The organism is Amycolatopsis taiwanensis DSM 45107 (assembly GCF_000519205.1).
GTDB lineage: Bacteria > Actinomycetota > Actinomycetes > Mycobacteriales > Pseudonocardiaceae > Amycolatopsis_E > Amycolatopsis_E taiwanensis.
In genome coordinates, this window is the sequence record NZ_JAFB01000027.1 from 111,280 (window position 1) to 152,201 (window position 40,922).

The 40,922-nt window shown below is 68.4% G+C and carries 36 protein-coding genes and 2 pseudogenes (1 of these 38 running past the window's edge); 24 read left to right on the plus strand and 14 right to left on the minus strand.

Annotated elements, in window-relative coordinates; translation table 11 throughout:
• Positions 1-687, plus strand: partial view of a cysteate racemase gene (gene cuyB / locus A3CU_RS0121890; RefSeq protein ID WP_027944108.1) — the 3' portion only. It extends 33 nt beyond the left edge of the window; only the last 687 of its 720 coding nucleotides appear in the window; its start codon lies beyond the left edge, outside the window; it ends in the stop codon at positions 685-687.
• Between the two features lie 6 nt (positions 688-693).
• Here cuyB and A3CU_RS46010 read toward each other — a convergent pair whose 3' ends face one another.
• On the minus strand, positions 694-1,599 hold the full coding sequence (locus A3CU_RS46010) for a LysR family transcriptional regulator (RefSeq protein ID WP_052371970.1): 906 nt from the start codon (positions 1,597-1,599) through the stop codon (positions 694-696).
• Positions 1,600-1,699: 100 nt separating this feature from the next.
• Entirely contained in the window at positions 1,700-2,506 is an 807-nt protein-coding gene (locus A3CU_RS46015; protein ID WP_052371971.1) for a peroxidase family protein, read from the minus strand.
• A 488-nt stretch (positions 2,507-2,994) separates the two neighbouring features.
• On the opposite strand from A3CU_RS46015, the gene A3CU_RS46020 reads away from it, so the two are divergent.
• From A3CU_RS46020 to A3CU_RS46025, 5 genes are all read left to right on the plus strand, one after another.
• Entirely contained in the window at positions 2,995-3,819 is an 825-nt protein-coding gene (locus A3CU_RS46020) for an SCO2525 family SAM-dependent methyltransferase (protein ID WP_052371972.1), read from the plus strand.
• Between the two features lie 166 nt (positions 3,820-3,985).
• Entirely contained in the window at positions 3,986-5,872 is a 1,887-nt protein-coding gene (locus A3CU_RS0121910; RefSeq protein WP_027944109.1) for an SCO2524 family protein, read from the plus strand.
• A gap of 2 nt (positions 5,873-5,874) precedes the next feature.
• Positions 5,875-6,792: an SCO2523 family variant P-loop protein gene (locus tag A3CU_RS0121915; RefSeq protein ID WP_027944110.1), complete on the plus strand. Its 918-nt coding sequence runs from the start codon at positions 5,875-5,877 to the stop codon at positions 6,790-6,792.
• Positions 6,789-7,796 (plus strand): SCO2522 family protein, encoded by a 1,008-nt coding sequence (locus A3CU_RS0121920; protein WP_027944111.1) that lies wholly within the window; start codon positions 6,789-6,791, stop codon positions 7,794-7,796. The genes A3CU_RS0121915 and A3CU_RS0121920 overlap by 4 nt, the downstream gene beginning before the upstream one ends.
• The gene (locus tag A3CU_RS46025; protein WP_052371973.1) at positions 7,797-8,735 is read left to right on the plus strand and encodes an SCO2521 family protein; all 939 of its coding nucleotides are present in this window, start codon (positions 7,797-7,799) and stop codon (positions 8,733-8,735) included.
• A 4-nt stretch (positions 8,736-8,739) separates the two neighbouring features.
• Here the strand turns inward: A3CU_RS46025 and A3CU_RS0121930 are convergent, their stop codons facing one another.
• On the minus strand, positions 8,740-9,573 hold the full coding sequence (locus A3CU_RS0121930) for a hypothetical protein (RefSeq protein ID WP_027944112.1): 834 nt from the start codon (positions 9,571-9,573) through the stop codon (positions 8,740-8,742).
• A 188-nt stretch (positions 9,574-9,761) separates the two neighbouring features.
• Positions 9,762-10,733, minus strand: coding sequence for a magnesium transporter CorA family protein (locus A3CU_RS0121935; RefSeq protein WP_156960485.1), 972 nt, complete (start codon positions 10,731-10,733; stop codon positions 9,762-9,764).
• Between the two features lie 687 nt (positions 10,734-11,420).
• On the opposite strand from A3CU_RS0121935, the gene A3CU_RS52610 reads away from it, so the two are divergent.
• Positions 11,421-11,903, plus strand: a complete 483-nt coding sequence (locus tag A3CU_RS52610) for a hypothetical protein (protein ID WP_156960486.1) — start codon at positions 11,421-11,423, stop codon at positions 11,901-11,903.
• Between the two features lie 284 nt (positions 11,904-12,187).
• On the opposite strand, the gene A3CU_RS0121945 is transcribed toward A3CU_RS52610, so the two are convergent.
• Both A3CU_RS0121945 and A3CU_RS46030 read right to left on the minus strand, forming a co-directional pair.
• Positions 12,188-12,400, minus strand: a complete 213-nt coding sequence (locus A3CU_RS0121945) for a hypothetical protein (RefSeq protein ID WP_027944115.1) — start codon at positions 12,398-12,400, stop codon at positions 12,188-12,190.
• Positions 12,401-12,463: 63 nt separating this feature from the next.
• Positions 12,464-12,907 (minus strand): WXG100 family type VII secretion target, encoded by a 444-nt coding sequence (locus tag A3CU_RS46030; RefSeq protein WP_245617251.1) that lies wholly within the window; start codon positions 12,905-12,907, stop codon positions 12,464-12,466.
• Between the two features lie 405 nt (positions 12,908-13,312).
• On the opposite strand from A3CU_RS46030, the gene A3CU_RS0121955 reads away from it, so the two are divergent.
• Together A3CU_RS0121955 and A3CU_RS51285 are read left to right on the plus strand one after the other, a co-directional pair.
• Positions 13,313-14,137 carry a sigma 54 modulation/S30EA ribosomal C-terminal domain-containing protein gene (locus A3CU_RS0121955; RefSeq protein ID WP_027944117.1) on the plus strand — a complete coding sequence of 275 codons (825 nt, stop codon included), beginning with the start codon at positions 13,313-13,315 and terminating at the stop codon, positions 14,135-14,137.
• A gap of 62 nt (positions 14,138-14,199) precedes the next feature.
• A pseudogene (locus tag A3CU_RS51285) lies at positions 14,200-14,493 on the plus strand (hypothetical protein).
• Here A3CU_RS51285 and ppsA read toward each other — a convergent pair.
• Positions 14,483-16,759 (minus strand): phosphoenolpyruvate synthase, encoded by a 2,277-nt coding sequence (gene ppsA, locus A3CU_RS0121970; protein ID WP_027944118.1) that lies wholly within the window; start codon positions 16,757-16,759, stop codon positions 14,483-14,485. The pseudogene A3CU_RS51285 and the gene ppsA sit on opposite strands and share 11 nt — an antisense overlap.
• A 250-nt stretch (positions 16,760-17,009) precedes the next feature.
• A complete protein-coding gene (locus A3CU_RS0121975) occupies positions 17,010-17,930 on the minus strand; it encodes a universal stress protein (RefSeq protein ID WP_027944119.1) in 921 nt (306 codons plus the stop codon).
• A 318-nt stretch (positions 17,931-18,248) separates the two neighbouring features.
• Here A3CU_RS0121975 and A3CU_RS0121980 point away from each other — a divergent pair, with 318 nt between their 5' ends.
• Positions 18,249-19,373 (plus strand): cation:proton antiporter, encoded by a 1,125-nt coding sequence (locus tag A3CU_RS0121980; protein ID WP_245617252.1) that lies wholly within the window; start codon positions 18,249-18,251, stop codon positions 19,371-19,373.
• A gap of 33 nt (positions 19,374-19,406) precedes the next feature.
• On the opposite strand, the gene A3CU_RS46035 is transcribed toward A3CU_RS0121980, so the two are convergent.
• On the minus strand, positions 19,407-19,985 hold the full coding sequence (locus tag A3CU_RS46035) for an Rv1733c family protein (protein WP_052371974.1): 579 nt from the start codon (positions 19,983-19,985) through the stop codon (positions 19,407-19,409).
• A gap of 210 nt (positions 19,986-20,195) precedes the next feature.
• Between A3CU_RS46035 and A3CU_RS0121990 the strand changes: the two genes are divergently transcribed.
• The gene (locus A3CU_RS0121990; protein ID WP_027944121.1) at positions 20,196-20,795 is read left to right on the plus strand and encodes a CBS domain-containing protein; all 600 of its coding nucleotides are present in this window, start codon (positions 20,196-20,198) and stop codon (positions 20,793-20,795) included.
• A 351-nt stretch (positions 20,796-21,146) separates the two neighbouring features.
• On the opposite strand, the gene A3CU_RS46040 is transcribed toward A3CU_RS0121990, so the two are convergent.
• Entirely contained in the window at positions 21,147-21,851 is a 705-nt protein-coding gene (locus tag A3CU_RS46040; RefSeq protein WP_052371975.1) for a GntR family transcriptional regulator, read from the minus strand.
• A gap of 32 nt (positions 21,852-21,883) precedes the next feature.
• On the opposite strand from A3CU_RS46040, the gene A3CU_RS49945 reads away from it, so the two are divergent.
• From A3CU_RS49945 to A3CU_RS46050, 3 genes are read left to right on the plus strand one after another with little or no spacing between them, the layout of a single operon-like run.
• Positions 21,884-23,626: a S9 family peptidase gene (locus A3CU_RS49945; protein WP_169739672.1), complete on the plus strand. Its 1,743-nt coding sequence runs from the start codon at positions 21,884-21,886 to the stop codon at positions 23,624-23,626.
• Between the two features lie 25 nt (positions 23,627-23,651).
• A complete protein-coding gene (locus tag A3CU_RS0122005) occupies positions 23,652-24,812 on the plus strand; it encodes an aminotransferase class V-fold PLP-dependent enzyme (protein WP_027944123.1) in 1,161 nt (386 codons plus the stop codon).
• A complete protein-coding gene (locus A3CU_RS46050; RefSeq protein ID WP_052371976.1) occupies positions 24,809-25,792 on the plus strand; it encodes an ornithine cyclodeaminase family protein in 984 nt (327 codons plus the stop codon). Before A3CU_RS0122005 ends, A3CU_RS46050 begins: the two co-directional genes overlap by 4 nt.
• 13 nt (positions 25,793-25,805) lie before the next feature.
• Here the strand turns inward: A3CU_RS46050 and A3CU_RS0122015 are convergent, their stop codons facing one another.
• Entirely contained in the window at positions 25,806-27,266 is a 1,461-nt protein-coding gene (locus tag A3CU_RS0122015; protein WP_027944124.1) for an MFS transporter, read from the minus strand.
• 68 nt (positions 27,267-27,334) lie between these two features.
• Between A3CU_RS0122015 and A3CU_RS0122020 the strand changes: the two genes are divergently transcribed.
• Positions 27,335-27,994 carry a TetR/AcrR family transcriptional regulator gene (locus A3CU_RS0122020; protein ID WP_027944125.1) on the plus strand — a complete coding sequence of 220 codons (660 nt, stop codon included), beginning with the start codon at positions 27,335-27,337 and terminating at the stop codon, positions 27,992-27,994.
• 110 nt (positions 27,995-28,104) lie between these two features.
• Here the strand turns inward: A3CU_RS0122020 and A3CU_RS0122025 are convergent, their stop codons facing one another.
• Positions 28,105-29,757 carry a RecQ family ATP-dependent DNA helicase gene (locus A3CU_RS0122025; protein WP_052371985.1) on the minus strand — a complete coding sequence of 551 codons (1,653 nt, stop codon included), beginning with the start codon at positions 29,755-29,757 and terminating at the stop codon, positions 28,105-28,107.
• Positions 29,758-29,903: 146 nt separating this feature from the next.
• Here A3CU_RS0122025 and A3CU_RS54610 point away from each other — a divergent pair, with 146 nt between their 5' ends.
• The 7 genes from A3CU_RS54610 to A3CU_RS46065 all read left to right on the plus strand — a co-directional run bounded on the left by A3CU_RS54610 (position 29,904) and on the right by A3CU_RS46065 (position 37,802).
• Entirely contained in the window at positions 29,904-30,503 is a 600-nt protein-coding gene (locus tag A3CU_RS54610) for a thiamine pyrophosphate-binding protein (protein ID WP_245617253.1), read from the plus strand.
• The gene (locus tag A3CU_RS46055) at positions 30,493-31,707 is read left to right on the plus strand and encodes a thiamine pyrophosphate-dependent enzyme (protein WP_245617254.1); all 1,215 of its coding nucleotides are present in this window, start codon (positions 30,493-30,495) and stop codon (positions 31,705-31,707) included. The genes A3CU_RS54610 and A3CU_RS46055 overlap by 11 nt, the downstream gene beginning before the upstream one ends.
• A 3-nt stretch (positions 31,708-31,710) precedes the next feature.
• A complete protein-coding gene (locus A3CU_RS0122035; RefSeq protein WP_027944127.1) occupies positions 31,711-32,832 on the plus strand; it encodes an enolase C-terminal domain-like protein in 1,122 nt (373 codons plus the stop codon).
• Positions 32,832-35,405, plus strand: a complete 2,574-nt coding sequence (locus tag A3CU_RS46060) for an FAD-binding and (Fe-S)-binding domain-containing protein (protein ID WP_245617255.1) — start codon at positions 32,832-32,834, stop codon at positions 35,403-35,405. The genes A3CU_RS0122035 and A3CU_RS46060 overlap by 1 nt, the downstream gene beginning before the upstream one ends.
• Positions 35,366-36,097 (plus strand): (Fe-S)-binding protein, encoded by a 732-nt coding sequence (locus A3CU_RS54615; RefSeq protein ID WP_245617256.1) that lies wholly within the window; start codon positions 35,366-35,368, stop codon positions 36,095-36,097. The genes A3CU_RS46060 and A3CU_RS54615 overlap by 40 nt, the downstream gene beginning before the upstream one ends.
• Before the next feature lie 39 nt (positions 36,098-36,136).
• Complete coding sequence (locus A3CU_RS0122045; RefSeq protein WP_027944128.1) at positions 36,137-36,790, plus strand: TetR/AcrR family transcriptional regulator; 654 nt, start codon at positions 36,137-36,139, stop codon at positions 36,788-36,790.
• Positions 36,791-36,869: 79 nt separating this feature from the next.
• Positions 36,870-37,802, plus strand: a complete 933-nt coding sequence (locus A3CU_RS46065; protein WP_052371977.1) for an alpha/beta hydrolase — start codon at positions 36,870-36,872, stop codon at positions 37,800-37,802.
• A 108-nt stretch (positions 37,803-37,910) separates the two neighbouring features.
• Here A3CU_RS46065 and A3CU_RS0122055 read toward each other — a convergent pair whose 3' ends face one another.
• Positions 37,911-38,375, minus strand: coding sequence for a hypothetical protein (locus A3CU_RS0122055; RefSeq protein ID WP_156960487.1), 465 nt, complete (start codon positions 38,373-38,375; stop codon positions 37,911-37,913).
• A gap of 100 nt (positions 38,376-38,475) precedes the next feature.
• On the opposite strand from A3CU_RS0122055, the gene A3CU_RS0122060 reads away from it, so the two are divergent.
• Together A3CU_RS0122060 and A3CU_RS0122065 are read left to right on the plus strand one after the other, a co-directional pair.
• The gene (locus A3CU_RS0122060) at positions 38,476-39,183 is read left to right on the plus strand and encodes a response regulator transcription factor (RefSeq protein WP_027944130.1); all 708 of its coding nucleotides are present in this window, start codon (positions 38,476-38,478) and stop codon (positions 39,181-39,183) included.
• The gene (locus tag A3CU_RS0122065) at positions 39,180-40,454 is read left to right on the plus strand and encodes a HAMP domain-containing sensor histidine kinase (RefSeq protein WP_027944131.1); all 1,275 of its coding nucleotides are present in this window, start codon (positions 39,180-39,182) and stop codon (positions 40,452-40,454) included. The genes A3CU_RS0122060 and A3CU_RS0122065 overlap by 4 nt, the downstream gene beginning before the upstream one ends.
• A gap of 175 nt (positions 40,455-40,629) precedes the next feature.
• On the opposite strand, the pseudogene A3CU_RS0122075 reads toward A3CU_RS0122065, so the two are convergent.
• A pseudogene (locus tag A3CU_RS0122075) lies at positions 40,630-40,922 on the minus strand (IS701 family transposase); the annotation flags it as partial.

Below are 40,922 nucleotides of genomic sequence, written 5' to 3' on the forward strand. Positions count from 1 at the left end.
GGCGGGATGGGGCCGGCGGCGACCGCCGATTTCTACGCCAAGCTGATCCGCTGCACCCCGGCGACGCGGGACCAGGACCACCTCCGGGTGGTCATCTGGGCTGATCCGACCGTCCCGGACCGGGTCGCGGCGGTGATCGACGGCAGTTCGCAGCCCTACCCGGCGATGCTGGCCGGGGCGAGGCACCTGCGCGACCTCGGTGCCACGATCGTCGCCATGCCCTGCCACACCGCGCACGCGTTCCTGCCCGACCTGCGCGCGGACACCGGGCTGCGGTTCCTTGACATGGTAGAGGAAACGGTCACCGAACTCTTCCGGCAGCAGGGTCCGGATGGCGCCATCGGACTCCTCGGCAGCCGTGGCACCATCCATAGTGGACTGTATCAGGACCGGCTCCGCCGGGCTTGCCTCGACGTGGCGGTCCCCGCCGAGCCGGTGCAGGAGCAGGTGGACCTCGCGATCGGGAAGGTCAAACTGAACGAGGTGAAGGCCGCCGCCGAGCACCTGGGGTACGCGGTGGAAGCGATGGCCCGGGCGGGGTCGACGCGCATCGTCCTGGCCTGCACCGAACTTCCACTGGCAGCCGACCTCCTGGCGCCGGGGCCGGTCGAACTGCTCGACCCGACCGACCTGCTCGCCCGGGCCGTGGCGCGGGAGTGTGTGGTTTCCGACCTCGCCGCGCGGTAGCGACGGTCAGGCCTCGCCGGTGGCGAGCTTGGCCGCGTTGCGCCATATCGTGGCCACGTGCCGGAACATCCGCTCGCGGCGCATGCGGTACAGCCGGATCTCGAGCCGGGCCGTCAGCGTCGCGTCGCCCACCTGCCGCAGCGTGCCCTCCGCGACCCCCGGGGACGCGAGGTTCTCCGGCAGCCAGCCGACCCCCAGCCCGGCGTGGACGAGCGCGGTGAGGGCCGATGTCAGATCACTTTGGACAGTCGGGGTGAGATGGAGGTCGCGCTGAGCCAGGATTCGGTCGGTGACCCGGCCGAGGAACGCGCCCTGGCCGTGCGTGACCACGGGGACGGGGCTGCCCGGCGTGCCGGGCAGGGTGTAGTCCACCTGCCCACCGGTCACCGACGAGTAGGGCGCCAGCCGGTCGCCGGCCACCACGATCCACTCGACGTCGGCGTCCGGGACACTCGGCGGGCCGGCCGGGTCCGCGTAGGCGAGGAGCAGATCGCACCCACCTTGCACGAGCAGGTCGTAGCCGTCGAGCGTGTTAGTGGCCAGCAGGGAGCACGGTATCGGCCGCGGATCACCGCAGCGCGCCCACCAAGCCGGGAAGTACGTGGTGGCCAGCGTGTGCGTGACCGCGACGCGCACGGCGTCCCGCGGAGTCCGGTGCCGCCCCCGGATCTCCTCCTGGACCGCATCGAGCCCGGCCAGCATCTGGATCGCGCTCGCGCGCACCTTCGCCCCGGCCGGGGTAAGGGCGACGGGAAACGTCGAGCGATCCACCAAGGCTTCGCCGAACCACCCCTCGAGCGCGCGGATCCGCCTGCTGAACGCGGGCTGGCTGATGTGCTGTGCCGCGGCGGCCCGGGTGAAGCTCTCGTGCTCGGCCAGCGCCAGAAAGCTTTCGAGCCAACCGATGTCCACCAACGCAGCTTAGTATGGCGGCCGTACCCTCGCGCGGTACGGCTGCCGGCGAACCCGACCGTCCTTCATGGACAGATAGATCAATCGTGTGGCACTTGCCTTACTTGTCGTCGAGTACTCCCGCGGTGCGGAGGAGGTCGGCGATGCCGAAGTCCGCGCCGCGAGCGCCCAGCGTCGGCTGCCAGGCGGGGAAGGCCGACCGGTAGGAGGTCGGGTCGGCGTCGAGTAATCCGATGATCACTTCGCCGACCACGCGGCTGCCGACCGGGCCGAGATGACGGCCGTGTGCCAGTACCTCGGCCTCCTTGAGGATGTAGTACCACAGGTACATCGGGCCTTCGGTCCCGAGTTGCTCGTCGGTCAGCGGGACCTCACCGATCTTGCGGGCGACGTCCTGCCCTGAGGGCAGGCCCAGCGCCTCGCTGCGAAGCATGTTTCGTACCGCCAGAGAGGCGACCGGGCGGGCGAGCGCGCCGTCGTTGGCACCCGGGATGGCGCTGACCGGCAGGTCCAGCAATTGGGCGTTGAGGGTGGCGTCGATGCGTTTGGCGAACTGCGGGCTGTCGTGCCGGCCGATGCCGAAGAACAGCCGCCAGTCAATGGCATGCTCTGCATCGACCGGGCCGCCTCGCAGGTCCGAACGCGGTTCGGCCGGCGCCTTGGGGTCGTCCGGGAAGATCTTGCCGGGGAAGTTCTCGTTGACCTGATAGCTCGAACGCACGGTCGGATGCCCGAACCGGAAGGCGGCGACGGAGAACTCCGCCGGAATGAACGGCCCGCCACCCGGGCGGTAGAACCGGGGTCCGTTGCGCTCGATGTCGCGTATCACGTCCGCATCGGCGACAGTGGGCAGGAACTGATGGACGACGATCCACTGGTAGTGCCAGGACGGTCGCTGACGGATCATCTCGATGGACGGTTCAAATGGCGAGCACCCGTCGATCGTGTGGCTCGTAGGAGAGCTCTGTTCCCGCCATGCGTTCCTCTCCCGTTGATCGGCTTGCCTCGAGGGTAACGATCGCCGGGACCAGGCGTTGAGCGCTGTGCGGTGCCGGTGCCGATATGTTGCGGCCCGCGCGGCCGCGCTACTCGCCGGCATCCTCACCACAATTGGCGAGTACGACTTGGCCTGGCTCGGTCCGCCTTACCAACGTCGTAGGAAACCATTGCCTGCGCTTGGGAAAATTCGCCTCGCCACATCTGGCTCGTTGGCGAAGCTGCTGACTCCTCCGCTTCAGACCATGGACCGACGGGTGAGTTCGCGTTGCTCCAACAAGTTCTGGCTCCGGCCTTTTACGAACAGTGCCACGATCGACACACTCGGGCGCAAAACCGCGATAAACTCGTCGGGGGCCCCACCGCCCGTTCGGCGAGGTGATCACATTGGGGGGCAGGGTGACGTCCGAGGACCGGCGCAACGGCGACTACCCGTGGGATAGTTTCGATCCGGAGGAATATCTCCGGCGCAACTATGCCGCCGTCCACGAGGATGATCGGCGAACCCTCGCGTTCGTCCGGGATTTCTTCGTCGACGCGTTCGCCGATGACCCGGTTCGAACCGGCCGCCGCGGCATCGATGTCGGCACCGGGGCGAATTTGTACCCGGCCCTCGCGATGTTGCCGTTCTGTGACCGCCTGACCCTGTACGAACACTCCCGCGCGAACGTCGACTGGTTGATCAGACAACGCTACGGCGGCTGGCCGAGCTGGTCCGAAATCTGGGGAAAGTTCTGGCTCGTGCTGCGCGAACGACGGGTATACGCGGAGCTGGGTGGAAACCCGCAACTCGAACTGGCGAAATGCACGGATGTCACCGAGGGCAGCGTCTTCGCGCTGAGTGAGACCAGCCAGCAATGGGATATCGGCACCATGTTCTTCGTCGCGGAATCGATCACGCCCCGGTACGCCGAGTTCGTCGCGGCGGTCGAGCACTTCCTCGGCGTGCTGCGCCCGGGCGCGCCCTTCGCCATCGCCTTCATGGCACACTCCACCGGCTACCAGGTGGCCGACAACCACTTTCCGGCAATTGCGATCAGCATCGACGACGTGCTCCGGTGTCTTTTCCGGCGCGCGGACGACGTCGTGGTCCAGCACACCGTGGCCGGCGGCAATCCACTCCGGGACGGGTACGGCGGCATGATCGTCGCCTGCGGCCGGGCCGCGGCCGACCTCGATCGGGGCCGCAGTGGTACACCCTGGTCAATGAGATCGCGCGGATAGCCGCTCGTCACCCGAGCGGGGGCTCCGGTGGTCCCTCGTCTGGCCGATACTGATATATCCACGCTGCCTTTCGTCGCGCCGCGAAAGGCCGTGTAGGGTCCTGGCGTCGACGCAACGGTCACCAGCGCGGCGTGCGCTCGGTACCGGGTTTTCTGAGGTGGCGAGAGTGAGACTTCAACCGAGGCAGCAGCTCCTCGATGTGTGGCGGGCCTTGACGGCCACCGCATACCCCAACCGCAAGTGGGAATGGAACGGCCGGGCAGAACCCAATTCGGTCGGCGACGCCGAGCAACTGCTCTGCCTGCTCTACCCGGCGACCGAGCTGAGCAGCCTCGCGCTCGACCGGCCGGACGCGATGGCCTCCGACGTGCAGAACACCCTCAAGGATTTAGGCGATCCGATCCGCATCCCACAGGTCGTGATCGACGTGATCGCCGACTATGTCGCCCGGTACACCGACGAGGACGGCGAGCCGGAATTCGGTGGCGGGAGCTATCTGCGCACCCACGGCGCCGGCCCGGTCCCGGAAGACGGCCCACCTGAGCTCAGTGCGGACCAGCGGAAGCTCGGCATCGTCGACTCGTACTCGATGTCGGTGACCCTGTGCCTTGCGGCGCTGGGCTTCCTGAGCGTTTTCGACCAGTCGGTTCGCCGGGCGGACCTCAAGAGCCGGGTGAAGGACCTCCAGGCATCGATCGGCAAGCGGCTGACCTCGGCCATGATCGGCCTGTTGCGGAGCTTCACGGTGCAGGCCGCCGAGCCGGACAGCGAAGTCGCCCGCGCCATGATCAGCACGGTGAACCAGACCGGCGCGCCCGAACACATCGTGCTGGAGGAGCTGCGCACCAGGCTGGCCGGGTTGCGTACCCGTCTGCGGGACGACGTGCGGATTGGTATCGACCGCGAGACGGTCGACCTGGACAATGACAACCTGGTGTTCGAGTGCGGCTGGAGCTGGGGAATCGCCCACAACGCCAAGCCGGTCGAAATCAACCTCGACGAAGCCGGCCTGGACGTGAAACCACGGATCTGCGACCAGGACGGTATCGCCGACGCCCGGCCCTACCTGTACTCGACCGTGGTCGCGCTGGACGGCATCAACGACCTGTTGTCCGCCCGTACCGCCGAACTCGGGTTGCTCAACGACGCCCAGGTGCGGCTGGCCGAAGCACTCCGGATCCGGTGGACCCTGACCCAGCGCTACTGGTCCACCATCGCGCGGTTCGGTGACCAGCAGTGGCCGCTGGAGGACGTTCCCTGGCGCACGTCCGACGGTGAGGAGTCCGACTACTTCAGTCTGCTGGTGTCCGCGGTGCTGGTGCAGGATCTGCAGGACCGGCAGGCCACCGACGACGACCTGAACCGGGCCGTGTCGGTGTTCGAATCGCTGGCGGAGCGCGGCCGGATCACCCGCCGGGTGATGACGACGGACCCCAACGTGCAAATGCATGTGCCCGGTGTCCAGATGCGGTTGGGCGGCACCGAAACGATCGGTCCTCAGCTGTACTGGTCGGTGGCGGATTTCGCGCCATTGTTGCTGAAGCGGACGCTGCAGGCGGCCCGGCTCTCAGGCAACGTGACGGCACGCAACCGGCTTCTGCGGCTCGCCGAGACGACCATGGAGCATCTGGCCAGGCGCCAGATCCGCCAGGGGCCGGCGACGGGGTTGTGGGATGATCCCAGCGAGGTCCTGTTCCCGTACGACGAACGCAAACCCGAGGAAGCCCCGTCCTGGTACCTCACCGAACGAGTGATCGAAGCGCTGGTGGCGGCGGCTCGCATGTTCGCCGAACAGCCGCTGCGCAGCGCGGCGGTGATCGTCCGGACCCACGACCTGCTCAACGAGGCCGAACATCTGCTGAACCAGGAGTTGCTCAGTGCCGACGCGACCGCCGCGGTCCGCAGCAAGCTCGGCGAGATCGAGGCGAAGCTCGTCCGGGCGAGGAACGTGGTCAACGACCGGCCGGGCACGGCCAACGCGCTGACCGTGGACGCGCTGCTCAAACTCGACCAGATCGCCATCGGGCACGACGACGCGTCCAGGAGCTTCTGACCATGCTGGTTTTCGCGGTTTCCGACAAGGGCGGCACCGGCCGCTCGGTCACCGGGTGCAATCTCGCCTATCACCTGGCGCAGGAGCGCGACGTCGCGTATCTGGACTTCGACTTCGGCTCGCCCACCGCCGGCGCGATCTTCGAGATTCCCAACCTGGACCGGGGAATCGCCCGTAACAAGGGCCTGGGGCTGCACTCCTACATCGAGGGGCGGACGACCGCGCCCAACCAGGTCGACATCTGGCGGGTGTCCGACCGGCAGGACCTGCGCTCGCGCCAGTCCAAGGCCGGGCGGTTGGTGTTGTTCCCCGGCGATCAGGGCGGCGCCGAATTCTCCAGTCAACCGGACCGGGTGAAGCGCTGCGCGGATCTGTTCAGCAAGCTGGACCGGGAGTTCGAGATCTGCGTCGTCGACCTGAGCGCCGGCCGGTCGCATGCGGTGCAGATGGCGCTCAGGGCGACCGCGCTGTCCGCGCTGAGCTCCATCACCGCCCGCTGGCTGGTGTTCCACCGGTGGACCCGGCAGCACATCGTGGCCGCGGCCGGACTGGTCTACGGCGATCGAGGTCTGCTCGAGGTGGGGGAGGGCGCGGGACATGCGCGCGATCCGCTGCTCAACTCGATCCGGTTCGTGCGCACCGCCGTGCCCGACCTCGACGTCGACCCGGGCACCACCACCACGGCGCAGGCCAGTTGGTTGAGCACGTGCAATGGTGAGCTGAAGAAGCTCGCCGAACGGCACAAGGCCGGCAACAGCGCGCTGCTCGGTGAAACGCCGATGGAGCCGGTCCTGCAATGGCGCGAACAGGTGATCTCGGACGTCGACGTCTCGAAGGAGATCGCGAACCCTCGTACCATCGAGGCCTTCCGTGATCTGGCCAAACGTCTGATGAACCCCGTTGTGTGGGAAGGACTATGAGCGCACTGGACTCCGCCGTCTACACCGAAGCGACCGAACAGGACAAGGTCAAGCGCGTTGCGCTGTCCCACCTGTCCATTGAGGTCGGCCACCTCTACATGGAGGACATCCGCCGCGGCGAGGCCCGGATCCGCACCCAGTTCGAGCAGGTGGCGCCCTGGGTCGCCGCGGCGACGGCGGCGGTGTCGGCCGAGGTACGTGCGATCGGGACCGAGCGGCCCAGGGTCAGCACCTGCTTCCTGATCGACGACTATTTCCGCAACGACACCGATCCCCGGGAAGTCATCGAGAATCTCGTCGAGATCGCGAAGCAGTCCGGGATCACCATCGACTACCTGGCACGGGAAGCCGCGTGCTGCGTCGCCGGCGACGTCAACGTCGCCGAACTCACCGCGGCCATGCTGTTGCCGGAGCCACCGCCCGGCACCGACGGCGGCCGGCCGCCGCTGGCGACCAGCGGCTGGTTGTGCAACGGCGAACGGTCCTACCCTGCCGATTCGGACCAGGCCATGCAGGTCGGGCCGTGGCGGCCACCCGAGGAGTTCGGCAAGCGCAACCATTCGATCTTCCTCGACGTCGAGTTGTGGAAGGAAAAGCAGGAGGTCGTCGGTGGCACGCTGACCACCTGGCGACAGTGGTCCTGTCCATTCCTCGCCTCGGTGTGGCAATTGCTCCGGCTCGGCATGCTGCGCAATTACGGCGAGCCGGTGGCCCAACCACAGCGGTGGGACGCGGACGTGCCGTGGCCGGAGAACTGGCACGACCTGCCGCCGGTGATCCAACTCAATCCGCGTGCGACGCCGTTCGCGGCGTTTCGGTCGGTCTCGATCCTGCCGAAGACCTACCTGCAGATCGAGCACGCGGTTGACGTGATTCTCAAGCATCTCGAACTGGACGAGGCCGTCGTCCGCCAGGTGATCGAGCGGGGCGGCGAGGTCGGCCTGACCGTGCCGGCGAAGGTCACCGACCGGATCTCCCACGTGTTCTTCGACGGTGATCGCTGAATGGTCATTCTCGGCGAGATCCGTACCTGCCTCCTGCACAATTCACGGCCGTTGCCGAAAGCGGTCGTCGGTGAGCTGCTCGCGCTCAAGCCCGGCAAGCGGGTGCGGGTCACCGATCGTCCGGTCAATCTTTCGGTGTCCCCGGAGCTGGCCGTCGGTGTCGACTGCCGGCTGGCGAGCGAACCGTCCGCCAAGGCCCGTGGCATCGGCACGGTTCTTTCGCATGCGATGGTCACCGGTGGGGTGGTCCTGCAGGCCTCGGCGCGTGCCTGGCTGGCCCGGGCCACTTCCGACACCCGGCAGGGCTGGTCGCACTATGCGCGCCGGGTCGGCACCGTCGAAGTGATCGGCAAGGCGGGCACCGAACAACTCGCGCTCGGCCACCGGGCCGGGAATGCCGGCGGAGTGCTCGATCTCGGGGCGATCAGCGAGTATCTCCTGGACGTCGTGCAGATGCGGCCACAGCTTGATCACACGACCGCGATCCGTGCCCGTCCCACCTGCGTGCGCTGGACCGCGATGTCCGCAGAGGACGGCCAGACCGAACCAATGGTGCGCCTGCACGTGGAAGACGAGGTGTCGCGGACGATCGAGCTGGTGGTCACGGCGGACCAACTCGGCCTGGCGCAGCGGTTCTGCGAGGACGTCGCGTTGCACGACTGGCTGCTGACCACGCTCGGCAGCACCATCGAGCAGGCCGCACGCGTCGACGACGCTCGTACCGACATGCTGGCCGCGGCCGTGGAACGGTTGGTACATCTGTGGATGCCGGGCGCGCATGTCCATCCGGTGATGCAGACGCTGTGGGACAAGCTGGAACGGCAACCCGGATTCAGCCGGCAGTGGGGCGCGCAGGTGGCCCAGATCCGCGATCTGGTCGCGCTGCGGACGTTGAAGGCGCTCGAACAGGCCCGCCGGCGGGAAACCGCCGACTGGTAGCGGTTCAGGTCCGGAACCAGCGCCGCACCAGCAGCGCGAAGAACACGCTCAACGACAGGTATCCGGTGTAACTTTCGATCACCAGCAGCACCCGCGCCGCACCTGGCCAGGTGGCGGTGTCACCGGTGCCGAGCGGGTTGAGATAGTTGGCGAAGGACGTGTAGATGCTGTCGCTGACGGGTTGGCGTGCGACCAGCGCGATGGCGACGCAGAACACGAGAAGCTGGGCCAGCACCCACAACAACAGGCGGTAGGGCTGGTAGCCGTATCCGCAGAGCGCGGACGAAATGGCGGCCATGGCACGGCCCCACCCCGGTTTGGCGGCGTGGTGACGGCAGCGTTCCTTGGCGAACAGGCAGTGGTCGCGTTTGACGTGCTGGTTGAGCAGAAGGTAGATGTCGGCGGCCCGTTCGAAGGCAAGCTCGGCGTGCAGCAACAGGCCGTCCGCTTCGCACGCGGTACCGACACGCTTGAACAGTTCGGCGAGCTGGGCGTTCTGCGCCTGGGTTTGCCGGAGCGGACCACGCGACTCCACTTCGGCGGCCATCAGCGCGGCGATCGTCGCTCGGCGGCGTTCGTCGGGGAGCGCGTCCCGTTGGTCGTCGTAGAGCTGGGCGAACACCAGGTTGTTGGGCAAGCGGGTACTCGGTGGGTGGTAGCGGTCGAGGACGACCGCGGTCTCGCGCTCGAACCGGTCGAGCAGAGCGCCTTCCTCGGCGCGCAGAGCATTCCGACGGAGTACGTCGTTGACGTACTCCAAATACCGATCGGCGCGCCGGGTGACCCGGATGATCGTGGATTCCACGTAGTCGGGTGGTTCCGGCGAAAGCGCGGACATCGTTCCAGTGTTCAGGACGCGACGCATCGGCTAAAGGGGCTATTCGGCGGAGTCTGTTTGCGCCCTTGCTGAGAGCGCTTACAGACCTGCGCCGTAGGCGATGAACTTCGGAGCGGGTATGCGCTGTGCACCATGCCCGTGGGCGAGTTTCCGCCGATCTGGCCCCGGGTTCGGCGTGTTTTCGGCGGTCAGAGCCAGTCGCGGCGTTTGAAAACCGTGTACAGGGTGCCCGAGATGACCAGGATCGCGAGCGTGGACACCCAGAAGCCCCAGCCCTGGTCGAACCCGGGATAGGGGACGTTCTGGCCGTAGAACCCGGTGATCGCGGTCGGGACCGCGATGACGGCCGCCCAGCTGGTCACCTTCTTCATGATCAGGTTGAGCCGGTTGCTCTGCAGGTTGAGCTGGGTCTCCCGGACGGTGGTGACCAGATCCCGCAGGGACTCCGTCCACTCCGACGCGCGCAGGACGTGGTCGTAGACGTCCTGGTAGTAGGGCGTCAGCGTGTTGTCGACGATGGTGAAGTCGCGGCGCATCAGCGCGTTGACGACCTCCCGCATGGGCAGTACCACCCGCCGCAGGGTCACCAGGCTCTTGCGCAGACGGAGTGAGCGGCGGTGCATGTCACCGTCGTCGAGCCGCTCGGCGAAGATCAGGTCCTCCAGCGCCTCGATCTCGTCGTCGAGTTCCTGAACGGCGTCGAAGTGACTGTCCACCACGTAGTCGAGCAGACCATGCACGAGGAATCCGACCCCGCTCTTGGCCAGATCGGCCGCCGAGTCCCAGCGGGTCAGCACCTCCCCGATGTCGAACCGTTCGTTCTTGCGCACCGTGACCAGCGCCCGCTCGGTGATGAACGCCGCCACCTCGTGTTTGACCAGCGCACCGGTTTCGGCATTCAGGCGTACGGCGTACGCGGTCAGGAACAGATGCGTGTCGTAGCGGTCGAGCTTGGCACGCTGATGTTCGTGCATGGCGTCTTCCACCGCCAACCGGTGCAGGCTCAACTCCTCGCTGATCGTGGCCAGGTCGTCCTCGGTCGGCGAGCACATGTCCAGCCACACCGTGGCCGCCGGGTCATCGAGATAATCCGAAACATCTGCCGGCGGGAAATTCTCCGCTTCCAGGATCCCGTTGCGGTACAGCCGAGTACGTGCCATGGCTGCACAGGCTAGCGGCTCCGACGGCCCGGCCGGCTCAGCGCACCGCCCTCCGCGATGTTTGTCCGCCGATGGGCAAAAGCTGCCGGTTTGCTCTGCAATCGCTGTCGACCATGCGGAACCCTTGGCAGGCTCCCGGTTTCGAACAGGGTCACAGCGCCCTCGACCACGCGGTAGACGGGACGGCCGGCCACCGCGAACACGGCGGCGGGTAGGACGACCGGCAGGGCGAGCGCGGAAATGGCGAGGACGGCCGGGGCGTCGCGGAGCCAGCCTCGGCGACGGACCGGGTTGAACAGGCACCCCACCGCACGTCGGTCCACACGAGCCAGCGCATGACCGGCCGGACGCCGTGCTCGCGCATCACGCGGCGGAAGACGCCGTCGGTGTCATGCGAGGAGATCAGGCCGGCACGGACTTGGGACTTTTGCCTCTATACGGCAAGATAAGATTTGGGACTTTTGCCTCTATACGGAAAGATAAACTGAACCTACGGTTTGGGTAGTCCGGCGCCGTCACACTGGGGCGATGGAATTGTTGTTGCCCCACAACTCAAACGCCGGGCGTTCAATGCCCGGACTGATCGCGTTCGATCATTTAGCTGGGCGCCGTCCTCTCGATGGCAGAGGCTCGGCAAAAGGAAAATGAAATGTGAATCATCAATCTCTGACTTGCATAGAGGTTGCCATGTTCAAACGACTGATATCCGTGGTTGCCGCGGGAGTGCTCGCGCTGTTAGGACTCAGCGCTGTTCCTGCGCAGGCTTCGCCGGGTCCTACTCACAACCTCACCCCGGCGAGCTCCTCCTCTCCGCGTGCTTCTCGCATTGCACTGCATGCCAATCCCCTCGCGTCAACGGATTACTCCTGCAATACTCCTGTCACGTTCTTCACCTACCAGGAGTGCGCAACGACCACCGTTCCGGCGGGGGAAAGTCTTTGGCTTAGCGTCTATCTTTCGAGCGACGTCACAGCCGGTGATTTCAACATAGATGACGCTTCCGGCACGATACTCGGCGTTTCTCCCACGGTCTATGCAGGCCCTGGGGATATAATGACGCAGGTCTGGACGAACAACACGGGTGCCGATGCCTTCGTGATCGTATGGGGGAGTTCGGACGGCGCATTGCAGTCCGGAACAATGAATGGAGCGTATTCGGTGATGCCCTGACCGGGTTTCGGGCCAGGACTGCGCCATGGAGACAAGTCCGAGTACTGTGGGGCCCGGGAGCACGGGCTTACCTGGCCCCGCAAGCGACTTCATCGCCACCAAGGCCGGCCACGCCAACAGCCGCCGGCGACCCGGGAGTTGCGGGAGTTGGTGCGTCACCGGGCGAGCTGGTCGCGCTGTGCTCGGGGGTGAAGTCGTCGGTGCACGCAGTGCTGGCCAAGGCCCCGTTGGGCGGGCTCGGACGTGACCGGGTGCATAGTGAGGCGGCGGGAGGATGAGGTATCTCATTGGTCCACCGCCGTCCACTCCGGCCGCGCAACCTCGACGCGGCTGTCCTCGTAACCGGGACCCGGCGGGTTGCCGACGTGCTCGGTGAGGCGCCGCCGAGCCTTCGCGGCCGTGTCATACGGACCGTGGTAGGAGATCGTCCCGTTTGGACGGACAACGACGGCGCGGTAGAGGACGTCGCCCTCGTACTGGCGTGCGTAGCGGCTCACGCGAGCACCTCCGGCCGGACGTTGTTGCGGCTGATTAAGGTTGCGCGCTGCTCCTCGGACCACTCAGGGAAGTAACGGGCGATGTGCGCACGCTGCTCGGCGATCGGCCCGGGCGTCTTGGATGAAGTCGCCGATGGCTTGGGTGACCATGTCGCGGACGAGGCCGCGGACGGCGCCGGTGATTACGCCGACGATCTCCACGACTGTGGAGATGGTTTCGGCGCAGGTGGAGGCGGCGTTGATGTGGTTGATTTTGTTCTTGAGGTTGGCGCGGTAGGTGTCGGCGGCCGGACCGGTCCAGTTGGCGGTGTCCTTCTCCACCGTGGCAGCCAGCTCTTTGCCCGCACCCTGCACCGCTTGGGCGACGTTTTTCCAGGTTTGGGAGTAGGCGGCGATCTGGTCGGCGTCGCCGGCCAGGTGGTCGAGGGCGTCTTTCAAGGGTTTGACGTGTTCGATGAGCCAGTTCAACCCGTAGGAGATCAGCGTGCCGACCGGGTTCATCGCCATGGTCAACAGGTCCATACCGGCGCCGATGGCCGAGATCCCGCCCTCGATCCAGGATCCGGACTGGACCCCGTCGTAGACACCGGCGGCGTCGTCGGGAATTGTTGATGCCCGAATGCCAGGTGGTCGAGTCCTGCTTCTGCGCAACCAACGGAGTGCTCATTACGTGCCCCAGACTCCGTCGTCGTCGGCGGCGGCCAACCGAGCCGTCGTGATCTTGACGGATCTTTAGACGGCCATTCTTCATCGCCAGTTCCAACTGGCTTGACATGGTGACTGTGCGCAGGCCGGCCTTCGAGACGGCCGATGGTGACGTTGGCCGACTTCGGTCGTGACCTTCTGCTCTACTCGCCGGTGCTTCGAAGCATGACGATGACGGGGACTATCGATCCTTGGGAAGGAAGGCCGATGAATTCGCCGCAGGTCTTCACGGCGTTCGATATCGCGGTGACCGCGGACGAGCAGGTGCTGCCCGAGGTGGTCGAGCACGCCCGGGACGAGGTCGGCGCGGTGGTGCGTGCTGCGCATCTGCCGATCCGGTCGGTGCGGGTGAGACTGACCCCGCACGGTGATCCCGAGTTGCCCTATTCGGTGGTGGCGCAGGCCAACCTGCTCGCGGCCGGCCGCCTCGTGCGGGCGCAGGCGGACGGGCGGAACTCGTGGGAGGCGATAGACCGGCTCCAATCCCGGCTGCGGGAGGTGTTGGCACACCTCACCTCAGGCGAGGAAGCTCGCCAGGAAAACCGGTCTTCGCCCGGCATCGTCCGCTGGCCGCACCGGTCCTGCCCGGACGAGCCTTCCTGCTGGTACCCGCGTCCGGAAGAAGAGCGGGAAATCGTGCGGCACAAGTCCTACCCGTTACGCCGCTGCACAGTCGACGACGCCGCTCACGACATGGGCCTGCTCGACTACGACTTTCACCTCTTCACCGAGGCCGGCACCGGGCGGGACGCGCTGCTTCACCGAGTCGGCCCGACCGGCTACCGGCTGGTGTTCGTGACTCCACCCGGTCCGCACGAACCCGCAACGTTCCAGTTGCCGGTGACCATCAGCGCGGAGCTGGCGCCGCTTTTGAACGCCGCCGCGGCGGTGGTGCGGTTGAACCGGTTGGGCTCGCGGTTCCTGCTTTTCCGCGACGTCGACAGCGGCCGTGGCGCGGTGCTGTATCGCCGCTACGACGGCCACTACGGACTTATCACCTCAACGCTGGAAAGTCGCGGTGATCGGTTCTGAACGACGACTGGATCTGGGGTTATCACGGCTACGATCCCGCCGGGTAGGCGCTGCGTGAGCCGTTGTGCACGGTCGGCAACGGCTATGTCGCCACCCGTGGGGCCGCGCCGGAGTGCACCGACGACGGCACGCACTATCCCGGCACCTATGCCACCGGCGTGTAGAACCGCCTGAGCACCGAAATCGCGGGTGCCGACATCGAGAACGATTGTGTGGTCAACCTGCCGAACTGGTTGCCGCTGACGTTCCGGATCGACGGCGGACCGTCGTTCGATCTGGACAATGCGGACCTACGCCTCCGGAATGTCCAGTGTGCGTTTTCCCCGCTGACGCCGCGACTGCCGCTCACGACCTGATCGGCGCGTTCACGGTGGATTGGTCCAGGAGCAGGCGGCGTTCGGCGGAGGCGATCGTGGCGCGGGCGGCTTCGACGGCGTCGGGGTTGACCGAGATCGAGGTGATGCCCATGCGCACCAGGTGGTCGGCGAACTCGGGCCGGTTCGACGGCGCCTGCCCGCACAGGGATGAGGTGATACCGAGCGATCGTGCCTTGGCCACGATGGCGCCGATCGCGTCCAGCACCGCGGGGTCGGCCTCGTCGAACAGCTCGGCACACTCGCGCGAGTCCCGGTCCACACCGAGCATCAGCTGGGTGAGGTCGTTGCTGCCGATGGAGACCCCGTCGATACCGAGCTTGACGTACTCGGGCAGCCAGAACACCACCGACGGCACCTCGGCCATGACCCACCGGTGCATTCCGTGCTGCCGGCCGAGCGGGCCGGCGTCCACCAGGCGCAGGCACTCCGCCAGCTCCCAGCGGGTGCGCACGAACGGGATCATCAGCTGGAGGTTCGGCGTCTGCTCCCGGACCCGGGCCAGCACCTGGAGTTCGAGCGCGAACAGGTCAGGCTGCTTGACATATCGGTAGCACCCCCGGTAGCCGATCATCGGGTTGTCCTCGTCGGGCTCGTACTCCGCTCCGCCGGCGAGTCCGCGGAACTCGTTGCTGCGCAGATCGGTGGTGCGGTAGATGACCGGCCGTGGCGCGAAGGGCTCGGTGATCCGTAGCAGGGACTCGGTCATCTTGTCCACAAAGGAACTTTGTTCGCCGTGCGCCAGCAGGTCCCGCGGGTGACGGCCGCCCAGCGCCTCGGTCAGCATGAACTCGGCGCGGACCAGGCCCACCCCGTCCACCGGCAGTGACGCGGCATGCGCGGCCTGGTCGGGCATCGCGAGGTTCACATACAGCCGCGTACCCAGCGCCTCCACGGCGGGTTTCGCTGGTGTTCCGGCCGGTTCGGTCCGCGCTGTGGTCGTCGTTGTGGTCCTCGTGCCGGCGTTGACTTCTCCGGTCGTGCCGTTCACGGTGACCTTCTGTCCATTGTGGAGTACGGTGGTGGCCTTCTCGGTACCGACCACGCACGGCACGCCCAGTTCCCGGGCCACGATCGCGGCGTGACACGTCATGCCGCCACGGTCGGTGACCAGTGCCGCGGCGCGCCGGATCGCCGGCACCCAGTCCGGATTGGTCATCGGTGCGACCAGGATTTCGCCGTCACGCAGCCGCGTGCCCTCCTCCGGTGCGGTCAGCACTCGGACCGCGCCACTGGCGCTGCCGGGCGAGGCCGCGAGCCCGCGCAGCGGTAGCTCGCCGTCACGGGCGGGCTCGGGTGGCAGGGCGGTGATCGGCCGGGTCTGCACCAGGTACGTCGTCCCCGCCGGGTCGATGGCCCATTCGATGTCCTGGGGGTGCCCGTAGTGGTCCTCGACCCGGATCGCCAGCCGGGCCAGTTCGAGCACGGTGTCCTTGTCGAGGACCTGCCGGTGCGCGGCCGGTTCGGGCAGGTCCTCACGGCGATCCCCGCCGGCGCTGCGCACGATCTTGAACGCCTTGCGGCCCACGCGCACGTCCGCCACCTGGAGGTCCTGTTTGGACACCACGTACGAGTCGGGTTCGACCGCCCCGCTGACCAGTGCTTCCCCCTGCCCGAACACGGCCTCGACGATGAGCGTGCGGCGATCGCCGCTGCGCGGGTCGGCGGTGAAGATCACGCCGGAGCGGTCGGCCTCGACCATGCGCTGCACCACGACGGCGATCGCGGGTTCCCCGGTGAAGCCACGTTCGGCCCGATAGGCGACCACGCGCGGTGAGAACGCGGACGCCCAGCACTCGAGGAGCCGGTCGAGCACGGCCGTGCTGCCACGAGTGTTGGTGAAGCTGGCGTTCATCCCCGCGAAGGACGCGTCCGCGCTGTCCTCCCCGGTCGCCGAGGACCGCACGGCCACCGTCGCGTCCGGGCCGAGCCGGGCATAGGCGCCCAGGACCTCATCCCGCACTTGCGGTGAGATCGTGACCTTGCGGACCAGTTGCTGCATCTGACGGCAGTTCTCGGCGAGCTGTTCGGGGTCTGCTCCGGCGGTGAGCGTCTCGGCGTGCAGGCGAGCGAGTTCGGCGCGTACGCCGCCGGATTCCATCGCGGCCCAGTAGCCCTCACGCAGCATGACGAAACCGCCCGGCACGGGGAAGCCTGCGGACGCGAGTTCCCCCAGGTTGGCCCCCTTTCCACCGGCCGACACGGCATCGGCCACCCCGACCTGTGACAAGTCCCTGACCACGCTCATCGCGCGCCTCCTCACGGAACTACGAGCCTCAGCCTGGCGGGTGCGACGGTCACGAAACGAGAGTCCAAGGTCGGTTCCCCGGAGGCGAATTCCCCGCCTCCCACGTGACGTTGGGCCCCGCGTGCCGCGGGGCCGGGCGACCGTGACCTTCGGCCCTTTCCGCCGGCCGGTTATCGCAGCACGCTCGTAGGGAGTGTTACTCGACGGGGAGCACGACGGGCACGCCGAAACAGCCGGCGAGACATGAGAATCAGCCTTTTGCTTCCGTGGATTCCGAGTGCACGATCATCACCGGGCACTGGGCGTGATGGATGAGGGCCTGGCCCACGGAGCCGAGCAACAGGCCGAGGAACCCGCCCCGGCCCCGGCTGCCCACGATGACCAACTGCGCGCGGCCGCTCCAGTCGAGGAGATGGTGACGCGGGCGGTCCTTGGTCACGACTCGGTCCACCCGCACGTCGGGGTATTTCTCCTGCCACCCGGCCAGGCTCTCGGAGAGCAGCCCCCGCTGTTCCTCCTGCGCCGATTCCTGCTCCATCGGTACGTACTCCATCAGCACGTCTTCGAACGGCAGGGTGCTCACATAGTCCGCGTCGCTCCATGAGTGCACGGCTACCAACGGCACACCGCGCCACGCGGCTTCGTCGAACGCCACGGCCACTGCGCCCTCGCTCGCCCGGCTGCCGTCCACCCCGACCACGACCGGGCCTTCGGCGGGCACGGACTCGTCGGCGCGGCCGCGGACGACGACCACCGGGCAGTGTGCTCGGCCCGCTACGGCCATCGTCGTGGAGCCGGCCAGCATGCCTGCGAATCCGCCCACGCCCGAGGGGCCCAGCGCGATCATCCTCGCCGTCTTGCTCGCCTCGAGCAAGGCCGGGATCGGCCGCTGTTGGGGTTGCGACGTGGTCACCACCAAGTCCGGGCCCACCTCGTGTGCGATCCGCTCCGCCTCGGAAAGCTGATCTTGCGCGTAGCTACCCAGCCGGTCGAACAGACGCTGTAACGGGGTCGGATCCGCACCGTGAAAAGCGAACGTGGCGTCGAACCCGAACATCAGGTGCAGGGGAAGAGCGCGCGGGGCCGCCTCGGCGGCCGCCCATCGAACGGCACGTAATGCCAGGGCCGACCCGTCCACGCCCACTACGATGGCGCCTGTTGCGTCGGTCATCGCTTCCCTCCCACCTGACCGGTGCGGCCTACGGCACTCGCCAAGACGGCTCACGGTGGACGCTAAGAACCTGCGGGGTTGTCTACAGTGGCCGACCGCCCCCACCTTCGAGGACTTCCTACCTCACACGTGCGGGTGGGATGGCTTGACCGGACAACGCAAATACGTCGAGCACTTTTCGTGTTCAGGTAGCACGGTCCACATCAGACCGGGCTGCCCGGCTGCCCACGGCCAGGTTGTTGCGGGTGGTGAAGCACAATCACGGCACAGGGCGAGAAGGAGGGCGAGCTGAGCCTGCTGGGTCTCGCGGTGGTGCTGGTGGCGGGTCTTGCCGGCCCGCTACTGGCCACCTACCGCCGTGCCCGGATTCCGGTGGTGACCGGGGAGATCGTGGCCGGTGTGCTGGTCGGGCGCACCGGGTTCGGCTGGGTGAACCCGGACGAACCGGTGCTGTCGTTCCTGGCCTCGGCCGGTTTCGCGCTGGTGATGCTCGTTGCCGGCAGCCACGTCCCGTTGCGTCATCCCGCACTGCGGCAGGCGTTGGGCCGCGGCACGCTGCTGGCCGTGGTGACCGCCGTGCTGGCCGTCCCGGCCGGACTCGGCATCGCGGTGTTCGTCGGCGTCGAGCACGCTGCGCTCTACGCGGTGCTGCTGGCGTCGAGTTCGGCGGCCCTGGTGATGCCGGTGATCGACGAGCTCGGCCTGACCGGCGCACCGGTACTGGCCACGATCGTGCAGGTGGCGCTGGCGGACACGGTGTGCATCGTCGCGGTGCCCTTGACGGTCGATCCCGCGAGGGCGGGCCACGCGGCGCTCGGCGCGCTCGCGGTGATCGCGGCCGGCGGCGCCGGGTTCGTCATCGTGCTCGGGTTGCGTAGACGTGGCGTGCTCGAACGGGTCCAGCGGCTTAGCCATGAACGCGCCTTCGGACTCGAGTTGCGCAGCGAGCTGATCCTGTTGTTCCTCCTGGCGGGGCTGGCACAGGCGCTCGACGTGTCGGTGCTGCTTGCCGGGTTCGTCAGCGGCCTGGCGCTGAGCGCGCAGGGTGAACCGCGCCGCCTGGCGGGACAGCTGTTCGCGGTCACCGACGGGTTCCTCGGGCCGGTGTTCTTCGTCTGGCTGGGCGCCTCGCTGGACCTGCGTCCGTTGGTCGCCAGGCCGACGATGCTGGTGCTCATGGCAATGCTGGCAGCCGGGACCGTGGTAGTCCATGCCGCCGTCCGGCTGCTCCGGCAGCCCCTGCCGCTGGCGGTGCTGGCCGGCGCGCAGCTCGGCGTGCCGATCGCCGCGGTCACCATCGGCACCCGTGGCCGCCTGCTCGCGCCGGGCGAGGGCGGCGCCATCCTGGCCGCGGCGCTGGTCAGCGTCGCGGTAACCGGGTTCGCGGCAGCCGCCGCGGGCCGGGCGGAGCACCCCGAAGACGGACCTGGCGACGGTGAGTAGTGGCCAGGCGGGCGGTGCACTGGCACCGTTCGCTCATCCGACCTTGGGCTTGCGCCTCCATTCGTGCTCCCAGCCCCGGTACCGCGCCCGGTCGAAGACCAGGTGAGCGAGCCAGCACATCAGCGCGCAGACACTGATCACGCCGAGCCAGGCGAACAGGCCGATGGCGCCGGCGTTCCACGCGGCGGCGTCGGTGCGTAGCGGCGGGGCCACGGGAGCACCGCGAGCATCCAGCCAGATCTTCACCCGCTCACCCGCGACCGAGCCCTTCGGTGCCGCCACCGTCCCGGTCGCGGTCGTTCCGTCCTCGCGGATCCAGGTGGCCGGCACCAGTGCCGTGCCGCCGGTCGTCCCTCGCGACCTGGCGCTCTCGGGTGGCGCGTTCGCGAGGAGAACGGCGGTCGCCGGATGACGGGTCATGGCCTCGGTCTGTGCCTGGGCGCTCTCCCGGGCGTAGGTGTGCGACCCGAGCATCCAGGCGAAGGGCACCGCTGCCAGGACGATCAGGACCGCGACGACCAGCAGCGTGACTTCAGCCCGATCCCACGGCCGCACCAGGGAGTTGCGCCTCAGACCCAGCAACCGCCGTATCGGCGACTCGGACCGGGACATGGCCGCCACCTTCCTCACCCGGAGGAAATCGTCACTGATCCAGTTTCGTCGCCGGCTGCCCCGCAGCGAAGAGTCTTTGGTCCTCTCGACGGGTGAAACCAGATGACTGGGCGAATGTCCTTTCCCACGGTGACGCAGGTCTCTGGCCGCTGTTTCCGCGCCTTCCTAACGTCGGGATGAGCAAGCTCGTCGTCGTGAGGGGATTTGGTCATGCGGGCACAGGACGTCATGACCGCGCCGGTGGTGACCGTGGGGCCGGATGCGTCGGCGAAGCGGGCCGCTGAATTGTTGTCGGAGCACGGGTTCACGGCCTTGCCGGTGGTGGATTCCGAGGACCGCCTGGTCGGCATCGTCACCGAGGCGGACCTGATCGGCGACCGGATTCCGGTCGACCCGCGATACCGGCATCGGGACGAGCGCGTTCGGCATCCGGGTGTGACGGTGGCAGAGGTGATGACCAGCCCGGTAACCGGGATGGCTCCGGGCACGGACCTGGCCATGCTCGCACGGGCGTTGCTGACGGGGCGGATCCGCGCGATGCCCATTGTGGACGGTTCCAGGCTGGTGGGCATTGTCACGCGCGGGGACATCGTCCGCGCCTTCGCCCGCCAGGACACCGAGATCGCGGCGGAGGTGCGCCGGCGGCTGGCGAGCTATGGCGGGCCGGACCGGTGGCAGGTCGAGGTGCACGACGGCGCGGTGCGGATCGTGGACGCCAACGACAACGAGACCGACCGCCATGTGGTGACGTTGCTGGCCGAGGCCGTTCCCGGAGTGGTCAGCGCAGAGGTGAGGGCGGAAGTGCCCTGACCAATGTGGCGAGGGCGATCACCATCGTCGGCGTCGATGGATCGGAAGCGGCCGCGCTGGAGAGGTGATCATACGTCGGCCCGGCATCGGTCCAGGCTCGAACCGTGTGGACCGCCACGGACCGGCGTGTGATCCAGGTCGCAAACGTTCCATAAATTGTTCACATTGAGCACAATGAGCGGCGTGCCAGGCAGTCTCTCCAAGTGCGCGCGATCGGATCTGGGTAGCCAGACCGTGACTTCCGCGTGGCCCTTGCCTTCCGAGGTCGGCGGCCTGCCTCCCCAAATCCGAGGCCTCCGGCGCGCGCGCCCGTGGTCACCTCGAGCGGAAACACGGACTTTGAGACACGCTCTAGGCCGAGGTTCGTTGCTGGACGGTGGCGCGCAGGCGGGTCAGTTCGTCAGTGCCCGCCGCGAGATGCGCGCGCAGCGCTGCTGTCGCCGCGGCTTCATCGCGGCTGCGAAGGGCCTTGAGCAAGGTGCGGTGGTCGTCGCGGCTACGGCCGAGCTGGCGGGCGGAACTGTTGGCGAGCGCCAGCGCCAGGCGCAGCTCGCGCTGGAGCCCGTCATGGAACCGGATCAGGCGCTGGTTCCCGGTGGTCGAGACCAGGGCCCGGTGGAAGTCCTGGTCCAGGTCGAGCACCTCGTCCAGGGTGCTGTTGGTGTAGGCGCGTTCCAGGCGGTTGACGATCTCGTCGAGGTGCCGCCACACGTCGTCGGCGTCGGGCAGCGCGAGCAGGTGCGGTACGGCCGAGGCCTCGATGGTCTCGCGGGCGTGGTAGATCTCCGTGACATCGGTGTCGGACAACTCGACGACGACGATTCCGCGACCGGGACGCTGCAACACCAGGCCTTCGCCCTCCAGCATGCGGGTCGCTTCGCGCAGAGTGTTGCGGCTGACACCGAGTTCGGCGGCGAGGGAGACCTCCCGCAGCGCGGTTCCGGGCTGGATATTCCCGCGCAGGATCGATGCGCGCAGGACGTTGGCGACGCCTTCGGCTGCGCTTTGCCGGACGCGGGGAACGTTGTCGGAGCCGCCCAGGATTGCCTTGGCCATGGGCACAGTCTGCCGGACAGGAGGCATTGATCGTGGGTGACGCGGTGCTACGCGACGTGCGTCCGGCCCGTATGGCCGAGGGGCGCGCCCTCGACCTGGTCGAGGGCGCAGGTGCCGGCTGGGTGATAGCGCGGTTCGACGGCGATCCACCCGGCGTCCGCGTGCCGGCCACCGATGCGTGGCCGATGCCCGATGGCACCGGGTTCGTCGTGCACCAGGCGGACCCGGGCGACGAGCGCGGCGGCTTGTTCGTCGTGCCCTGGCAAGGCGGGCCGCAGACCGCGCTCGTTCCGCAGTTGCCGGCCATCGAGCTGCGTGGTCTCGGGATCGCCGATGGCGGTCAGACGGTGGCCTTCACGACCGTGAGCGAGCGAGGTTACGAACTCGTCGTCGTCCACCGTGACGGTGGACAGTGGCGGTCGCCGCAGGTGTTGCTGGGGGCTGATCGAGAGATCTGGTTCCCCACGGTCGCGCCGAACGGGCGGTGGTGCGCGGTGGGGGTGGCACCCGATGCCGCCGGGCCACGCAGGTTCGGCTTGCACGTCATGGACACGGCCACCGGTGAGGTGGTGGCCACCGCCGATCCGGGTGCGGGCACGGTCGAGCCGGTGGCCTGGGACCCGACCGGTTCCCGCCTGCTCTGCGCCGCCGATCCCGGCGGCTGGCTGCGCCCGGCGGTGTTCGACGTGGCGAGCGCGACGCTCACGGTCGCCGACGGCCCCGGGGAAATGGAGGTCGTTCCGCTCGACTGGTCGCCTGACGGTCACTGGATCCTGTGCTGCGCCGGGGGACCGGTCCAGCAGCGGCTGCAGCGGTGGACACCGGACCCACTCCGGATGATCCTTGACTACGGTTCGCAGGGCACCGTGTTCTCTCCGCCCTTTCGCGCGCCACGTTTCGACGCGGTCGGCGAAGTGCTCGCCGTGGCCGAGGACGAGCACACCCCACCACGCCTGCTCAGGCTTCCCGTGCACGAGGCACCCCCGGCGAGGCGGCCCTCGTCCGCCCGCACGTCGTGGCAGTCGTTGACAGTGCGTTCCGACGGAGGCCCGGCGGTGCAGTCCTGGCTGCGGTTACCGGAGCGGGGGAGCGGGCCCTACCCGCTCGTGGTGGATTTGCACGGCGGGCCTCACGTGGCTTCGCTGCGCACGTTCCGGCCCGATGCCGATGCCTGGGCCGCCGCCGGGTATGCCTGGTGCTCGGTCAACTTCCGGGGCTCGGCGGGCTTCGGCCAGGCGTTCCAGCGCGCCATCTGGGGTGACCCGGGACGGGCGGAGCTGTCCGATGTGGACGCCGTCGTGGACCATCTGGTGGCCACCGGCGTTGCCGACCCGGGACGGGTCATCTCCTCCGGCGCCTCGTACGGCGGTTATCTCGCGCTGCAGGCCGCTGTCACCCGGTCCGCGCGGCTCGCGGGCGCGATCTCGATCGTCGGTATCGCCGACTGGGTCAGGGCCTACGAGGAGGAGTCGCCTGCACTGCAGATCGCCGACGCCGCACGGTTCGGCGGGCCACCGCAGCACGATCCCGCGTTGTGGCGGGACCGTTCTCCGATTCACCACCTCGCCGAGCTGACCGTTCCCGTGCTGGTCGTGCACGCCCGGGTCGATCCGCGAGCGCCGGGGGGACAGATGGCCGAGTTCGTCGAGCGTGCACGTGCCGCGGGCCGCGACGTCGAGACGATCTGGCTGGGCGAGGGGCACGGAGCCTTCGGGGCGAGTGCCGACGAACTGATCGACGCGCAGGTGCGCTTCGCGAACCGTGTCTGTCGGTAACAGACCATATAGTGAGGAGATCATCATGACGGCGGCGCTGTCGGATCGTGCGGACTTCCCGGTCCTGGACGAGCTGACCTACCTCAACACGGCGTCCATCGGGCTGGTGCCGGCCTCCATTGTGGACAGTACCGAGGAGTTCGCCCGCGAACTGGCCACGCGGGGTACCACCTGGTTCGACGAAGAGCAGGAGACCCGCGCGCTGGAAGGCGCTCGCACCGCAGCGGCGGAACTGTTCGATGTGGACGCTCATGACGTCGCCGTGGGCTCCAGCTTCACCGAACTGCTGGCCCAGCTGGCCTGGGCGCTGGCTCCTGGCTCCGGGCGGAACATCGTGTCGATCGACATCGACTTCCCCAGCGTGACCCGAGTCTGGCAGCGCATCGCGAGCCAGACCGGTGCCGAGGTGCGGTGGGTTCGCGTGGTCGGCGATCCGGGCAGTCTCGACACCGCGCGGGTCATCGAGGCGATCGACGAGCGCACCGCCGTCGTGTGCGTGAGCCACGTGCAGTACTCCACCGGCTACGTGCTCGATCTGGCCGCCGTGACCCGGGCCGCGCGGGAGGTCGGTGCCGTCGTGCTCGTCGATGCCACTCAGGCCGCGGGCCAGGTTCCGTTGCGGCCCAAGGAGTGGGGCGTCGACGCGTTGCTGGCAGGCGGCTACAAATGGCTCGGCGGCATGTTCGGCGCCGCCGTCGCCTACGTGCGGCCGGGCCTGCTCGCCGGGCGGCGGCCACCGATCGTGGGCTGGCTGACCGACCCCGAGCCCTACACCCTGGAAGCCACCCGGCTGCAGTGGCCGGACGGCGCACGGACGTTGGAAGCCTCGACGTCGAGCTACAGCGCCGCACTCGCGCTCGGTCTGGCCATCCGCTATTCGCTCGGGCTGGGCGTCGACCGGGTCCGGGCGCACGGACTCGCGCTCGCGGCGACCTTGGCCGACGGCCTGCGGGAGCTGGGCGCGGATCTGCTCAGTCCCGAGAAACCCAGTGAGGGCAGCGGAATCGTCACCGTCCGGTTCCCCGGTCACGACGCCGACCGGATCACCGCGCAACTCAACGCGCGCGGTGTCGTGGTGTCCCCGCGCCTTCAGGCGACCCGCTTTTCGGTGCACCACCACACGAACGGCGAGGAGGTCGCGCACGCACTACAGGTGGCTCGCGAGGTCCTGGGAGCGGACAAATGAGCGCCCGCACGGTCCGGGTGCTCACCGCCGGGGACGTCCGGTCGCTCATGCCGTTTCCCCGGGCGATCGAGGCCGCGCGCGCCGCCTTCGTCGCGCTGCACCACGGCACCGCCACCACGGCGGCACCCATCGGCCTGCGCATCGAACCGGCGGGTGGCGAAGTGCATGTCAAGGCGGGCCACAACCGCGCGGCCGACACCTACGCCGTCAAAGTCGCCTCCGCATTCCCCGGCAACGCCCAGCAAGCACTGTCGGTCATCGGTGGCATGACGGTCGTCTTCGACGCCCGCACCGGCGCTCCGACCACACTCATGCTGGACGACGGACTGCTCACCGATCTGCGGACCGCGGCCGCCGGGGCGGTCGCCACCGACGCACTGGCCGCCGCCGGCGCGACCGAGGTCGCCGTGCTGGGCACCGGCCAGCAGGCCCGGCTGCAGGTCGAAGCGCTGACCTACCTGCGGTCGATCACGCACGTCACGGTCTGGGGACGCCGGCTCGAGGCCGCCCAGCGCTGCGCGTCCGATATCGCCGCCCGCACCGGCCTGCCCACCAGCGTTGCTCAGGGGGCTCACGACGCGGTGCGCCAAGCGAACATCGTGATCACCGCGACCGCGGCGACCGAGCCTATCCTCGACGCCTCCTTGGCCCGGCCCGGTCTGCACATCACGGCCGTCGGTTCGGACCTGCCGGACAAAGCCGAGCTGGATCCCGCCCTGGTGGCCGGCGCCGACCGCTACGTGCCGGACTCGCCGGCCCAATGCCTCGACCACGGCGAGCTACGGCTCGCCGCCGCGGCCGGGCTCGTCAAACCCGACGACATCACCGTCGACCTGCCTGCCCTGCTCGCCGACCCATCACCGCGTGATCCCGAGGCATTCACCATCGCGGACCTCACCGGCCTCGGCGCGCTCGATGCGGAGATCGCCCACGTCTGCGCCACTGAGGCCGCCCGCCAGGGAGCCGGCCGCCTCACATAGCACCCCAAGCGCACTACGGCTGACGAGCGTCGGCCGGGCGCAGTCGCGGGGACAGGAACACCCCGAGCAGGGCGAGCAGCCCGGTGAAGGCGAAGGTGCCCAGGAACGCGGGGCCGATCGCCGTGCCGTGATGCCGCACGATGGCGATCGCCGCACCGCCCAGGCCCGCGAGCACGCCGGTGGCGAGGGTCTGCGCGAGTTGCAGTGCCGCGCTGACCTCGCCCTGCCGTCCGGCGGGCGTCTGCTCCAGAGTGTCCGTTGTGGACGCGTTGAACGCCACCCCCATGCCGAGTCCGCCGATACCCCAGCCGAGCACGGCGAAGTAGGCCGGAACGGCTCCGGACAGGATGGACACCGCGATGATCGCCACCCCGGCCAGCAGGACGGCGAAACCGCACGCGACACCGCGGGTGCGCTGCCCTGGCCGGGTGCTGTCGAGCTTGGCCTGCAACATCGAGCCCGCCACCCAGGTGAGTGCCCCCGCGGACAGCCCGAGACCGGCCTCCGCGGTGCTCAGGCCGCGTAGCTGTTGCAGGCCGAGTGGAAGCAGTGCCTCACTGCCGAAGTAGACGCCGCACAGCAGCGCGCGGATGACCACTCCGGCCCCGATGCCCGCGCGGGCGGTCATGGTGCCCTCCGGAGTGGTCCGGCGCAGCCCGAGCACCGCGATGGCCACTCCCACCACGGCCAGCGCGGCCAGTACGGCGACGTTGCTCAGCAGCAATGCCTGAAGCAGCAACCCGGTTCCGACGGTGAGCAACACGGCGCTGGCCTGGGGACTCTTCCACCAGCGCGTGGTGGAAGTGTTTTCCGGGAAGCCGGTGCCTTCGGGCGGACGCAGGCGGCGTAGTCCGGGCAGGGTCATGGCCGCGGCCACCGCGATCAGCGGCAGCATGAGCACGAAGACCGCTCGCCAGGTGGTGTGCTCGGTGAGGATCCCGGCGACGACCGGACCGACGAGCGACGGGACGGTCCATGCGGAGGAGAGCAGCGCGAACATCCTGGCCCGCAGTAGCTCGGGATAGGCGAGCCCGATCATGGTGTAGGCCATCGCCATGACCGCGCCCACACCCAGCCCCTGGACGAACCGTCCGATGAGGAACAGCGGCCAGGACACGGCCACGCCCGCCAGCACACAACCCGCCGCGAACACGAGCAGGGCCGCCGACATGGGACGCCACGGGCCGGAGCGATCCGCGGAACGCCCCGCGATCACGGTGCCGATGATGTTGGCCAGCATCAGCGCGGACAGGCCCCAGCCGTAGGCGCCCAAGCCGTTCAGGCTCTCGGCTATGCCGGGCAGCACGGTGGCCACGCCGAGCGACTCGAAGGCGACCGTGCCGACCGACAGGATGACACCCAGCGTAAGGGCGCGATACGGCCTAGCGAACACGCTTCCGGTCGACCCCGGTCTCGCCACGACCCGCGGTGGGGCCGGCTCGCCGCTCACCACCCCGTCGACGTGCTCGGTCATGAGGCTTCCTCTCGTGATTTATGTTTCGTTCCGGTACGGAACGAAACTAGAATACCTATAGTGGTGGCATGGTGCACACCCCGAGCGGCGCCGCGGCCGAAGAGCAGCTGCCGGCACAGCAACGTCCCGGCAGGCCACGGGACGAGCGCATCGACGTCGTGGTCCCTCGGGTCGTGCTGGAGATCCTCAACGAGGTGGGTTACGGGAAGCTCACGCTGGAGGCGGTTTCCTCCCGGGCCGGTACGAGCAAGCCCGCCCTGCGGCGTCGCTGGCGATCCCGACAGCACCTCGTGGTCGACGCGCTGGCCGCCGTCATCGGCACCACGCCGACGCCGGACACCGGCTGCACGCACTGCGACCTCGTCGCCGGGATCGGCACGCTTACCCAGGCATTCACCACGAAGGTGGGCCGGCGGGCGCTGCCCGCGCTGGTCTCCGATCTCGCCGACGACCCGGAGCTGGAATCCGCGTTCCTCGATCGGTTCTTCCACCCGCGCCGGGACACCACCGCGGAGGCCCTGCGACGCGGCATCCACCGGGGAGATCTTCCCGCCGACGTCGATATCGATCTGCTGCTGGACATGCTGGCGTCGACCACCTACTACCGCGTGCTGTTCGGGCACCTGCCGGTCACGGCGACGCTTGCCGAGGACGTGGTCGAGATCGTCCTCACCGGCGTGGCCACCGAACGGGGGCGCCGCCGGCACCGGAGCGAACACGGCAGCTGATCACCTGCCCGGAGGCCATGCTTGTGCCGGCCGCCGTCGCGATCACCTGAGGGGCGCGAACGCTCCATTGTGGATGGTCTGGCCGGGCGCCGTTGTGTGCCGGGGGTTGGTCAGGCGGTGTCGTCGTTGGTGAGCAGGTTCCTTTCTGCGATCGCGGACAACGACAGGGTCTTGTAGCCCATGTCGTCGAAGAGCACGACCAGCCGGTCCTGTTCGACGGCCATCACCACGCCCCGGCCCCACTGCTCATGCCGCACGGGCGTGTTGGGTGGGAACTTCTCGCTACCGGGGTTTGGTCGTCCGCTTGTCCCCGCGTCGCAGGTGTCGCAATTGCCGCACGGGCCGGCCAGTTGTTGACCGAAGTAGCCGAGTAGGTACTGCCTGCGGCAACCGGTTGTTTCCGCATAGCCGCGGAGCATGTGGATGCGGGACCGGATGAGGCGCTGGTGTGCCTCGGCGACCTCGAGCGCGTCTTCCACGGCCTGCTCCGGAGAACGCTCATCGAGGTAGCCCAGCCTGCCGGTCTCGGTCGTGGTGACCACGCCGGCCTGCTGCAGCAGGTTGACCGCTCTCGTGCGCTGGGCGGAGGAGACGTCCACCTCGTCGTCGAGCTGTGCCGGGCGCACTGGCTCATCGTGTTCGTCCAGCGCGTGCACGACCTCACTCAGTGGCTTCTCCGGGGGTTTGCTGGAGGTGAGGAACTTCTGCAGGTTCAGGTCTTCGGGCCGATAGCACAACATGATCGAGGCGGGCTCGCCGTCGCGTCCAGCCCGCCCGATCTGCTGGTAGTAGGTGTCCAGCGAGTCCGGCACGGAAGCGTGCACGACGAACCGCACATCCGGTTTGTCGATGCCCATGCCGAACGCTGAGGTCGCCACCACCACGTCCACGTCGTCGGCCATGAACCTCTGGTGCGCCCGTTCGCGGTCGGCGGCCTTCATCCCGGCGTGGTACCCCGCCACCCGTACCCCGAGCCGCGCCAGCTCGTCCGCGTAGAACTCCGTGTCCTTCCGGCTCGCCACATACAGCAAGCCGCGGCGCGTCGCCGGATCAGCGGTGAGCGTCCGGACCCGGGCGATGACCGCGTCCCGCTTGTCCCGGTCGTCCACGAACCGCTCCACGCCCAGGTGCAGGTTCGGGCGGTCGAAACTGCCGATCACGCTCCGATGGTCACGCAGGCCCAGCCGGGCGACGATGTCCCGGCGCACCGGAAGCGCCGCGGTAGCGGTCAACGCGATCACCCTCGGATGCCCGAGCCGCTCGATCACCTGGCCGAGACGAAGGTAATCCGGCCGGAAATCATGCCCCCACGACGAGACACAGTGCGCCTCGTCCACGACGAACAACGAGATCCCGACCTTGCTCAACTTCCCGACCAGTTCGTCCTTGGCCAATTGCTCCGGGGAGAGGAAGACGTACTCGGCATCGCCTTGCCGCACCGCGACCCAGGCATCCGTACGCTCGCTACCTCGCTGGGCCGAGTTCAACGCGACAGCATCTGGCGCGGCACTGTCCTCGAGGCCCTCGATCTGATCGTGCTGTAGCGCGATCAGGGGTGAGACCACCACTGTGAGCCCTTCCAACAGCAACGCAGGGACCTGGTAGATCGCCGACTTGCCCGCGCCGGTGGGCATTACAGCCAGTACGTCGTGTCCGGCCATTACCTGGTCCATCGCGTCGAGTTGCTCATCGTGCAGTTGCGGCCAGCCGAACTTCGTCTTGGCGATACGTCGCAACTCACGAGCCCGCTCGGTACCAGTCACCGTCACCAGGTACCACTGGCCGGGGATCGGGAAACGGCCGGGGGCCGCCGCATCGCCCGAAATCCGCGGTCCGGGCGGGCGTTTGGGGGCGGGGTGCCGGGGTAGGTCGCGACCAGGAACGACCGGTGCGAGGAGGCGGGTGAATCGTGAAGGTTGCGGACTATGTGCTGGACCGGATCCGTCAGTGGGGCGTTCACCGGGTGTATGCGTACCCGGGAGACGGGATCAACGGAATGCTGGGGGCGTTCGACCGGGCGAAGGGTGATCCGGAGTTCATCCAGCCTCGGCACGAGGAGATGGGCGCGTTCATGGCGTGCGCGCACGCCAAGTTCACCGGCGAGGTGGGCTGTTGCATGGCGACCTCGGGCCCGGGCGCGGTTCACCTGCTCAATGGCCTTTATGACGCCAAGCTCGACCACCAGCCGGTGGTGGCGATCGTGGGGCAGCAGAAACGGATTTCCCAGGGCACGCATTACCAGCAGGAAATCGCGCTGGAGAACCTGTTCTCCGATGTATCCGAGTTCGTGCAGATCTGCATGCATCCGGCGCAGGTCCGGCACGTGATCGACCGCGCGTTCAAGACCGCGCTGACCACGCGCAGCGTCGCGACGATCATCATTCCGGAGGATATCCAGGAGGAGAAAGCCGAGCCGGCGCCGCCGAAAACGCACGGGGCCGTCTATTCCAGCGTGGGCTGGACAGCCGCGGCTGCTGCCCGACGAAGCCGAGTTGCGGGTGGCGGCTGACGTGCTCAATGAGGGCAAGAAGGTGGCGATCCTGATCGGGCAGGGCGCCGCACACGCGGTCGACGAGGTGGTTCAGGTGGCCGAGACGCTCGGCGCCGGGGTGGCCAAGGCCCTGCTCGGCCGGGAAGTGCTGCCGGATGACCTCCCCTTCGTCACCGGCCCGATCGGGCTGCTGGGCAGCAAGGCCAGTGACGAGATGGTGATGAACTGCGACACGCTGTTCATGATCGGCACCAGTTTCCCTTACGCGGAATGGCTTCCCGACGAGGGAAGCGTGCGTGGAGTGCAGATCGACATCGACGGGCGGATGATCGGGATCCGGTACCCGATGGAAGCGCACGTGGTGGGCGATGCGAAGGAGTCGCTCAAGGCGCTGTTGCCGCTGCTGGACCCCAAGCAGGACCGCAGTTGGCGGGAGAAGATCGAAAAGGATGTCCGGACGTGGGACCGGATCCTCGAGGACCGGGCGGCCCAACATTTCGACGGCGTGGTGAACCCGCAGACCGTGGCGGCCGAGCTGTCCCCGCGCCTGCCGGAGGGCTGCATCCTCACCGCCGACTCGGGATCGGCCACGAACTGGTGGGCCCGCTATCTCAAGCTGCGCAAGGGCATGCGCGCCTCCCTGTCGGGGACCCTGGCGACGATGGGACCCGGGGTGCCGTACGCGATCGGCGCGCGGTTCGCGTTTCCCGACCGGCCGGTGATCGCGTTCGTGGGTGACGGCGCGTTCCAGATGAACGGGATGGCCGAGATGATCACCGTGAAGCGCTATGCCGACCGGCTGGGCGGCTCGCCGCCGCTGGTGTTCTGCGTGTTCAACAACCAGGACCTCAACCAGGTCACCTGGGAGCAGCGCGCCATGGGCGGCGACCCGAAGTTCCCCGGCTCGCAGGACATCCCGGATGTGCCCTACGCCCGCTATGCCGAGTTGCTCGGTCTCCGTGGCATTTACTGCGATCAGCAGGACAAGGTGGGCGCGGCCTGGGACCGGGCGCTGGCCGGCGAGACGCCGGTGGTCCTGGAGTTCAAAGTGGATCGTGAGATTCCGCCGATCCCGCCGCACATCATGTACGAGCAGGGTAAGAAGGCGGCCAAGGCGGCGGTGCGGGATCCCGAGCTGGCCGGGATGGCGGTACGGGGCTTCCGGCAGAAGCTCGCCGAGTTCTACGAACAGCTGCCCGGTCGAGACCAGGCTGCCCGGTAAGCGATGAGTTCCGCACCCACGATCGAGCGGGTCGAGGTGCACGCCTTCACGGTGCCCACGGACGGGCCTGACGGCGTCGAACAGGACGGCACGCTGACCTGGGACTCGACGACCATGGTGCTGGTGCTCGCGCACAGTGAGGGCCAGGTGGGCCTTGGCTACACCTACGGTGACGTGTCGGTGGCCTCGTTCATCGAATCGAAGCTGTCGGGCGTGGTGCTCGGCGCCGACTCCCTCGCCCCGCCCGCGGCGACGGAGAAGATGCTCGTCGCGATCCGCAACGCCGGACGGCCCGGGGCCGGTGCCATGGCGGTATCGGCGGTGGACGTGGCGCTGTGGGATCTCAGGGCCCGGCTGGCCGGCCGGCCGCTGGCCGAGGTGTTGCCGCGGTTCCACGACGAGGTTCCGGTCTACGGCAGCGGCGGGTTCACCAACTACCCGCTGGACCGGCTGGCCGGGCAACTCGGCGGCTGGGTCGAGCACGGCATCGGCCGGGTCAAGCTCAAGACGAGCCGTGATCCCACCGCGGACCCCGAACGGCTCGCGGCGGCCCGGGACGCGGTCGGTGCGGGCACGGAACTCTTCGTCGACGCCAACGGGGCGCTGACCCCGAAGGAGGCGCTGTCCTGGGCCCGGCGGTTCCACGACGAGTGGGGTGTGACCTGGTTCGAGGAACCGGTGAGCTCGGCGGATCTGGACGGGCTGCGGCTGGTGCGCGAGCGCGGGCCCGCCGGGATCGAGATCGCCGCAGGTGAGTACGCCTTCGTCCCGCGGGATTTCACGAACCTGCTGGGCGCGGTGGACTGCCTGCAGGCCGACGTCACCCGCTGTGGCGGCATAACGGGGCTGCTCACCGCGTCCGGATTCGCGGCCGCCCACCAGCTCGACCTGTCGGCGCACTGCGCACCGGCGATCTCGGCGCATGCGTTCTGCGCGGTGCGGTGCCTGCGTCACCTCGAATACTTCCACGACCATGTCCGGGTCGAATCCCTGGTGTTCGACGGCACGCTTTCGCCAGAAGGTGGCGCGCTGCGCCCGGACCGCGAGCGGCCGGGGCTGGGGTTGACTGTCAACTGGCCGGACGCCGAACCCTACCGCGTGTATTCCGATGGAAAGGCGATGTGATGGCACTCAGGACAGGCACCCGCGTCCGGGAGATCCCGGCCAAGACGGCGCCCGAGTTCCCGGGCCCGCCCAGGGCGCGCCAGCGGCTGCGCGTGGACGAGTTGGAGCGGGCGCTCACGGCCGCGGTGGAGGGCGAGGTCCGGTTCGACCGCGGATCGCTGGCCATGTACGCCAACGACGCGTCGAACTTCCGCCAGGTTCCGATCGGCGTCGTCATCCCCAAAACCCTGGACGACGTGGTCGGCGCGCACCGGGTGTGCAGCGACCACGGCGCCCCGATCCTCAGTCGCGGCGGGGGTACCAGCCTGTCCGGCGAGACGGTGAACTACGCCGTGGTGATCGACCATTCCAAGTACCTCACCCGCATCGGCGAGCCCGATGTCGCACGCAGGCTGGTCACCTGCGACAACGGTGTCATCAACGAGGACCTCAATCGTGCGATCGGCAAGCACGGCCTGATCTTCGGTCCCGATCCGTCGACGCATTCCCGCTGCACCATCGGGGGCAACGCCGGCAACAATTCCTGCGGCGTCCACTCCGTCCAGTCCCAGCTCTACGGGCCGGGCCCCCGCACCTCGGACAACGTGGAGGCGCTGGAGATCGTCACCTACGACGGCGAGCGGTTCTGGGTCGGCGTGGACGAGGAACCCCGCCTGGCGCAGATCATCGCCGAGGGTGGTCGCAAGGGGGAGATCTATGCCCAGTTGCGGGACCTGCGCGACCGTTATGCCGATGCGATCCGTACCGGGTTCCCTTCCGTGGAGACGATGCCGCGGCGCGTGTCCGGGTTCAACCTCGACGAGTTGTTGCCGGAAAAGGGATTCAACGTCGCCCGTGCCCTGGTCGGCACCGAAAGCACCTGCGCCACGGTGCTGCGCGCCCAGTTGAAGCTCACCCCAGCCCTGTTCCAGCGCACCCTGGTCGTGATCGGCTACGACGACCTGCCCGCCGCCGCGCGCGACACCCAGGAGATAGTGGAGAAGTGGCGCCCGATCGGGCTCGAGGCCCTGGACCGGGAACTGATCGAGGACCAGCAGGAACTGGCGATGAACACCGCCGACATCGCCGAGTTGCCCCACCGGGACGGCAATGCCTGGCTTCTCGTGCAGTTCGGGGCCGACGCGACCGCCGAATCGGTGCGGCACGCGGAAGAATTCGTCGAGTGGCTGGTGCGGGAGAAGGCCTACGCCCGCGACCGCGTGGTGCTCTCGAGGAGCGTGCAGGAGGGTGGCAGCAGTCAGCGCCTGTGGGCGATCCGGGAAAGCGGCCTGGGGTCCACCGCGTTCGCCAAGGGACGGGACCACTGGCCCGGTTGGGAGGACTCGGCCGTGCCGCCCGCCCGGATCGGCGACTACGTCCGGGCGCTGCGGGAGTTGATGAACGCGCACGGGTTGTCCGGCGCAATGTACGGGCACTTCGCGCAAGGCTGCATCCACTCCCGTATCGACTTCGATCTGCGCACCCGCCACGGCGTGCTGGCCTACCGCCGGTTCTTGGAGGACGCGGCCTACCTCGTGACCTCCTTCGGCGGGTCGCTGTCCGGCGAGCACGGTGACGGCCAGCAACGAGCCGAGTTGCTGGACCGGCAGTACGGGCCCGAACTCGTGCAGGCCATGCGCGAGTTCAAGCTCATCTGGGATCCGCGCGCGAAGATGAACCCGGGCAAGGTCGTCGACCCCTACCGCCTGGACGAAAACCTCCGGCTGGGCCCTGGTTACAACCCGCGGCGGCCGAAGACGGTCTTCGCCTACCGCGAGGACGGCGGCGACTTCGCCCACGCGGCACTGCGCTGCGTGGGAATCGGCAAATGCCGGGTGCCCGAGCCGGCACAGACGATGTGCCCGAGCTACCAGGTGACCCGCGAGGAGAAGCACACCACCCGCGGCCGCGCCCGCCTGCTCTTCGAGATGCTCCAGGGCGAGGTCATCACCGACGGGTGGCAGTCCCGCGAAGTCGCCGACGCGCTGGAACTCTGCTTGTCCTGCAAGGGCTGTACCAACGACTGTCCGGTCAATGTGGACATGCCGACCTACAAGGCCGAGTTCCGCCACCACCACTACCGGTCCTGGCGCCGGTGGCGCCCGCGCCACGCCTACGCGTTCGGGTTCATCGACCAGGCGGCACGGCTGGCCTCCCGCATACCCGAGTTGGTCAACGCCGCGACCCGCACCCCCGGCCTGGTGCATCTGGCCCGGTTCGCCGCGGGGATCGACCAGCGTCGTCCGCTGCCGGCGTTCGCCCCGATGACGCTGCAACGCTGGTTCCGCCGGCGCGGGGAGAGCGTCAACCCGCATGGCCGTTCGGTGGTGGTGTTCCCGGATACCTTCAACAACCACCTCCACACCGACGTCGGCGTGGCCTGCGTCCGGGCGATCGAGGCCGCCGGCTGGCGGGTGATCATGCCCCGGGCACACGTCTGTTGTGGACGGCCGCTGTACGACTACGGATTCCTGCGCGCAGCGGACCGCTACCTCAAGCGAGTCCTGGCCGAACTCCGTGACTACGTCCGCGCGGACATCCCGGTCGTCGGCGCATGGAACCGAGCTGCCTCGCGGTGTTCAAGGACGAGCTGACCAAGATGCTGCCGCACGACGACGACGCCCGCCGCCTGGCCGCCAATTCCTACCACTTCGCCGAATTCTTCGAAGCCTTCGACATCCAGCCGCCACGGCTGAGCGGGCGGGCGCTGCTGTGGGGACACTGCCATCAGCGCGCCACCGGCGGCATCGAGACCAACCAGCGCCTGCTGGAGAAATCCGGGATGACGGTGGAGAACCTCAGCGGAGGCTGCTGCGGGCTCGCCGGATCCTGGGGATTCGAGGACGGCAAGTACGGGATTTCCCTGGACTGCGGCGAACAAGCCCTGCTACCGGCGGTACGGGACGCCGACCTGGACCTGCTCGTCATCGCCGACGGCTTCTCCTGCAAGACCCAGATCGCCGACGCCGGCACCAAACGCACCGCGCTGCACACCGGCCAGGTGCTGGCGGCCTCCGCAGAAGACGGGAAGGCACCAGGAAAACCACGACCTCCCGTGGCGCGCCGGATACTCCGCACGGTGGCGCCCGTGCTCGGTATCGTTGCCGCCGCCTGGGGTCTCGGCCGCGGACTGGGCAGTGTTTCTAAGTGCGCGCGATCGGTTTTGGGTAGCCAGACCGTGACTTCCGCGTGGCCCTTGCTTTCTTCAGGTTGGCGGCCTGCCTCCCCAAATCCGAGGCCTCCGGCGCGCGCCCGTGGTCACCTCGTGCGGAAACACGGACTTTGAGACACGCTCTGGGCGTTGCCGTTGTGAGAACGTGTGACCATGGATCGTGCCGACACGAACACATCCGGCGGCGACGGCTCACCCGGGCGCGCGAGCTACCGGCGGTCGACCGGTTCGCCGCGCGGTGAGGCCAGGCGACGGGAACTGCTCGAGCGCGTCACCGACGATCTCGCGGTCAACGGACTCGTGGATTTCTCGCTCCGTCGTGCCGCCCGTGCGGCCGGCACCACGCACAAGGTGCTGCTCTACTACTTCGACGGAGCCGACGACTTGCTCCGGCGGGCGGTCTTCAACCTGCGGGAACGGCGCATCGGCAACGCGCTGGCCGTCACGGCCAAGGGAACCGGCCCGGAAACGCTGGCGGCTCGCGTCCGCGCCGCCTGGCAGGTCCTGCGGGACGAGGAGCCGGGTCTGCGGCGCGTGCTCGACCAGGCCGTCGGCCTGGCCATGTACGACTCCGGCCGGTACGCCGACCTCGCCCGGGAGGCCTCGCACCAGTATCTGCCCACCCTGCTGTCGTTTTGTCCCGACCACTGGTCTGATCGACGCAAGCTCGAGGTCGCCGAGATGGTGCTCGCAACCCTCCGCGGCTTCTTGATGGACCGATTGACCAGCGGGGACACCGAGGGGATCGCCGCCGGATTCGAAGCACTGGTTCGCGCGCTGGCGCGGGAGGAAGCCGCCGAGGAATAGCGGCGCCAGGCCATCGACATTCTCCAGAACCACGTGGTTCACTTCTCGTGGGGGAGGACTGGTCCATCTGGAGGCAGGTATGTCCGTTGAACGACAGAAGGTCCGCTTCGTTAGTGGCGACGAGGAATGCGTCGCCTGGCACTATCCGGGAGCCAACGGTGCGTGCGTGATCATGGCGGGCGGCTTCGGGGTGCCCAAGGAGCCGGGCACCGATCGGTTCGCCAAGCGGTTCAACGAGGCCGGGTTCGCCGTCCTCGCCTTCGACTATCGCCGGATGGGCGAGAGCGGGGGGCAGCCGCGCCAAGTCCTGCCCGTCACGGATCAACTCGCCGACTGGCAGGCGGCGATCGGCTTCGCGCGGACGCTGCCGGGAGTGAATCCGGCCAGCATCGCGGTGTGGGGGTTCTCGGCCTCCGGCGGGCACGTCTTCAAGGTCGCGGCCCGCAACCCCGATCTTGCCGCGGCTATCGCCCAGGCGCCGCTGGCCGACGGACTGGCCGCCGCCCCCAGCGCATCTCGCTACCAGAAGCCACTCGCGGCGCTCCGCTTCACCGGTCGCGGCCTTCTCGACACCCTTGGCGGTGTCGTCGGTCGTCGGCCTCTGCTTGTGCCGCTCTGCGGCGAGCCGGGCACCGTCGCGTTCCTCACGACTCCGGACTCCCGCGACAGCGATCGAGGCCTCCGCCGGGACAAGTACCCGGACTGGCAGCAGGAAGTCGCCGCCCGCTCACTGCTTCGCCTGGCCTTCTACCGACCCGGCCGCGTCGCGTCGCGCGTGCGATGCCCACTGCTCGTCGTCGCGTGCGACCAGGATCAGAGCGCTCTGCCGGGGCCTGCCGTCCGCGCGGCACGGCAAGCTCCGCGCGCGGAACTGGTCCGGCTCCCCGGCGGGCACTACGCACCCTTCCTGGAGGCACACGAGCAGGCCTTCGACTCCGAATTGTCGTTTCTTCGCCGCCACCTGCTCAGCGAGTCGCAAGTGGACCGACCCGGAAAGGAAAGCGCGGCGTAACCCTTGTCGGCAACCGGCGAAGGCGGACCTTCGCCAGGCCACCGCACGGGAAAGCCAGGCCGGCCGGACGGTGTAACGAACCGGGATTCGTGGGCGACTCGTGGGTTGTCAGTGGTCGTCGGTCGCGGTGTCGGCAACGGGTTCGCCGTTGCGGCAGGACACCGTTACGCGGATTTCGGTCTTGCCGCTCTTGAACTTGATCGAGGCGGTGGGTGCGGGGCCCCGCGCGACGCCGCCGTCGGTGCGGAAACCTTGCGCGGGACTCCACGACAGCAGCGTGACCTGGTCGCCGTCGCATGCGGCGACGAGGCTGCCGCCGGGAGTGTTGAGGCCGTGGGGGATCGCCGGCGTGGTGGTGGTCGGTGCCGTGGTCACGGGGGTGGTACTGGAGGCCGGGGGCTGCGCCGCGCGCGCCGAGGCCAGTGCCTGGTTGACGTCGGCCTCGGTCAGCGGCTGGTTCTGGGGCCCCAGGATGCCGGACCCGACGATGTCGAGCGCGACCGTGCCGATCGCGGCGGTGGCCACCGCGGCCAGTAGCCAGCCGCTCGCCATCGCCAGTCCGCGTCGGTTCATGTGACCAATGTGCCATGCCCGCTGATTAAGGGAAGGATAAAACTGGCTTAGCGTTTCGCTACGGCCTGGCGTGACGCCCTGAGCGGTATATCGTCCGGAAATGGCCACGGTGCTGATCATCGAGGATGAGCTGACCATCCGCGCGGCGATGATCCGCGCGCTGACCGGGCTCGGGCACTCGGTCACCTCCGCGCCGGCGGCGATGCCGGGACTGCAGCGCGCTGTTTCCGACCGGCCGGAGGTGGTCCTGCTCGACCTGGGGTTGCCGGATCTGGATGGTCACGAGGTGCTGCGGATGCTCCGTGCGGTCACCGAAGTCCCGATCATCGTGGTCACCGCGCGCGGTGATGAGGCGGAAATCGTGCGGCTGCTCAACGCGGGAGCCGATGATTACGTCGTCAAGCCGTTCGGGGGAGCGCAGTTGGACGCCCGGATTCGCGCGGTACTGCGGCGGACCGAATCTCCTCCCGCGGACACCACGGTAACCGTGGGCGGGTTGTCGATCGACGCTCGGACGAGGCAGGCCTTCCTCGATGGTGTTGCGCTGCAGCTGACTCCGCGCGAATTCGACCTGCTGCACTACCTCGCCGTCCGGGCCGGGTCGGTGGTGAGCAAACGCGAGCTGCTCGCCGATGTCTGGAACCTGCCCTACGCGGATGCGGACAAGACCGTCGACGTGCATCTATCCTGGCTGCGGCGCAAGCTCGGTGAGACCGCGCAGGAACCGCGATACGTGCACACCGTTCGACGGGTCGGGGTCCGGCTCGCCGCGCCGGGTGCGTCCGGACCGGACGCGGTGGGTCAATGAGGAAACGGCTGGCTTTGCTGGTTGCCGCGGCGATGAGCCTGGTGCTCATCGCCTTCCTGGTACCAATGGCGATTCTCCTGCGGTCGGTCACGGCCGACCGGGCGGTCACCACCGCTACCGCCAAGGCGCAGTCGCTGACGTCGTTGATCGCGACCGCCGACGCCCAAACCGTGCAGGCCGCCGTCGATCAGCTCAATGCGATGGCCGGATACCCGGTGACGGTCTTCCTTCCCGACAGCACGGTCGTGGGCGCCTCGTCGGCGCGAACGCCCGGGGTCCAGTTGGCCGAGCTGCAGGGCAGCATCATCGTTGCGGAAGCCGGGGGCCGCGAAATCCTCGTTGCCGTGGAGGGACTCGCGCAAGGCACAGCCGTGGTGCGGGTCTTCGTCAGTCAGGCGGAGCTGACCCGGGGACTCGGCTCCGCGTGGCTGGTCCTGGCGGTGCTGGGCTTGGTGTTGCTGGCATTGGGAGTAGTCGTCGCGGACCGGCTGGCGAGGTCGGTCGTGCGCCCGGTCCACGAACTCGCCGCGGTCTCACATGGGCTTGCCTCCGGAAACCTGGACGCGCGGGCGCGACCGAGCGGGCCCGCGGAGGTGCGAGCGGTCGCGGCCGCGCTCAACCACCTGGCCGCCCGCATCCGCGAGCTCATCCGGCAGGAACGGGAAGCGGTCGCCGACATCTCCCACCGGCTGCGCACCCCGCTGACGGTGTTGCGGCTCGACGCCGAATCGCTGGACGATCCCGGTGCGGCGGAGCGTATCACCGGTCACGCGGAGGCGCTGGAGCGCGAGATATCGGCGATCATCCAGCAGGCGCGCGACCGGGACAGCGGCCCCGGGGCGTGCGACGCGGCCGAAGTCGTCGCCGAACGCGCGCGGTTCTGGTCCGTGCTCGCGCAGGACCAGGATCGTCATTCCACAATGGACATCGTGCCGGGACCGGTGCCGGTCGCCGTCGGCCGGACCGAACTCGCCGCGTGCTTGGACGCCCTGCTGGGCAACATCTTTGCCCACACTCCGGAAAGCACGTCCTACGCGATCCGGCTGAGCGTGCCCGCCGGCGGCGGGGCACTGCTGGTCGTCGAGGACACCGGGCCCGGTTTCACCGTTGACGCCCCGGTTTCCCGGGGGACCAGCGGCGCCGGGTCCACCGGCCTCGGCCTCGACATAGCCCGCCGGACGGCCCGCGCCTCGGGTGGAACGTTCACGGTCGCCCAGGCACACCCCCACGGCGCCAGGATCGTCCTGAAGCTCGGCCCGCCGGGCTCTTAATACTGCAACGGCACTTAGGTGAGTGGGTAGCCGCGTCGTTTGTAGTGGCTGAGTCTGGCTTGGTGTTGGCGGCGTCGGCGCCAGCAGGACCAGTGCCAGACGTGCCAGGTGTCGGGAANGTAGCGGTGGACCAGGTTGATCAACAGGCGGCGGATCTCGGGTAGGGTGTAGGCGATCATNCCCTGATCGCGTGTGCCGATTCCCCTTTTACGGTCAGGGTTTTGGTCGCGGCGAGCCAGGCATGGGCGAGCATCGCGAGGGTGATGTGGGCATACCACGCCCGCCAGCTGCGGACCTGGTAGTGGTCGAGCCCGGCCTCGTTTTTGGCTTGCTGGAAGCATTCCTCGATTCGCCACCTGGACCCGGCGATCCAGCCCAGGTCCGGCAGGGTGGCGCGGCGGGGACCGTAACAGAGGTAGTAGGCGATCTCGGTCGGGTCGCTCAGCGAGCGGCGAGCCAGTAGCCAGT

Bases quoted from the DNA above. Each gene is read 5' to 3' on its own strand.
- A3CU_RS46015 (WP_052371971.1), bottom strand. From the start codon at position 2,506: ATGATCCGTCAGCGACCGTCCTGGCACTACCAGTGGATCGTCGTCCAT.
- A3CU_RS0121915 (WP_027944110.1), top strand. From the start codon at position 5,875: ATGCTGGTTTTCGCGGTTTCCGACAAGGGCGGCACCGGCCGCTCGGTC.
- A3CU_RS0121920 (WP_027944111.1), top strand. From the start codon at position 6,789: ATGAGCGCACTGGACTCCGCCGTCTACACCGAAGCGACCGAACAGGAC.
- A3CU_RS46025 (WP_052371973.1), top strand. From the start codon at position 7,797: ATGGTCATTCTCGGCGAGATCCGTACCTGCCTCCTGCACAATTCACGG.
- A3CU_RS0121930 (WP_027944112.1), bottom strand. From the start codon at position 9,573: ATGTCCGCGCTTTCGCCGGAACCACCCGACTACGTGGAATCCACGATC.
- A3CU_RS0121935 (WP_156960485.1), bottom strand. From the start codon at position 10,733: ATGGCACGTACTCGGCTGTACCGCAACGGGATCCTGGAAGCGGAGAAT.
- A3CU_RS52610 (WP_156960486.1), top strand. From the start codon at position 11,421: ATGTTCAAACGACTGATATCCGTGGTTGCCGCGGGAGTGCTCGCGCTG.
- A3CU_RS46030 (WP_245617251.1), bottom strand. From the start codon at position 12,907: ATGGCGATGAACCCGGTCGGCACGCTGATCTCCTACGGGTTGAACTGG.
- A3CU_RS0121955 (WP_027944117.1), top strand. From the start codon at position 13,313: ATGAATTCGCCGCAGGTCTTCACGGCGTTCGATATCGCGGTGACCGCG.
- ppsA (WP_027944118.1), bottom strand. From the start codon at position 16,759: ATGAGCGTGGTCAGGGACTTGTCACAGGTCGGGGTGGCCGATGCCGTG.
- A3CU_RS0121975 (WP_027944119.1), bottom strand. From the start codon at position 17,930: ATGACCGACGCAACAGGCGCCATCGTAGTGGGCGTGGACGGGTCGGCC.
- A3CU_RS46035 (WP_052371974.1), bottom strand. From the start codon at position 19,985: ATGTCCCGGTCCGAGTCGCCGATACGGCGGTTGCTGGGTCTGAGGCGC.
- A3CU_RS0121990 (WP_027944121.1), top strand. From the start codon at position 20,196: ATGCGGGCACAGGACGTCATGACCGCGCCGGTGGTGACCGTGGGGCCG.
- A3CU_RS46040 (WP_052371975.1), bottom strand. From the start codon at position 21,851: ATGGCCAAGGCAATCCTGGGCGGCTCCGACAACGTTCCCCGCGTCCGG.
- A3CU_RS0122005 (WP_027944123.1), top strand. From the start codon at position 23,652: ATGACGGCGGCGCTGTCGGATCGTGCGGACTTCCCGGTCCTGGACGAG.
- A3CU_RS46050 (WP_052371976.1), top strand. From the start codon at position 24,809: ATGAGCGCCCGCACGGTCCGGGTGCTCACCGCCGGGGACGTCCGGTCG.
- A3CU_RS0122015 (WP_027944124.1), bottom strand. From the start codon at position 27,266: ATGACCGAGCACGTCGACGGGGTGGTGAGCGGCGAGCCGGCCCCACCG.
- A3CU_RS0122020 (WP_027944125.1), top strand. From the start codon at position 27,335: ATGGTGCACACCCCGAGCGGCGCCGCGGCCGAAGAGCAGCTGCCGGCA.
- A3CU_RS0122035 (WP_027944127.1), top strand. From the start codon at position 31,711: ATGAGTTCCGCACCCACGATCGAGCGGGTCGAGGTGCACGCCTTCACG.
- A3CU_RS46060 (WP_245617255.1), top strand. From the start codon at position 32,832: ATGGCACTCAGGACAGGCACCCGCGTCCGGGAGATCCCGGCCAAGACG.
- A3CU_RS54615 (WP_245617256.1), top strand. From the start codon at position 35,366: ATGGAACCGAGCTGCCTCGCGGTGTTCAAGGACGAGCTGACCAAGATG.
- A3CU_RS0122045 (WP_027944128.1), top strand. From the start codon at position 36,137: ATGGATCGTGCCGACACGAACACATCCGGCGGCGACGGCTCACCCGGG.
- A3CU_RS46065 (WP_052371977.1), top strand. From the start codon at position 36,870: ATGTCCGTTGAACGACAGAAGGTCCGCTTCGTTAGTGGCGACGAGGAA.
- A3CU_RS0122055 (WP_156960487.1), bottom strand. From the start codon at position 38,375: ATGAACCGACGCGGACTGGCGATGGCGAGCGGCTGGCTACTGGCCGCG.
- A3CU_RS0122060 (WP_027944130.1), top strand. From the start codon at position 38,476: ATGGCCACGGTGCTGATCATCGAGGATGAGCTGACCATCCGCGCGGCG.
- A3CU_RS0122065 (WP_027944131.1), top strand. From the start codon at position 39,180: ATGAGGAAACGGCTGGCTTTGCTGGTTGCCGCGGCGATGAGCCTGGTG.